This is a genomic window from Pantoea sp. A4 (assembly GCF_000295955.2).
GTDB classification, from domain to species: Bacteria; Pseudomonadota; Gammaproteobacteria; order Enterobacterales; family Enterobacteriaceae; genus Pantoea; species Pantoea multigeneris.
Window position 1 is genome coordinate 57672 of sequence record NZ_ALXE01000033.1, and the last position, 41221, is coordinate 98892.

Annotated in this window: 15 protein-coding genes (1 of these 15 running past the window's edge); 6 read left to right on the top strand and 9 right to left on the bottom strand. The window is 57.5% G+C overall.

Annotation, left to right across the window (positions count from 1 at the left end; all coding sequences use genetic code 11):
- The 8 genes from B880_RS0115735 to B880_RS0115770 form a co-directional block, all read right to left on the bottom strand.
- Window positions 1-2288, bottom strand: partial view of a non-ribosomal peptide synthetase gene (locus B880_RS0115735; protein ID WP_017348401.1) — the beginning only. The gene continues 2524 nt to the left of window position 1, outside the view; 2288 of the gene's 4812 nt are visible here — the first part of the coding sequence; it begins with the start codon at window positions 2286-2288; its stop codon lies off the left edge, out of view.
- Entirely contained in the window at window positions 2285-5770 is a 3486-nt protein-coding gene (solG, locus tag B880_RS0115740; RefSeq protein ID WP_017348402.1) for a solanimycin non-ribosomal peptide synthetase SolG, read from the bottom strand. Before solG ends, B880_RS0115735 begins: the two co-directional genes overlap by 4 nt.
- Before the next feature lie 73 nt (window positions 5771-5843).
- Window positions 5844-12665, bottom strand: a complete 6822-nt coding sequence (locus B880_RS0115745; protein WP_017348403.1) for a non-ribosomal peptide synthetase — start codon at window positions 12663-12665, stop codon at window positions 5844-5846.
- Window positions 12666-14528: an ACP S-malonyltransferase gene (gene fabD, locus B880_RS0115750; protein WP_071524411.1), complete on the bottom strand. Its 1863-nt coding sequence runs from the start codon at window positions 14526-14528 to the stop codon at window positions 12666-12668.
- Window positions 14529-14566: 38 nt separating this feature from the next.
- Window positions 14567-14833: an acyl carrier protein gene (locus B880_RS0115755; protein WP_017348405.1), complete on the bottom strand. Its 267-nt coding sequence runs from the start codon at window positions 14831-14833 to the stop codon at window positions 14567-14569.
- Between the two features lie 25 nt (window positions 14834-14858).
- Window positions 14859-16103 (bottom strand): aminotransferase class I/II-fold pyridoxal phosphate-dependent enzyme, encoded by a 1245-nt coding sequence (locus B880_RS0115760; protein WP_017348406.1) that lies wholly within the window; start codon window positions 16101-16103, stop codon window positions 14859-14861.
- Window positions 16104-16124: 21 nt separating this feature from the next.
- Window positions 16125-17144, bottom strand: a complete 1020-nt coding sequence (locus B880_RS0115765; protein WP_017348407.1) for an NAD-dependent epimerase/dehydratase family protein — start codon at window positions 17142-17144, stop codon at window positions 16125-16127.
- A complete protein-coding gene (locus B880_RS0115770) occupies window positions 17141-32542 on the bottom strand; it encodes an SDR family NAD(P)-dependent oxidoreductase (RefSeq protein ID WP_157060570.1) in 15402 nt (5133 codons plus the stop codon). The genes B880_RS0115765 and B880_RS0115770 overlap by 4 nt, the downstream gene beginning before the upstream one ends.
- Before the next feature lie 702 nt (window positions 32543-33244).
- Here B880_RS0115770 and B880_RS0115775 point away from each other — a divergent pair.
- From B880_RS0115775 to B880_RS0115800, 6 genes are all read left to right on the top strand, one after another.
- Complete coding sequence (locus B880_RS0115775; protein ID WP_017348409.1) at window positions 33245-33751, top strand: hypothetical protein; 507 nt, start codon at window positions 33245-33247, stop codon at window positions 33749-33751.
- Between the two features lie 175 nt (window positions 33752-33926).
- Window positions 33927-34853: an aminoimidazole riboside kinase gene (locus B880_RS0115780; protein WP_036646167.1), complete on the top strand. Its 927-nt coding sequence runs from the start codon at window positions 33927-33929 to the stop codon at window positions 34851-34853.
- A gap of 158 nt (window positions 34854-35011) precedes the next feature.
- The gene (locus tag B880_RS0115785) at window positions 35012-36541 is read left to right on the top strand and encodes a carbohydrate porin (protein WP_017348411.1); all 1530 of its coding nucleotides are present in this window, start codon (window positions 35012-35014) and stop codon (window positions 36539-36541) included.
- Between the two features lie 65 nt (window positions 36542-36606).
- Complete coding sequence (locus B880_RS0115790; RefSeq protein WP_017348412.1) at window positions 36607-37977, top strand: sucrose-specific PTS transporter subunit IIBC; 1371 nt, start codon at window positions 36607-36609, stop codon at window positions 37975-37977.
- Window positions 37977-39386, top strand: coding sequence for a sucrose-6-phosphate hydrolase (locus B880_RS0115795; RefSeq protein ID WP_017348413.1), 1410 nt, complete (start codon window positions 37977-37979; stop codon window positions 39384-39386). The genes B880_RS0115790 and B880_RS0115795 overlap by 1 nt, the downstream gene beginning before the upstream one ends.
- 29 nt (window positions 39387-39415) lie before the next feature.
- Entirely contained in the window at window positions 39416-40432 is a 1017-nt protein-coding gene (locus tag B880_RS0115800; RefSeq protein WP_017348414.1) for a substrate-binding domain-containing protein, read from the top strand.
- Between the two features lie 165 nt (window positions 40433-40597).
- Here the strand turns inward: B880_RS0115800 and B880_RS0115805 are convergent, their stop codons facing one another.
- On the bottom strand, window positions 40598-40957 hold the full coding sequence (locus B880_RS0115805) for a DUF1304 domain-containing protein (RefSeq protein WP_017348415.1): 360 nt from the start codon (window positions 40955-40957) through the stop codon (window positions 40598-40600).
- Between the last annotated feature and the right edge of the window lie 264 nt (window positions 40958-41221).

A 41221-nucleotide genomic window follows, 5' to 3' on the forward strand; every position in this document is an offset into this window, starting at 1 on the left:
AGCGTGCTGGCATCGAAAGCGGTATTGGCGGCCAGCGCCATGCGCTCACCCGGCTGGAACTCGCCAACGCCACTGTTGAAAATCAGACGACTTATCGCCCGGTGGGGGACCAGTACGCCCTTCGGCACCCCGGTAGAGCCGGAGGTATAAATAAGATACGCAGGTGCCGTGCCAGCACGCAGAATGCCCTCCGGGATGGGCGTTGCTCGCGTTATTTCGTCACCACCGATATCCATCATCGGCAGGTTCAGGTGCGCGGACAGTGGCTGATATGCATCGCTGACCAGCAACCGCGCGGCACAGTCATCAATCATCCCGTTCAGGCGCGCCTGCGGGGCGAGCGGGTCCAGCGGCACGTAGGTTGCCCCCGCTTTGAGAATGCCTAAAGTCGCGACCAGCAATGCGCGACCACGCGGCAACAGCAGCGCCACAATGTCACCTGGCTGGATGCCCCAGGCGATAAGCGCCGAGGCAAGACGGTTAGCCCGCAGATCCAGTTCGCGATAGCGTAACTGCGCCTCACCCTCAATCACCGCCACGGCGTCAGGCGTGCGGGCGGCTTGTTGCTCAAACAGCTGGTGCACGCTTGCCGTCGCCGGATACTCCCTTTGCGTATCATTCCACTCGTCCAGCAGGGTGTGACGCTCCGCGGCGGGCAGGATGTTCAGCGCATGCATCGGCAGTGCTGGCGTGTTATCCAGCGCCTCCGCCAGGCTTGCCAGGGTTTGCAGGAGATAGCCCATGATGCGTGCCGCGCTGAGCTCTGGCACCGCGAGTACATTCAGACGCAGCGTATCGCCAAAGTCGTCCACCGAGACAGTCAGCGGATAGTCGGTACGCTCCTCAAAGCCGTGCCACTCAATGGCATCGCGTTCGCCCGCCGTCGTCGTCGGGCTTTCGTCCGCTGACTGCTGGTTGTGGCGATAGTTGAATAACACGTTGAACAGAGGCGTTGGCGGTGCAATACCACTGCATCGCTGGGCCAGACCCAGCGATGCATGTTCATACTCAAGCAGGGCGGCCAGGCGCTTGTGCGTGGTGCGCACGCTCTCTTCGACACCGACGTTACCCAGATCCAGACGGACAGGCAGCGTGTTGATAAACGGCCCCATGATCTGCTCAGCACCCGCGCCTGCCTGCAAACGGCCCAGCAGGATGGTGCCAAAGACCACGGTATCGCTGTCGCTGGCACGCGCCATGACCTGCCCCCACACCAGATGGCAGAGGCTTCCCATACTGACCCCCAGCCGACGTGCATGGGCCCGTAAGCGGTCAACCAGCGGTTTTTCAACGTTCCGGTGGTGTTCAACCACCGTTGCGTTATCCACTGCTACATTCGCGATGCCAAACGGCAGCGTTGGGGCATCGATATCCGCCAGCATCGCGCGGAAGAACTGCTCGTGCTGCGCGGTGGAAGCGGATGCCCGGATATGGGCAATCAAGCGGCGAAAAGGCTGTGGCGCGGGCAACAGATGACCGCGATTGAGCATAAAAGCGCGAATATCCTCGATCATTATCTGCAACGACGCGATATCGTCGATCAGGTGATGTTGCAGCATCACCATTTCCCAACGTCCGGTGTGCGGGTCCTGCGCGGTATGCAGGCTCAGCAGAGGGGCCTGCGTTAAATCGACCCGGTAATGTGCCGGATCATAGCGCTGGGTGAGCTGGGACATGACCGGGCCATTGGCCGGATCGAGCACCAGCTCCGTCACCTGCACGGGGGCCTGCCGTAACACCACCTGTGCCGGTGTCGACAGCCCCTGCCAGATAAAGGCGGTGCGCAGAGCATCGTGCCGGTTAATGGTCTGCTGGACGGCCTCGATGTATTGCGTCATCACTGCGCGGTTTGCCAGAGAAACCCGGGCAAACTGGAGGTAAGGATCGCCGTTATCGCTGAGTTGATGCAGGAAGAGGATCCCCTCCTGCAACGGCGTCAGCGCATAGATATCCTGAATATTTGCCATGCCGCCCGGCACCTGGGCGACAATGTGGGCGATATCCTCTGGCGTCAGATCAATCAGCGGTAGCATCTCTGGCGTCAGGTGCGTGGTCTGAGGCGTAATCAGATTGGCTGGCACCCGCGCACCGTGACTGCCTCTCTGAGCGGAGAAATCCCGGCCTGCGCGCAAGGCTTCCACCAGGGCGGGTTTATGCTCACGCAGCGCCAGCTTAATCTCCGGGGTTAATGCTCCCTTAGCCGCCTTGATCACCAGTGATTCGCCATCAAGGGACAAGGCAATATTCGCCTCGTCAAGGGCCTGTAACAGGCCATCAAAATCGATCATAATCTTATCTCATCGAGTTCAACGGTGCGTTCGGCAAGCTCGGCTATCGTCGGATTTTCAAACAGCTCGCGGATCTCGATACTCAAATCGCGCTGGCGCAGTTGCTGCATCAGCTGTACCGCCAGCAGCGAATGACCGCCTAATTCGAAGAAGTTATCGTGACGACCAATACGCTCCACGCCTAACAGTTCCTGCCACAGTTCGGCCATGACGATCTCAACATCGCTCTCTGGCGCAACGTAGGTGTTGCGGAAGAACGCGTCGTCATCAGGCAACGGCAGGGCCTTACGATCCAGCTTGCCGTTAGCGGTCAGCGGCAGCCCGTCAAGCCTGACGAAGGCGGCTGGCACCATGTAGTCCGGCAGCTGCGCCGCCAGGTGCTCACGCCACTGGGCGATAGATTCCGAAGTATTGTGGCGCTCCGCAGTGGCATTCAGCACCACATAGGCCACCAGGCGCAGATCGCCTTGCGCATCATCGCGGGCGACCACAACGGCCTCACTGATGTCAGGCTGTTGCAGCAACACGGCATCAATCTCACCCAGTTCGATGCGGAAACCACGGATCTTGACCTGGTTATCGTTACGTCCGAGATATTCAATGTCGCCATTACGCAGGTAGCGCGCCAGATCGCCCGTGCGGTACATGCGGGCGTGGCTATCGGTAACAAACGGATCTTTGAGGAAGCGCTCAGCCGTCAGGTCCGGGCGATTGAGGTAACCGCGCGCGACGCCGGTTCCGGCAATATACAGCTCACCCGCCACGCCGAGCGGCACCGGGCGCAGGTGCTGATCGAGCAGATAGATGCGCAGGTTAGCGATAGGGCGACCAATCGGCACAATGGCGGCGGCTGGCAAATCGCGCGGGCAGGTCCAGGCGGTCACGTCGATTGCCGCTTCGGTGGGTCCATACAGGTTATGCACGGCGGTATCCGGCAACGCAGTGTGGCAGGCGACCACGCTGGCAGAGCTCAGCGCCTCACCACTGCACACAATACGGCGTAACGAACGGCATGCCGCAGCGCCTTCGCTTGCCAGGAACAGGTTCAACATCGACGGAACAAAGTGCAGCGTCGTGATGTGTTTTTCCTGAATCACCTGGGCCAGCGCCTGCGTATCTTTGTGCGCACCCGGCGGAGCCACCACCAGGGTTGCTCCCACGGAAAGCGGCCAGAAGAATTCCCACACGGACACGTCAAAGCTAAAGGTGGTTTTCTGCAGGACAGCATCGCTGCTGTCGAGTGGGTAAGCGTCCTGCATCCACTGCAAGCGGTTAATCAGGCCACGGTGTTCGTTTTCCACCCCTTTTGGCTTGCCGGTTGAGCCGGAAGTATAGATAACGTAGGCCAGGTGATGTGACTTCAGACCCAGCTCATCAGGGGAGAGCGGGGTGCGAGAGAAGGAGGACCCCGCCAGTACGTCAACGTTGAGATCCAGGGTCTGCACGCCAGCCGTATCCAGCCCGGCGGTGATCTCGCGTCCACGCGGATCGACTAACAGCAGCTTCGGCGTTGCGTCCTGCAGGATATAGTCAAGACGGTCAACCGGGTAGTCCGGGTCAAGCGGCACATAGGCCGCACCGGCCTTCATGATGCCCATCAGGCCAACCACCATCTCAAGACTGCGATCCAGGCAGATGGCAACACGATCGTCCGGTTTCACCCCCCGCTGGTGCAACATGTGCGCCAGTTGGTTGGATAATGCATCCAGCTCGGCGTAGCTCAGCTGGCGCTGACCGAAGCGCAGCGCCGTCGCCGACGGCGTGCGTTTTACCTGCGCCTCAAACATCTGGTGGGTATAAGCCACCTCTGGATACGCTTTGGCGGTGTCATTCCATTCATTCAACAGCAGATGCCGTTCCGCAGCAGGCAGAATGTCGATCTGCTGCATCGGCAGATGAGGCGTTTCGCCCAGGGCTTTGGCGATGTTTTCCAGCGCCTGCTGCATATAAGCAAACAGCAGTTCCGGATCCAGCGAGTCGACGACCTGAATATTCAGGCCCAGCGCGCTGCCATAGTCATCCACGGAGAGGGTGATCGGGTAGGTGGTTCGCTCTTCAAAACCGTCCCACTGATCGGCTTCGGGGACCACAAAGTCCAGCGATTTGCTCTCAGACTCGCGGTTGTGGCGGTAGTTGAACAGGGTATTGAACAGCGGCATCCCGCTGGTCACTCCGCTGCAACGCAAGGCCAGCGCTAATGAGGCGTGTTCATGGCTGAGCAATTCCGCTAACCGTTTATGGGTCGCACGCACGCTCTCCTCAACACTGGCCCCCGTCATATCGAGACGCAGCGGTAAGGTGTTAATGAACGGCCCCATGATCTGGTCTGCGCCTTCACCGGCGTGCATACGGCCAAACAAAATGGTCCCGAACACCACCGAATCCTGGCCGCTAAGGCAGGACAGCACCTGTCCCCACGCCAGATGACAAATACTGCCCAGGCTGACGCCCAGACGGCGTGCAAAGCCGCGCAGCACGTCATTGAGCTGCTGCGGCACTTTGCGCGTCACCTCAATGATTTCAGCGTCATCAAGCATATTCACCAGCCCATACAGCGCGGTTGGCTCGTCGATATCACTCAGTGTCGAACGGAAATAACGCTCGTGCTCTTCCGGGCTCTTACCCAGACGGACCTGGGCAATCAGGCGGCGGAAGGGCTGTGCCTCTGGCAGCGTATGGCCGCGCCCTGCCAGGAAGGTGTGGATTTCAGCCGACAGGATCAGCACCGACGTGATGTCATCAATCAGGTGATGCAGCACCCGGAACATCTCCCAGCGATCGTTGGGTGCGTCGTAGGCGACAAAGGCGTGCAGCAACGGCGGCTTTGCCAAATCAATCCGGTAATGGGACGGATCGAAGCGCTCGGCTAACTGCTCAGCAATCGGGCCGTTGGCGGGGTCCAGCTGAACCTCCTGCACATGCAGTGTGGCTTGCCGCTGTACAACCTGGCACGGCGTGGAGACACCTTCCCAGTAAAAGCCGGTGCGCATGATGTCATGACGGTCGATAACCTTCTGAACGGCGGCCAGATAGTGGTCGACTTTTTCGCGGCTGGCAAAGTTCATCTGGCCCGTTTGCAGATAGGGGTCGCCCTTGCTCGCCAGCATGTGGTGAAACAGGATCCCCTCCTGCAACGGAGCAAGCGAGTAGATGTCCTGAATATTGCTGACACCACCAGACACCTGACCGACAACCTGATCGATATCGTCCTGGCTAAAATCGATCAAAGGCAGCAGTTCTGGCGTAATCACCGTGGTCTGGCGGGTAATTTTGTTCGCCGGCACCACCACCTCAAAGGCGTTGGAGAGGCGTTTACCGCTCCGCAGCGCGTTCAACATCGTGGCTTTGTGTTCGCGCAGCGCGCTTTTAATCTCGCTGGTCAGCGCCCCTTTGGCTGCGGTGATCACCAAATCCTCGTCGTCCAGTGCGATTGATATTTTGGCCTTTTCCAGAGTCAGCAGTAACTGGTCAAAATCGCTCATTATTTGTTCTCCATGATAATCACTTTCAGGCAAGGGTGTTTTGTCGTGTTACACATGCTTCGGGATAACGTATTCACAGTCGGGTCTCCGCAAGCTCAATGGTTTTGGCCGCGAGATCGGCCAAAACAGGCGTATCAAACAGTGTGCGTATTTCGATGCTGAGCCCTTTGCGTCGCAGCTGTTCGATGAGACGAACGGCTAATAGCGAATAGCCACCGAGTTCAAAGAAGTTGTCCTGTCGGCCGATGCGCTCAACGCCCAGCAGCGTTTCCCAGATAGCGGCCAGCGTGGTTTCTATCTCGCCTTGAGGCGCCACGTAGGTGCGAAGGGCAAAGTCCATGTCATCCGGTGTGACCAGCGCATTGCGATCAATCTTGCCATTTGGCGTCAGGGGTAGGGTGTCGAGCGTCACGAACGCGGCGGGGACCATGTAGTCCGGCAGTGTGTCCTGGAGATGCTGGCGTAACGCCTGGCGATCGAAGCGCGCCTGGACCTTATTTTTAAGCGTCGCCAGATGTTGCAATGCCGCCTCGGGATCTTCCGGCTCCATCCAGTCGATAAGGCAGGCCACCTCGTTGACACCAATCTCCTGTAACTTTTCAGCCACGGAGAGCGCCGACTCCGGCGTACCGATAAACGACAGATCGCGGGTATAGCGCTTAAAGGCGAACGCCAGCATGCTCTGTTTATCTTCGTGTGGCAGGAGGTTGAGGTCGATGTTCTGCTCCAGCAACCAGTCAGAAAGCAGGCTCAGATGCCCTTCCAGGTAGTCGAAGAACGGCTGTCGCGCCTGATTGAGCACGGCGTCGTGATTGTCCCCAAGGCAGGTGTGAACCATCACCGTGACCTTGCCACTGTGCGGATCGAACCCGGCGTTTTCTCGTGCGGCACGATAGCGCGCGATATGGCTGGCGAGCCCGTCCATATTCTGGGTCAGCAGATGCGTGAGCACGTTTGCGCCGCTGCTGCCTGCATACTCAAAGGTCTCCGCGGTACCGGCGGCGGTTAACCAAATCGGCAACGCTTGCTGTACTGGCTGAGGATAAATCGTGATGGCGACGTCCTGCCCGCGACTGTCTTGCCGAACGACGCTACCGCCTTGCCACAGCGTTTTCAGCTCTTCGATCCCATGTCGCATCACCTCGCGACGCGAGCAGTAATTCTGCGGTGCCAGGACGAAATCTTGCGGATTCCAGCCAGACGCAATACCGATGCCCACCCGGCCATTCGATAAGTTATCGACGATCGACCAGTTTTCGGCGATGGAAAGGGGATCGTGCAGCGGCAGCACCACGCTGCCCGCGCGCAGCTGGATATTCTGCGTGGCGGTGGCCAGCGTTGCCTGTAATAACGCAGGATTCGCATACAATCCGCCGACGTTGTGGAAATGGCGTTCCGGTGTCCATATCGCCGTAAAGCCCTGTCGATCGCCAAACTCCGCCGCCTTGAGATACTCGTGATAGCCACGCCGGGCATCCGTGTTGGCACCAAAGAAGAATAAGCTAAAGTCCAGGCGGCCAGGGTCAACCGGCTGCGTTGCCGTGCTCGCTTCATTTGACTGCGGCACCACATAGGCCACCAGACGCTGCGTGCCATTACGCGCTTCTCGCGCAACGACAACCGCTTCACGTACCCGAGGATGGCGCATTAAGCGGGCTTCGATTTCCTGAAGCTCAATACGATGTCCGCGCAGCTTGAGCTGGCTGTCGGTACGGCCGAGGTAAATCAGCCGGTTTTCAGCGGAAAACGTCGCGAAATCCCCGGTGCGATACAGGCGGGCCGCAGGATCCGTTGAGAACGGATCAGGAATAAAACGCTCAGCGGTGAGTTCAGGGCGCGCGAAATAGCCTCGCGCCACGCCTTCACCGCCGATGTACAGCTCGCCCATCGCACCTTTCGGCACCGGGTTGCCGTGAGCATCCAGCAGATACACCTGAGTGTTGGCAATCGGGGTGCCGATGGCCTGGTTGTACTGGGTCAAGTCCTGTTCTTCTACGCGATGGCAGGTCGACCAGATGGTGGTTTCGGTAGGCCCATACAGGTTCCACAGCGATGCGCCAAAGGTGAACAGGCGCTGCGCCAGATCGGCGGGCATCGCTTCCCCCCCGCACAGGATCTTCAACTGTGGATGTGGCGTTGCATCCCTTTCCACCAGCGCTCGCCAGGTGGTTGGGGTTGCCTGCATCAGGGTGATCCGGTGACTGCGCAGCAGCGACAGGAGCGCATCGGGATCACGCGCCTGATCGCGGCTTGCCAGCCTGATCGACGCCCCGGTCATCAGCGGCAAATAGAGCTCCAGTCCGGCGATATCAAAGGAGATGCTGGTGACGGACAGCAGGCAATCCTCCGGCGTTAGCCGGAACAGCGCCTGCATCCCGGTGAGGAAGTTAACCACCTGACGGTGCTCCACCATCACGCCTTTCGGGTTGCCGGTGGAACCTGAGGTGTAAATCACATACGCCAGATGGCGTGTATTCAGGGTCAGCGGCGCAGGATTGTGGGTTGGCGAGGTCGCCCAGCCTGCGCGGTCTGTGTCCAGGTTGACCACCGTGACGGGATTGTCCGCAGGCGTGCCAAACAGTGCGCTGCCGCGCTGATCCACCAGCAGCACTTTCGGCTGGGCATCGTCGAGAATATAGGCCAGCCGCGCGGCGGGATATTCAGGATCGAGCGGTACGTAAGCCCCACCCGCTTTCAGGGTGGCCAATAGCGCGATCAGCATCGTTGCGCCACGTTCCACGCACACGCCAACCCGGGTATCTGGCGTTACCCCCAGCGCCATCAGATGATGGGCCAGGCGGTTCGCCTGCTGATTCAGCTCTGCGTAGCTAAACTGTGCGTCGCCTACGGATAACGCCCGCGCCTGCGGTTGCTGCGCGGCCTGGTGTTCGAACAGCTGATGAATCAGTGTCGTCGCCGGGAAGGCGAGCGTCGTGGTATTCACGGTGTTAAGCAGATCCTGACGCACCTCTGGCGGCAAAATCTCAAGCTGATGCAGCGCGATTTCCGTCGCTGACGGCGGCACATCGGCTTCAAGGGCGGTGACAAGGCTCAGCAGGCTCTGCTGGAAATAGGCCACCAGGGGTTCGCCAGAGAGTGACGGGAGCACCTGTACGCTGATATCAATCTCGTCATCCCCCTCATCGACCGACGCCACGACTGGATAAGGTGTGCGCTCTTCAAACCCGTGCCATGACATGCCATCGAAGGCGATATTCCCCAGAATATCTTGGTCCGAAGGACGGTTACGGCGGTAATTAAACACCGAACTAAACAGGGGCGTTGGGGGGGCGATTCCACTGGCTTGCTGCGCCAGGGATAACATCGCGTGTTCGTGCCTGATGAGCGCGGTAAGGCGTTGATGTGTCAGCTGAACCGCCTCGACGGCACCGATTGCGCCAACGCCCAGGCGCAAGGGCAGAGTATTGAGGCACGGCCCCAGAATTTTATCGCTGTCCTTGCCCTGCATCCGGCCTGACAGCACGGTTCCCAGCACCACCGTGTCGCGCCCGCTGGCGGCACCCAGTACGCGCGCCCAGCTTAAATGGCACAGGCTGCTCAGGCTGACGCCGAGACGGCGCGCCTGCTGACGTAACCGCTGCGCGAGCGGGGCGGCCAGCCGCTGGCGGGTTTCCGTGATCGGTTGGCCTTTGAGATACCCACTCTTGAGCAGAAACGGCATCGTGGGGGCGTCAATATCCCCTAACATCCCGGTGAAAAAGGCCAGCTGCGGTTGCGGATCGCTGTGCTGGCGCAAATGCGCGACATGCTGACGGAACGCGGTTGCGGGCGGCAGGCTATCGCCGGTGCCGTTGAGGAATGCCTGGGTATCGGCCAGCAGAATTTGCAGCGAAGAGAGATCTTCCACCAGGTGGTGGATATACATCAGGACTTCCCAGCGTGCCTGAGCGTCATCATACGCAATGTGCAGATGCAGCAACGGCGGTTGCGCCAAATCAATACGCTGGGCGTAAGGGTCAAGATGCGCCTTCATCTGCTCGACAATCGCCCCCGCGTCGGCGGTCAATGCCAGCGTTTTTACCTGGAGGCGGGCCTGGCGCAGCACCACCTGAACCGGGGTCTCCAGCCCGTGCCAGATAAACGCGGTACGCAGAATATCATGGCGATCGACAACCCGTTGCAGCGCGGCGAGATACTTATCCAGCGCATCGCGCTGCGTAAATGACAGGTGTCCGCACTGGAGATAAGGGTCGCCGCCTTCTTCCAGCAAATGATGGAAGATGATGCCTTCCTGCAACGGCGTTAGTGCGTAGATATCCTGAATACTGGCGATGCCTCCCTCTATCTGCGACACGATATTTTCTATCTGGGGTTGGGTCAAAGAGACCAACGGCAGATGCTCCGGATGCAGTGCGGTGAGGTCCGGCGTAATCAGATTCTCAGGAACAACAAAGGCTGCTCCCGGCGCGGTTTCCGATGTTATCTGCGCGGCGAGGTCGGCTAATACCGGATACGTTAAGATTGTCGGCACATCGGTATACAGCTGTTGCTCCAGCAGCAACGCTTTCAGCTGCATCGCCAGCAGTGAATGCCCCCCCAGCTCGAAGAAGTTATCCTGGCGGCCAACCGTGTGGACGCCGAGCAAGGTTTGCCACAGCTGCGCCAGTACCGTTTCTGTTCCGGCGCGGGGCGCGGCAAAATCGCGTTGTACGTAGGCACTGCTATCCGGTAATGGCAGGGCTTTACGGTCAATTTTGCCGTTGGCGGTAAGCGGTAACGCCTTCATCACCACAAAGGCCGCCGGGATCATGTAGCCAGGCAGTTGGCGGGCAAGGGCTTCACGCCACTGCGCGATGGCGGCGTTGTCCACCGGGTGTTCCGGGACAACATAGGCGACCAGACGCGCTTCGCCTTCCGCCGGGGTCAAGCCGATCACCGTCGCTTCTTTGATTTGCGCCAGCGCGGTGAGGTGCGACTCGATGTCACCCAGCTCAATGCGATACCCGCTGAGCTTAATCTGGTGGTCGCGACGTCCGAGGAACTCGATGCGGCCATCGTCTAACCAGCGGCCAATATCACCGGTGCGATAGACTCTTGCCCCTGGCACCCAGGGATCGGCAATAAACTGCTGCGCGGTGAGTTCCGGGCGGTTGATATAGCCGGCGGCCACACCTTCACCACCGATCCAGATCTCACCGGCCATTCCCGGCGCACAAAGCTGGCCGAAATGATCGACCACGTACATGCGGGTATTGGCAATGGGACGTCCGATGCTCAGACGATTATCCTGCGTCGGCTCATTGTCCCGCATCCAGGCGGACGACATGATGGTGGTTTCAGTGGGTCCGTAACCGTTGATATAACGGCAACGCTCGCTCCAGCGTTCAATCAGCGACAGCGTGGGGGCCGATCCGGCGGTGAGCAGCGTCATGCCTTCAGGCACTCGCGCCGGATCGAGGTGCGCCAGGTACGGCGGTGGGAAGGCGGAAAAACGGATATTGTGTTCCGCCATGTATTCCGTCAACGCGGGGGGATTCTGGATAAGCTGATTTGACAGCAGATGCAGTTCACAGCCGCGCGTCAGCGTACCGAAAATCTCCCCGGCGGAGGCATCAAAGGTGTAAGGCGCGAACTGGGTGATGGGCTGTCCGGCACTGAAAATGCCCAGGTGCTCACACCAGGCGCAGAAATTAATCAGGCTGCGGTGCGCAATCGCCACCCCTTTTGGGGTACCAGTGGTCCCGGAGGTATAGATGATGTAAGCAATGGTGCTGGAGTCAACGGCGTCGGCTGCGTCTTCCGGGGAGCTGGCGGCTCCATGAAACTCATCGACGAACAGTAACCTGGCGCTTTCCTCTCCGGTGAAGTGTTCAGCATCTGCCCGCGTGGTGAGCGTCCAGCGCGCCTGTGCATCATGGGTGATAAACGCGCGGCGCTCAAACGGGGTATCCAGGCTGACGGGCACATAAGCCGCGCCGAGCTTGATGATACCCAGCATGGCGGCGATCAGGTCTGGCGACTTATTCATGCTCAGCACCAACCGATCGCCCTGTACCACGCCAGCACGCCGCAGGGCGGTGGCTATCTCTCCTGCGCGGTCGGCCAGTTGTTGATAACTGATGCGCCGATCGTCAGCCACCAGTGCCGTTGCGCTGCGCCGGGCTGCCACCTGGTCGGCAAACAGCGCATAGAGTGAGCGATCCAGCGCCACCTCTAATGCAGTGTCATTCCATGCGTGGAGGATGCGGGCGATATCCTCACCGCTAAGCAGTGACTGTTCGCGGATCAGGCGAGTGTTGCCCTGGGTAAAGTGAGTAAGCAACTGCTGTAAACGGTGCAGCAGGCTCTGCGCATCGGCGTCACTGATATCGCTGGTGTGGTAGCGCAGCGCCAGAGACAGCGCTGAACCGCACTGTAAAGTGACCTGCAACGGCGCGCCGGTTTCGTCGGCGGAGACTTTCTCCTGCACGCTGACCTGTGAAGCGCAGGGCGGCAAAGAGGTTGGCAAGGTGTCAGCGTGCTGACGATGCTGCGCCAAACGGACAGCTATCCCGTTCAACCACTCGCCAAGCGCGTGGTCGCCATCAACGGAGAGACGTAGCGGAAACAGGGGAGAGCCTGACCGGACATCACTATCGAGGCGAACCGCAAAGGCAACCTCCTCTTCGCCACTGTACTTGCTCAGCAGCAGCCCCCAGGCCGCCGTGAGCAACACATCCAGCGATAGCTTGTGCGCCAGGAGTGCGGCGCTCAGCGCGGGCGGCAGCGCCGCGACCAGGGTGTTGACCTGCGCCTCAGAGGGCAAGGCCTTGGCCGTATCCGTACCGGTGGTATTTGCCAGGTTGGCATTCGCTGTCATTTGTGCGCCGCTCAGGTAGTGTGACCAATAGGTCAACGTGCTCTCAGCGTGCGGCAAGTGTTTGTTATCCTGCACTTATGCGCCCTCCATGACGGTGTAATCGACAAACTTTTTTATCTTCTCTTGCAGGTGGGAGACGCTTTCGACGTTGCGGCCAAACTGATTAATGGCCGTACCCTGCTGGGTCATGGTGGAGAAACCGTATTTGAGGAAGGTCGACAACGTGCCCGTTGGGCTGAGATCGACAAAGAAGGTGTCGTTGTTATCCTCCAGTTTTTGCATCAAACCGTAGAAATCGACCTTTTCCCGTAATACCCGCCAGAAGTATTCATTGTCCCACTGGGTGACCGCACTGCCCGACATGGCCGAGTACACCGGTATCGTTGCCGGGCGTTTGGGGAGTGTGTCCACCAGCGCGCGGAAATCGTGCTCAATGGGCGCGATCCCGGAGGAGTGGAAGGGGTGTTCGACGGGCAGCACCATCGAAATAATCTCTTGCCTGCTCAACTGCTCTTTGAGGGCAGTCAGATTTTCAAGCGCACCACTGACCACAAAGTTGTTGGGGAAGTTAATGCTGGCTAATTCGGTATGCTGGTAGAGCTGAGTCTGCGCGTGGAAATGCGCCACCGGCGCGAGCACACTCATCATGCCGCCGCCGGCCTTTTTTTCGCTCAGGAGACGCCCTTGCGTGACCACCAGCTTCATGGCGTCCTCCAGGGTTAACACCCCGGCGACCACCGCGGTGATACATTCGCCGAGGCTGTATCCCACCACCGCGCTGGGCACGATGCCCTGTGCGCCCAGCATCTGCGTCAGGCTGACGCCGACACTCAGCAAGGCCGCATTCGACAACACGATGTCGGTGAGTGGCAGGTGGCGGCGCGTTTCGTCATACAGCGGCCCCAGCAGGCTGTTGCCGGTAAGCTGCTGATAGAGTGCGTGACACTGATCCATCTGTTTACGGAAGGCGCTGTTGCGCTGGTACAGTTCGGCACCCATACCGTGGTACTGCGATCCCTGCCCACCATACATAAACACCACGCGCGCCTGGGGATCTGCCTCGCTCTGGGGCGTCGCCGACAGTGTCATCGGCTGGGCCTGAATTTTGCTGAAGAGGTTGGTTAGCACCTGGCCTGGCCCAATTTCCCGCTGCGCGACGTCGCCCTGCGCCAGCAGGCGTGACAGGCTCTCAAACCAGCGAACCGGTTGACTGATCTGCTGGGTCAGCAGATCGAGATAATCGGTGGGCGGGTAATCTACCGCGGTGTAGTTGGAAATCACCCGCGCCTGCAGTGGGTTAAAGGTAAATTGTTGCGCAAACCGGGCGAATTGCTGCCCGATATCACGCATGTAACGGGAGTGGAAAGCCGCACTCACATTCAGTTTGACGAAACGCGCGCCCGCTGCGGTAAAGCGTGCCTCGCAGGCCGCGATGTCATCAGAGAGCCCGGAAATCACGATTTGCTGTGCCGTGTTGATATTGGCAATGTCGATCCCCGTCAGCCCTGACGCGGCGAGCACCTCGGCCACACGGGCCTGGCTCATGCCGACCACGGCGGCCATTGCGCCCCGGGACACCGTTGACATCAACCGGCCCCGCTCTTTGACCAGGGCAACCCCCGTCGCGAAATCAAACGCGCCAGCGGCAAACAGGGCGGCGAACTCCCCCAGGCTATGGCCCGCATAGCAGTCGGGCGCCGCTGCGCCGTCTTCGCGCGCCGCCAGGACACCCAGCGCCGAGACTACAAACAGGGCGGGTTGGGTAAAGGCGGTCTCACCCAACATCCCCTGAGGATCTTCAAGACAGAGTTCGCGAATCGAATAACCGAGGACCGCATCAGCCTGTTTAACCTGTTCAGGAAAACGCGCAAACAGCGCCGCTCCCATCCCTTTCTGCTGCGATCCTTGACCAGGAAATACCCAAATTGAAGAAGACATAAGTCGCCTATTACCGTTTCCCAGGAGTGTAATCGTGTTCAGAACTTGACGGCTTCCGCAGGCAAATGCGCCTGAATCGCGTCGATCAGGTCATCCAGCGTGTAAATCGCACGCTTTTCACTGTCGTTAACCTTGATGTTCAGCGTCTTTTCAATCTCGTACCAGGCTTCGAGCATCTCGACGGAATCCACACCCAGTTCGCCGCCGAGAAAGGCCTCCAGATCAACCACATCTGGCGTGAAACCGGTGTTTTTGATGTTGTTGATGATGTCGAGCACAACGGTCAGAATGTCTTTTTGATCCATGATGTTTATCTCCCAATCCACTTGATTACAGCGCGTCAAATTCGCGCGCAACGTCGGCAATAATCCCGACTGCGGTGTCAATCTCTTCGCGGGTATGCGAAGACATAACGGAAATACGCAGGCGCTCTTTATCCGGTGGAACCATCGGATATTCCATGATGTTGGCGAACACACCACGCTCAAAAAGACGGCGGTTGATATTGCCGGCGACGGAAGGTTTGTCGAAGAAAACCGGAATGATGCCCGATTGCCCGCGCAGGATCGTGAAGCCTTTTGCGACTAACTGGTCCTGCATGTAGCGCACGTTGTCATGCAGGCGCGCAATGCGCTCCGGCTCTTGTTCCATCACGTCCAGTGCGGCAGAAATCGCGGCGATGGTCGGCTGGGCTAAGCCTGAGGTGAAGAGATAAGGGTAGGCGAAGTGGCGCAGCATAAAGATGTATTCGCTTTTGCCCGACACGAACGCGCCTTGTGCGCCCAGTGACTTGCTGCACGTTGACATCCGCAGGTCAACCTGGCCCAGCAGATCCAGATGTTCCAGCGTGCCTCTGCCTGTTGGGCCGACGGTGCCCAGACCATGAGCATCATCGAGGATGGTGATCACGTCGTGGGCGCGGCAGATATCGATGTAACGCCTCAGATCAATAATCGAACCGTCCGTCGAGCGCACGCCTTCAACCGTTGAGAAAATCTGTGTTCCTGGCTTGAGGCGCTGGCGGATTTTGTCCAGCATGCGTTCGAAATCATCCAGGCGTTCTGGATCAAAGGTATAAAACGGCACGTTAGTCATTTTGATGGCGTTGATCACGCTGGCATGACTGTTCTGGTCATAGATGATGGCATCATTGCGATTCATCAGCCCGTTCACCCAGCACAGGTTAGCCATGTAGCCACTGGGCAACAGCACCGCATCTTCATGACCCGCTAATGCCGCCAGGCGCAGTTCCAGCTCTCTGTGCTGCCGGGTATAACCGGAAAATGCCGGCGAGCCGCCGGTGCCAATGCCGAATTGTTCTACGGCTTCGACCACCTTACGTTTGACGTAAGGGTGATTGGCCAGGCCCAGATAGCTGTTTGAACCGAATACCAACACATTTTTGAACGTATCACTGTGCAAATCTTTATACGCCATTTGCGCATCAACCGGACCGTCGCCCTGACGGCCAAACATAAAGCCTTTTTCTTTTTCTTTCAGATACAGGTCGTAGCGCAATTTCACGCGTTCTTTAAACGGCTTTCGTTCCAGTTCAATCAGGTCATGAAAATCCATTATAAAAACCCCTTTAAGTGTTTATTTTGTCACTGCGAGAGATCCCGATGGTGCAGGAGCAATAAAACCGTTGGCCCGATACCAGCTGGCGCACTCCTCCACCATTTGGCTCAGGGAGACCGGCTGATAACCCAGAAAACGTTCTGCTTTAGCACTGCTGAAGTAATAGGTGCCTTTGAAGACCCGCAGGCGATAGGCGTCCAGAATTGGCTCGCCGGGGATCACCCGTGGAAATTTTTCCTGCAGCAGGGTTTTGAGATAAAACCAGGCATAAGGGGGACGGGAGAGGGTGGCCTGGCATCCGGTGACCGCTTCAATCTCGCTGATAAGATCGGTATAGCGCACGTTTGCTCCGGCAAGAATGTAGCGCTCACCTGCGTTTCCCTGACTTAAAGCCCGGACATGGGCTTCCCCGACGGCTTTGGCACTACAGAAACTGGCTCCTCCTGGCGGCATGAAGGGCAGCTGGTTGTGAATCACCGCCAGTACCATCCGGCCCCACTGCATGTTGTAGTCGTAGGCCCCCAGCACTTCGGCAGGGTTCAGGATGACAGCCGACAGGCCGCGATCGCAGGCCCGGTAGATCAACGCTTCGGCCTGCAATTTGCTTTTGGCATAGGGATTACCGGCGCGAAAACCCGTTAATGCCGTCTCTTCGGTGGCTTCGGCCTGCGGCGAGTTGTGTGCCCCCATCGTGGAGGTCGTGCTGGTGTACACCAGGCGGGCGATGCCGGTCTCCAGCGCGGCATCCACGACACAGCGCGTGCCGTGAATATTTACCGCTTCAAGCAGTGGCCAGTCACGAGGGTTACTGCTGGTGTTCCCTGCGGTGTGAATCACGGCATCCTGCCCGGTCATGGCGGCACGCAGTGCCACGCTGTCGTGCAATTCGCCCTGTACCAGCTTCACGCCAAAGCGGGAAAGGAACGCCACGTTAGAGGAGGCTCTGACATAAGCCGTAACCTGATGCTGTGCGGCGACTAACGCTTTCACCACGTTCAGGCCAACGAAGCCATTTGCCCCGGTAATCAATACGTTCATGACGTCTGCTCCTGCTGATTAAGTTGTTCAAGCGTCTTCCAGAAGGCTTTGCGACCTTCGTTTTTGCTCCGCATCGGGAGCGCCGCAGGGTTTTTATCCGGGTTGGCGGCCAAGCCCTCAAGCAGGGTGACTAGCTGTTCAAGCAGCTGTTCTAACTGCGTTTCCGTGGTGTTCAGCCCCTGAGCGTGAATATGCAGACTGACGCCGTGTGCTTCGACGCCGACCACCAGCGCTAAATGCAGCGTGGGTTGCAGGGAAAAGAGTGCGCTGACGCCTGCATTAACGCTGGCCGCTGGGGTATCGCCCAGGATAGCCACCGCGCTGTCAAACAGCGGAGCGTCGTCAACCCAGAGGGCGATATGATCAAGGGCGTCAGCATGGGCAAGGTACTGCGCCAGTTGCTGCTCAACGCTGTCGAGCCATGGGCCGACCTTGTGACGACCCACCACCTGAAGACGCGCGGGCGTGAGCTGTAATGCCTCGTCGTTGAAACCACGCATCACGCCAAACTGGGCCAGCCTGACCCGCATGTGGCGGTTAGCCAGCAGCGCCCAGCCTGCGACCACCAGCGTCTCAAAGGCAATTTCCAGCCGCTGAGTGGCGGTTTGCAGCGCGGCGACGCTCTCCTGGCTGAGCAGTCTGGTGACGTGTAGCGTGGCCTCGTCATCCCGCGCCTCTGCGCCATTCAACAGGGCCGGTGCGATCAGTGAACCCACATCATCATCAACATGAAGTTGATCAGCCCAGAAAGCGGGGTTTGACGCCTCGGCCGGTGCTGCGCCTTGCGCGATCGTGCGGGCAAACCACGCCTGCGGTACGGGGTGTTGCGCATGTTCGGCGGACTGTCTCATCGCCTCACGCCCACGGTTGCTGGCGGTGCGTCGGGCGATATCCCGTTCCAGCACGGCGTGAAGATCGCAGGGGATTTCAGCGAACGGATAACCCGGGAACGCCACGCGATGGCGTGCGCTGTGACGGTGTAACAGAGGCCAGTCAACCTCACAGCCACGGCACCACAGGGTGGCGACACGGCCAAGCTGCTGGTTTTGCAGCAGCGCAGCGATGAAATCCTGACCGGCCTCACCGGCAATGAGCTGCGAGACTTCTTTGGTGTCGAGGACGTTACCGCTATAGATGTTGGCCTGTGTGTGCAGCGCAGCAGGCTGAGCGATAAATTGTGCCAGCTTCGCCTGGAGATCGGCCGTGTGGGTAGCGACGATCGCCAGGCGGTTGTCAAACATCACGCGCCCCACCTGGCTGGTATAGGCCAGATCGGCCAGGTGCAGAGCATCGCCTTGTTGGGCAACAAAATCGTGCAGCAACGTTGCGTAAGCTTGCAAGCGCTCAGGACGCTGGGCAGATAACACCACGATCTGCGGCGTATTGTCCTCAGACAGTGAATGCGGGTTTAGCATCACTACGTCTTCAGGGGACTCAACCACCATAAACGCCGTTGAGCCGCCCATGCCGTAGGCATTGATCCCGGCGATACGTGTGCCACGGCCGTTGGCCTCCCACGGTTGCGCCTCACCCGGGAACTGGAAGGGTGAAGTCTGGTGCTCGAAGGAGGTATTGACAGTGCTGAGGTTGGCGCACGGCGACACACGGCCATGCTGCATGCTCAGCAAGACCTTGATTAAGGAACAAATTCCTGATGCTGCCTCCATGTGCCCCAGGTTGGCCTTGGTGCCGAGTGCGCAGAATTGCTGCGCGCCTGTCTGACGGCGTAGCGCGTTGGCGAGTGCCTTCAGCTCGATAGGATCACCCAGCTCAGTCGCCGCGCCGTGGCTCTCGATATAGGTCAGTTCATTGACGTTAATACGCGATTCATCCAGCGCCCGCGCTGCGGTCTCTTCCATCACCGACAGATTCGGCAGGTATTGTCCGGCACCGGTTCCCGCATGACCAATGCTCGAACCGCGCAGAATACCGTAGAGCGTATCGCCGTCGGCAATCGCGGCGCTCAGGCGTTTCAGCACCACGATGCCGCTTCCTTCACTGGGTATCAGGCCATTAGCGTGTTCATCGAAGGTGCGTTCTTTGCCATCCGCAGACAGCACTTTCATCTCCTGCAACAGCATATATTTGCTGGGGTGCAGGCTCAGGTTAATGCCTCCTGCCAGCGCCATATCACACTCACCGCCGAGTATGGCTTTACGCGCGATATGCACGCTGGTCAGTGATGAGGCACAGGTGGTGGCGACGCTGAAACTTGGGCCTTTCAGATCCATCAGGAACGAGATGCGGTTAGCCAGTTCACTGATGACCGAACCTGCGCCCGGATAATTGCCGGTACGGGCATAATAGTCCGCCATCACCCAGGTGAAATCTTCATTCATGGCCCCGACGTAGACGCCAACCTGCTGGGATTTCAGCGCCGCTGGCGTATAACCGGCATGTTCCAGTGCATGCCAGGCGGAACGAAGCAGCACGCGCACTTGCGGATCGAGGCGGCTCGCCTCCTCGGTGCTCATGCGGAATAAGTCAGGATCAAACACGTCTGTCTTACTAAGGAAGCCACCACGATCCACATAGCGCGGATTGCTGCTATGCGCCGCGTCGACAGCCCAGCGCGCCTCTGGGATGGCGCCTAGATTTTCTGTTCCCGCCTGTAGCGCTGACCAGAATTCAGCCAGGTTATCGACACCCGGGAACTCACCCGCCAGCCCAATAATCGCGACGGCGTCGTGGTCGATACGCGTTGATGCCAGAGGGGAAAACGCGGGGATAGCTCGCGCGAACGGCGAGCGGGTAATGTTCACTGGCACGGAGGTGACAGTGGCGCTGGCCGGATGTGGCTTAAGCACTGGGGCTGGAGTCCCGGTCTGCTTATTACCGAAATGCTGGCACAGGTAGGCTGCCAGCTTCGCGGTCGTGTTGTACTCAAAAGGTGCCGTTTTCGATAAGCCAGCGTACGCTTTCTCCAGCGCCGCGCGCAGCTCCATCAGCATCACGGAGTCCATACCGAGCTGCTCAAAGGTGGCCTCGACCGCGATATCCTCTTCCGCGATTTTTGTGACGGCAGCGATGTGCTGTTTCAGTACCTTTTCGCTGTGCTGATAGGCGCTATCCTGCGGCCGGGTTGCTTCGCTACGGGTCACCTGCACCGCTGGCGCGGCGCGCGTGACGTTGTTGAGCGGAATTCGCAGCGCACGAGCGACTTTATCGCGTTCGCCAGCGGCGACAAGCAGCTCAGGCCGCAGTGCCAGCAGGGCGCGCTCAAGGGCGATAATGCCTTGTTGTTGCTGTAAGGCCTGCATACCGGAGAACTCAAACAGCGAGGCCTCTTCTTCAGCCAGGGCCATCTGCCCACTGGCCCACAGCGGCCAGTTAACGGACAGGCTCTGGCCGCTGCGCAATCCTGCGCTGACCTGCTGCTGACGCCACACGGCATGGCTATCCATAAAGCGGTTGCCCGCAGCGTAAGCGCCTGACCCTAAATCACCGAGCACGGCAGAAACCGAGGAGAAGTTAATAAAGACAGACAGCGGCTCTTGCGCGGTGGCGCGATCGAGGGCGACCAGTCCATCGATTTTCGGGCCGATCAGCGCAGTGAACTCCCGGTCTGACAGGGCGGTTATCGGGGTATCGCTGGCGACGCCCGCGCAGTGCAGCACGCCCTGGAGCGGGCCAAACGCCGCTTTCGCCTGGGCGAGCAGGCTCTCTGCCTGGCCCGGAAGGGCGATATCGGCCGCGATATAACGGACATCAGCCCCCAGTTCACGCAGCGCGATCAACTGCCGCTGGACTTCATCGCTGATGTTGGCTGAACGGCCATTCAGGACAATATGCGCCTGATAGCGGGAGGCCAGATAGTGCGCCATGAGCAGCCCCAGCTTGCCTGCACCACCGGTAATTAAATAGTGCCCGCCGTGGATGAAGGGCAGCTTCTCAGCCTCTCCCTTTCCGGTGGCTGCCGGTGGCGCGATTTCCGCCAGCTGGCGCTGATAGCGCTGGCCGTTCCAGTACGCCAGTTCCAGCCCAGGCAGAGAAGCCGGGCGCTGCACACATTCCTGATAAATCTCGCCCGCCAGCGCTGTGGCATTCCCGGCATCGCTGCGTAACGTAAAGAGTTCGAAGCGGTGGTTGATGGTCAACAGCGAGCGGGCATAGCCACTGATCGCATCCTGCTGAGGCTCAACCTGCGCCCGCTGGGCACGATAAACGTGCAGGCAACGCATCACCTGGCCCGGTTGCCCCTTTTCCAGAGCGATAAACAGATGGCGCAAGGTTTGCAAACCGGCATGCAACTGCGCGGCACTCTCTGCCCCGGTTAGCGTGTCAAAATGCACCTCAGCGCCCAACGCATGGACGATATGTGTCGGCCAGAGCTGCTGCGCTTTGAGCTGTACACAGAGTCGTTCAATGTCCGCAGGCGACTGAGCGTCGAGGCTGAAGTGGTGAGGGTTATGTTGTTGGTAGTGGTCGCCAGGTTGCACACCGATCACTGTCGCCGCGTCGCCATACAGCGCACGTAAAGCCGCGCTCAACTGTGCATCATCGCTGAGCACCAGGATCTGCGCTGTGCTATTTGCCTGAGCAGCGGCGGTGAGCAGCGCTGGCTGCCAGTCATAGCCGTAATAGCGCACATCTTGCTGCGGCGCGGGCAGGGAAACAGTCGCCTCTTTCTCCAGCGCGCGGGCGGCAAACGCTTTGAGGCGAGCCAGCACGCGGCCATCACTATCCAACAGGGCGATGTCATGTTTTTGCACGTGGCTGTCGGCTTCCGTCGTTTGTACCGGGGTGACGTAGGCAAAGCAGGCTTTCCCCAGCGGATGACGGAACTCGATTTCGCCCAGATAGAACGGCACGATTGGCGTAGCAGGATCAGCAGGCGTCAACCCTACGGCCAGACAGGTGCGCAGAGCGCCATCCAGCAGTGAAGGATGCAGACAGAACGCGTCCGGTGAGGAGACAGCCTCTGGCAGGCACAGATAACTCAGCGCGGCATCGGCGAAACGGTAGCGCTCCTGAGTGACCTGATAGCCAGGGCCATAGGCGAAGCCCATTTTTGCAAAGTCGGCATAAAATGCGGCGCGATCGTTTTCCCGCAGTCCCCGGCTGCGCAGGGCATCAAGATCAATCCACTCGTCAGCGACGTCCACCTCTCTGGCGCGATAGACCAGCTCCGCTTCCGCGGCGATGACGTCAGTATTGAGATTGCGTACGCCAACTTTAACGCTTTCATGATCCTGATAGACGAGATCAATCGCCAGCGCGACCGGCTCGTCGTCTATCTCGACAGCGTTCATCCACATGAGATTGCGGATCGCGGCCACGCACCAGCTATTTTCGCTGGCTAACTGGCCTGCGGCGCGGATCATTTCAACGTAAGCCGAACCCGGCAAAATCACCCGTGCTTTCTCGCGGCCAATCACATGGTCGCGCAGCCAGGACTCCTGACCGGTCAGCTTTTTACTGAATTTTTGCTGCGCCAGCGTCGAAATATTCTCGTCTATCAATGGATGCAGCGCGGGCGTGCGCCCCTGCGTGCCGGGCTCTCCAGGCAGCGCCAGCCAGTGGCGGCGTGTGTTCAGCGGCAGAGCAGGGAAGGAGACCCGGCGCGGGCCGCCTGCGGGTGCGGCTGGCTCGCAGAGCGGACGAGCAAAGTGTTCCCAGTTCACATCCAGCGTGGTGGTCCACAAGCGCCCCAGACGGACGAGCTGACGCGCCTGTACCAGGTCGGTTACCAGCGTCTCCAGCTGCTCAGGGTCGAGGATGGCGTCCAGACGATCGTTACTGCCCGCAATGCGTCCACGGAACACCTGTCCGGCGCTACCTTCATCACGGTATTGCTCAAGCTTGCCCAGCAAATCGGCTGGGCTGCTGGCCACCACCGCCAGTCGTTCGGCCATCGCCTCGCGGCCAATTAAGGATGAGAAGGCCAAATCAGCCAGGCCCGGTGACGTTTCAGGTGATGCCATCGCCTGCGTCAGGAACGTAATCATGCGTTCCACATAGGCGGATAACCGGGTATCGCTGTCTGCGGAGAGCACCCACAGGCAGGATTCGCCGATAACAGGCGCGGTGACGAGGCGTGTCGGTGCTTCTTCAATCAGCACAGACGCGTTCGATCCTCCGGCACCAAAGGCACTCAGGCCAGCACGGCGCGGGCTACCCGGCTTCGCGTGCCAGGCTTCAGATGACTGCACCACGCGGAAGGTCGAGGTCTCAAAGTTAATCCGGCTGTTTAGCGTCTGCGCATGCAGTGAGGGGACAAACTGACGGTGACGCATTTGGAGCAGGATCTTGGTCAGGCCCGCGATCCCGGCGGCCGACTCCAGATGCCCGATATTACTTTTCACCGATCCGATACGACAGGTGCCTGGCTCGAGCGGCGTGTTCACGCCTTTTTCGGCATTGATGCGCGTAAAGGCTTTGGACAGGCCCGCAATCTCAATCGGATCGCCCAGTTGGGTGCCAGTGCCGTGCGCTTCGATATAGTCCACCGTCGCCGGTTCCCAACCTGCTCGCTGGAAGGCGTGACTGATGACATTGCTCTGCGCGGCCTGGTTCGGCACCGTAAAGCCGCTGGTTTTCCCGCCATGGTTAATCGCCGTGGCTTTGATCACGCCATGGATCTGGTCGCCATCGGCCAGCGCCTGTTGCAGTGGCTTAAGCAGAACCGCGCCCATTCCCTCACCCGGAACGTAGCCGTCGCCCCCTTCGCCAAAGGCACGGCAGCGACCTTCGCTGGACAGGAACTGGCTCTGCCCAAGCTGGTAATATTTCATCGGGTGGACGATAAGATTGATGCCGCCCGCGATCGCCATCTGGCAGTCGCCATTCTGAATCGCCTGGCAAGCCATATGCAGCGCGGTGAGCGACGATGAGCACATGGTATCCAGTGCCACACTGGGGCCATTCAAATTGAAATAGAATGACACCCGGTTTGCCACCGACGAGTGTAACGACATCGGGAAGCCGGTTTTATACTGTTCGGCGGTGGTTTCAATGCACTGATATTGCGCCCACATCACGCCAACATAGACCCCAACCTGCGCTGTGCTCAGCGCGTGACGCGAGTAGCTGGCGTCTGAGACGCACTCCCAGGCAGTCTGCAAAAACAGCCGTTCCTGAGGATCGAGCAGCTCGGCTTCGCGTGGGGAAATAGTAAAATACTGGCTGTCGAACTGATCGATATTGTCGATAAAGCCACCCCATTTGCTGTAGACCTTATCCTTCGGCCCGCGCTCCGGGGAGTAATGCAGGTTGTAGTCCCAGCGGGACAGGGGGATTTCCGTCACGCTGTCTACGCCCGCGCTGAGGTTGGCCCAAAACGCGTCCAGGTCATTGGCACCGGGATAGCGGCCACTCAGGCCGATAATGGCGATATCTTGCGTGCCCGTTGCCGGGTGTTGCCCGGCATGCAGGCGAGATCCGTTCAGCAGGCTTGCCAGAGACGGCTTTGCCACCGCCTGAGTCAGCGGTTGTGTATGTACAGCAGCAACGGGCGCGGGTACCGCTTCGAGCGTGCAGGCCCATTCGCCCAGCGTATGATAAAGGAAGACGCCGCTGGCATGGATTCCCTTGAGACGAACGTCGAGCTCATGCTGCAAACGCATCTGGCTGATGGTGTCTATCGGCCAATGAGACAAAGGTAGGGTGGCCGTACAGTGTGCTGCGGCCGGGCCAATGGCCGCCCTGAGACTGACGAACAGCGTTTCGCTGAGGGTCGGTACGGATTGCGCCGGTTCAGTCACATCAGCGGGCGCTGCGGACTGCGGGTTGTGTGCAGTCCCGGTCACTGCTGGCTGTACTGCGCCCGCCTCCTGCGTATCGCAAGATGACGTGAAGGAGACACCATACTCAGGGTGCTGTTCAAGCAGGTGGTCGGCTATTGATGCGAGATCTGCGTATTCATAGAACAGCGTTTGCGAGAGATTCTCGAAGGTGGCGGAGAGCTGCTCATTCAGGGCCAAAATCATCATTGAATCCAGGCCGTACTCCGCGAGCTGCGTCGTGGCACTGACATCGCCCGCATCCAGTTTGGTCACCGCAATAACATGGCCGATCAGGCGCGTAATCAACGCGTCGCGTGCAGAGGCTGCACCCGCCTGCGGCGGCATGACGGTGGTCTGCGCGGGTGCGGCATGACTGGCCGCGTGCTGAACCGTTGGGATGGAACGGGCGGCGGTGATCCCTAACTGAGGTGCGGCCTGCGTCTGTAGCTGGCTGAGGCTGACCACCACTTCACCGTTGTTGTCCAGCAGATCAATATCGTAACTGGCGACGGTACCAGAGACGGCGGTACGGCGAGCGTAGGCATAGCCGATCCCGGTAATCGGTTTGCACACCTGCAACCCGGCTAATGCCACCGGAACATGCAGTGTCTCTGCGCCGCTGACAAAGCCCCCGATGCCCAGTGCGGTGCGCAAGGCACCATCAAGCAGGGAGGGCGGCAGGATAAAGGGATCAATCCGCGAGGCTGCTGGCTCACCCTCCGGGAATTTCAACTCGGCAAGCGCCGCATCAGCATGGGCATACAGACGTTCAATCACCTGGAACGCTGGGCCAAACGCAAAGCCACGCTGCGTGAACGCCGCGTTCACCTCGTCACGCTGAACAACCTGACCCTGCGCCATCAACCGTTGCAGATCCACCACAGGATAATCAGCGGCCTGCGCTTCACACAGGCGACCGCTGCCGAAGATCTGGCGTTGTTCACCTTGCTGACGCTTTTCACCTTGATGGCAATAAATGGCAAAATCGAGGCCACCCTGAGACGGCACCAGTGAGATTTCGATCTCCAGCGGGCTGTCGGAAAGGCGGACAGGCTGCTGCCATTTCACATTCTCTACCCGTGACAGCACGGGACGTTCGCCCGCCTCTGGCAACGCTCTACCGAGCAGAGCCAACTCACCCGCGCTCAGGGCCATTTCTATATAGGCTGCGCCCGGTAAGATGCGGTTGCCCCCGAGGCGATGGTCGTTGACGACAAATTCATCGGCATGCAGGGTTTTGCCAAATACCTGGGCGGCCAGCGTGGAGATATTGTTATCGATAAGCGGGTGCAACGAGGCGACGCGTGAGCCGGTGGTTTCAACAGACCCTGCGGGTGCAGTTGGCGCCCAGCAGTCCTGACGCTGGAACGCATAGCCCGGCAAGGACAGGCGACGACGCTGGTGTTGCGTATGCAGCGGTGTCCAGTCAATCACATGGCCGTTGGCCCAGGCTTCACCCAGTGCGCCGAGATTGCCCTGCGATATCCAGGTGGAGAGTGGCGGGGGAGACATTGCCTGGCGGGCATTATCGCGATGGCCGGTCATCAGGCCAGTAAGCTGCTGTCTGGTGTAGGCGCGCAGCAGGGTGATCGCTTCTGCCACGGTTTCTGCCACCAGTGCCAGGCGGTATTCGTGGGCAACGCGCCCCACCTGTAACGTATAGGCCACATTCTGCAACGAGAGGTCGGTATGCTGCGCCAGGAAATCAGCCAGCTCTCCGGCCATGGTGTGCAACGCCGCTTCACGGCGCGCAGACAGGATGATTAACGCCGGTTTTCCTTCATCGGCGGCGGCAGGCAGCGCTTCGTTGTACTCTTCAACGATCAGGTGGGCGTTGCTCCCGCCCGCGCCAAACGAGCTGATGCCCGCGATGCGTGGAATTTCCTGAGTGACCGTGCTCCCATCAGCCGCAGACGTGGCAAGCACCGGACGTTGCCATGGAGCCAGCGTCTGTTGAATACGGAACGGGCCGCTTTGGAAGTCGATAAACGGGTTGATCACCGCAGACTGGATGGAAGGCACCAGCGTCTGATGCTTCATTTGCAGCAGCACTTTAGTCAGCGCCGACATGCCTGCCGCCGCCTCCAGATGTCCGATATTGGCCTTCACGGAGCCGATGGCACAGTACTGGCTGTTATCACCCGCCGTCGAAAAGGCTTTATTCAGACCACTGATTTCAATCGGATCGCCGAGTTTGGTGCCGGTACCGTGGGCCTCTACGTAGCTGATGTGACGCGGGTTGACCCTGGCCGTGGTCAACGCATCCACAATGAGATCCGCCTGACGTTTGGCATTCGGCACGGTAAAGCCAGACGTTTTACCGCCGTGATTGACTGCGGTGCCGCGAATAATGCCATAAATGTGGTCACCGTCACGGCGAGCCTGAGACAGCGGCTTGAGTATCACGGCTCCGACACCTTCTCCTGGCACATAGCCTGTCCCGCCTTCGCCGAAGCTGCGGCAGCGGCCATCAGAAGAGAGAAAGTGCATATTCGATAACAGATGGTACTTGTAGGGGTGCAGCGACAGGTTGACACCCCCCGCGATAGCTACCGGCACATCTCCGCTGCGGATCGCGTTGCAGGCGATATGGATAGCCGTCAGGGACGATGAGCACGCCGTATCCAGCGCCATGCTGGGGCCAGAGAAGTTGAAGAAATGCGATACGCGGTTGGCTACCGACCAGTAAGAGGAGTGGGATGTTGTCCATTCCTCTTGTGGGCTGGCCTGCGCGTGGAGCTGGTAATCGCCCCACATCATGCCCACGTAGACGCCGACATGGTTTTCCCGCCCGGCGATTGCGGCGGTGAGTTTTTCGGCGGTGTAGCCTGCATCTTCAATCGCGTGTGTGACCGTCTCAAGGAACAGCCACTCGTTCGGGTCCATGATTTCAGTTTCTTTCGGCGAAATATTGAAATAACGCGGATCGAAACGTTCAACGCCCGAGAGGAATCCTCCCCATCGACTGTAGCTTTTGCCGGGCGTCGCCGCCCCTTCTTTAAACCAGCGGGCGCTCCAGCGTTCGGAGGGGACTTCAATCACGCAATCACGCCCTTGTGCCAAATTCAGCCAGAACTGTTCGAGGTTATCGGCTTCAGGATAGCGGCCAGCAATGCCGATGATCGCGATATCCTCATTGTTCGCGTTGTGTTTTACACGCACCGCTTCAATGGCAGAGGTTGCGGCATACGGCGCGGAGATATTGTGCCGGGTTGCGGGTGCTGCGCCCGCCAAGCGTTGACACACCTCAGGATAGTTTTCAAGCAGATAGCGACTCAGCTCATCCATGGTCTGGTTTTCGAAGAACAGCGTCATCGGCAGGCTGCTGCCAAAGGTCGTTTTCAGCTCATTAACCAGCTCAATCACCACCACCGAATCGAATCCGTAATCCCGGAAGAACCCGTGACGCTCAAAGTGTGCCGGGATCTGCAATTTTTTGGCAAAGATCGTCGACAACGCGTGGATCACCACGTCCTGCAGTGGGGCGGCGTTATCTGCTGCGGCGGGGGCAATCTCCACCACGTTCAGGGTTTCGTTGATCCGCGCGGTGTCGCCCGGCATCACCACCATTTGTGTCGCCTGACTTTGCAGTGCGCAGTCAAATGCGGCGATACCATCGTCGGTCCGCAGCGGGACAATCCCGAATTGTGTTTTCAGGAAAGCGGCTTCTTTCTCCGTCAGGCGCATTCCGCCGTCTTGCCAGTACGGCCAGTTGACTGAAAGCGCCTTGCCGCTGCGCAGCCCCTGTTGTTGCTGCTTGTTCCGCTGGTGGGCGAAATAGTCTTCAAAGGCATTGCCGTAGGCATAGTCGCATTGCCCCATGTTGCCCAGCACGCCGGTTACAGAGGAGAACAGCATGAAGAAGTCGAGGGTAAGATCGCGCGTGGCCTCATCCAACAACCAGCTGCCGATGGCTTTTGGCGTGATGACCCGTTCAAAGGCCTCATGGCTCTTGCGCAGGATAAAGTTATCTTCGATGACGCCAGCAGAATGGATAATGCCGTTCAGATCGTGACCGTCCGTGCGGAGGGTATCGATTAAAGCGTGCACGCTGGCAGCGTCATTCATGTCACAGGCGATATACCGCGCTTTGCCGCCCAGCGCATTAAGTGCATCAAGTTGCTGTTGGCGCTCCTCATTCAGTGCAGAGCGGCCCGTGAGGTAAAGGGTGGCGTTGTATGTTGAACACAAATAGCGCGCAAAAATCAGCCCCAACGCACCCAGCCCGCCGGTAATGAGGTAGGTGCCCTGTTGGCGCAGGGGTGTTGATGCCGTATTCAACGGGTTCTGCGTATCAACGGAGGACGCGGTGGTGAAGCGGCGTACCTGACGCGTGCCCTGTAGGTAGCGCACGTCGGCATCTTTGCTGGTATCACTGAATTCACGGTTGATCAGCGCTGGCAGCGCTTCGGGGGCGATGGCGCTATCGCACTGCACCACATGGCCGATGTACGCCGGCTTTTCGACGCGCAGGGTGCGGTAAAAACCACTCATCGCTGCAACGTCTGGCCGGGTTTCGTCTGCCTGATGGAAGTGGATAAAATGCGCTTTTTTCACTTTGCGCATCAGCGCCTGGGTTAAGGCAAACAGGCTGCGTGGGCCGGTTGCGAGGCGCACACTGAAATCATCATCGGCGAGCGCTGGGCTTACCCACAGGATATGGCTGAATGTCGCGCCCTGTGCCAGCAAGGCGTCAACGGTGGCCAGGAAGTCGTCGCTATTGCCTGGCCGAACATATGCGGCAGAGGCGTTGAGTGCGGGTTCAGCAGCGAACAGGATGCGGTGGAAGTGCGTGGCAGAGGCGGCCTGCGCAATCAGCGCCGCCATTTGCGCAACATCCTGTTCGTTGCCGACGAATACGATGCGCTCAACGGCATCATGCTCTGCGGGCAGCGCCTTATCGACCCAGTAGGGCTGATAAAGATTCACGCCTTGCGGAGGGAGCCAGTTTTGCAGCGGGGCTTGCGCCGGTTTTTTTTCGGCCGGACTCTCATTCAGCACACGCAGGCACAGCCCACGGAGTATCAGTACAATATGCTCCGGGTGGTGGGTCTCTGTCAGGTAAACATCAACGGTAACAGCATCGTCGCTGAGTGCGGTATCAACGGAAGGCATGATGGTCGCCGTCATTGCTGTACCGCAGGGTTGCACCAGCACCACCTCTTCCACTGAAAAAGGCATGATCACCGGCCCGGCTTTATCTGCCTGCTGCCCCACGCGCCGCTTTTCGGTTACCCAAATCACCGCGGCCTGGAGAGCGCCATCCGCCATCGCCGGGTGAATGATAAAATCATCATCAAGACCAACAGGCAGCGTGAGATCGGCGATACCGACATCGTCATTCAGGGCGATGTGGTTTATCGATTGCAGGCCTGCGCCATAGCACATCTGCAAGTTTTCAAGTCGCTGATAACACGCGGTTTTATCTAACCGGCGACGCCCGTCAGTGGGCATCGTCATCGGTAAGGTGTCGGGTTCGGCTGCGGATAATGCGACCGTACCACGGCAGTAAATGTGCGCCTCGTCATCGAGGACCTTGAATCCCCACGACGCCTCGCTGGATTGCGGATCAATCTGAATGATGATCTCTTCCGCTGCGCGCAGGCAGCTGAAAGGACGCAGCCAGGTCACCTGAGAGAAGGTCAATTTATCGCTATCCGTGAGCAGGCGGGCTTCGACAAAGGTGGCGCGCACCCATTCGAGATACATCACCCCAGGCAATATGGCCTGGCCGCCAATCTGATGGTCGGCAATGTAAAAAGCATCACCTGACAGCGTCATTTTATAGTGCCCATTACCGATGTTCAGGACACGTGGCGTAAGGCCTTGCTTTCCAGAATGCGGGTGGGTTGCTCTCTCTCCCGGTGTTATCCAGAACGGGGCATGGACAAACGGGTAGGTGGGTAACGCGACCGCTTGCGGGGACGTTCCCTTAAACAGCGGCGACCAGTCCAGTTGCGCACCACGGAGATAACTCGCATTGAGCTGATGGAAAAGCGGGACAATTGCAGAGTCCGGGAGCGTGTTAACTGTCGCCAGTAATGCGGCGGCTTCGGCAGTGGCTTTTTCTGCTTCGTCGGCCTCTGCTGCGTCTTCAAGCTGGAGAGGGCCACTGGCAATGGCGGTTTCAAGCGCGGCGATAATTGACGCCCTGTCACTGCCTGTACAGGCGTAACGATAGGTAAAGTGTTCGCGCCGTGTTAACAGTGTCGCACTCACATCACCGAGCGCGGCAGCAGGGTGCTCGTGCAGCCAGTGAACCAGGTCTTGTTGGCGTTGTAACAGCGCAGCAGGGCTTTTCGCCGACAACGCAATCAAATGGGTGTTGCGCAGGGCGGATTTACTTTTGGTGGTTTTACGCCGCGCGGGTGTGGGGGCTTCTTCGAGTACGATGTGTGCGTTGGTTCCACCAAAGCCAAACGAGCTTACGCCTGCACGACGTGGGGTCGCGGCATTAAGGCGTGGCCAGGCTTTGGCTTTTTCAATGAAATAAAACGGGCTTGAGGCGATATCAATGCGTGCATTCAGCGTGGTGAAGTTTCTGAGTGGTGGCAGCGTACCGTGCTTAAAGGCCTGCAAGATCTTGATTACGCCTGCAACACCCGCTGCGGCTTCCAGATGGCCGATATTACTTTTGACCGAGCTGACACCGCAAACCGCGTCAGCCAGCGTGATGCCTTGCTGTTCTGCCAGGGTGCTAAATGCCTGGCTAAGGCCGGCAAACTCAATCGGATCACCTTTCGGCGTGCCGGTGCCATGCGCTTCTATCAGGCCAATGGAGTCAACGGAAATCCCCGCTTGCGTCGTGGCAGTGACAATCACGTCGGCCTGCGCTTCTGCGCTCGGGTAGGTCAAGGTATACGACGTACCGCAATGGTTGATGGCGCTGCCTTTCACGATACCGTGAATGGTATCGCCATCGGCCAGGGCGGCATCCAGCGGTTTTAACAGCAAGACGCCAGCGCCTTCTCCCCGCACATACCCGTCGGCGTTGTTGTCAAAGGAGTGGCAGGCACCGGTCGGGGATAGCATGCCCATTTGGGCAAAAGAGTGGTGGCGGGTGGCGGTCAAAATGAGATTGACCCCGCCGCTAATCGCCATGTCACAGTCACCGTTGGTGAGTGCCTGAATCGCCGCATGCATCGCATTCAGCGAGCTGGAACAGGCGGTATCAATCGTCAGACTCGGGCCGTGGAAATCAAAGAAATGCGATATACGGTTGGCAATAATGGAGGTTGCTGTACCTGTCGAATAATGGGCTTCAATCGGATTATTCGAATTTTCCTGTAGTTCTTTATAATCGTTGTTAAATACACCGACAACCACGCCCACTTTCTTGCCGCGCAAGGCCGATGGCACAATCCCGGCGTCTTCCAGACAAGACCACGTCAATTCCAGCATTATTCGCTGCTGAGGGTCCATGGTTTCAGCGACTTTAGGGATAATACCAAAGAAATGATTATCAAAACCGTCAATAGAATTGAGCAGTGCAGCCCACCGATTTTCACTGGCATCCGGTGATTGTAATGACTCACGACTGCGTGATGCCATCTCTTTATTTCTGGCTGCAATGTTAGCAACGGAATTACGGTGATTGACTATGTTTTCCCAAAACTCGGTATAATCTTTGGCATCGGGGAACTGACAAGAAACGCCGATAATTGCAACATCCATATGTTTATCCATATACTTTGCAGGCTCTTATAAGGTTATCTAATTACTATTCCCAAATATTTATTACCAAATCATGAAATTCACAGGAATCTGTCAAGAGGGTCGACGGCGATTGACGCTGGTTGACAATTCATCAAACTTAATCACACTTCCTTACCATTGCAACCAGTAAAATGTTACAGCTGAAACAAAATCCATTTATAAACTGGAAATCAGGCTAATGTTTTTTGGTGCCAGCGCGCGTGAATGCTGACTTCCTGTACCCAAACGGTGTGTCCGCTTCAACTTCGTAGAAAGCCATGATTCTGACCTGTTGCTTAACCTCTGATTTTCAGGCAGTTACTGTGCCATTATGCTCAGGCGCAGGGGAGATTACAGGGCAACTTGACGGGAATGCACGTGAGTTTTTGCGCGTTTAAACGGATTAATCTGAAATCTCACCTGATGAAAATGTGTGAAATCTGGTCGTGATCAGGGCGTTTTCCGAACAATGGTGCGCGTCATAGCCACACTATAGTTGCATGTAACTTAATGTTCACACGCTAAATGCGTTAAACATGGTTGCAGTGACACATAAGAGGTGATAAACAGTATTGCCCCTGGATGTTCTTAAGCAAATTGGTAGTGAAAATACCCTGGCACCCACAAATAGTTTTACACTTTTATTGATGGCGAGCATTATCTCAGTCACAGGAGCGTTTTATGTTAGGAATTGTATCAGGCACGCCGATATGGGTATTTATACTTTTAGCTGTCGTCGCGGCTTATTGCATAACATTTTGCTTTGAAAAAGTCGTTAATATTAAATTTTTATTGCTTATTCCAGTCTGCTTTATGATTTTTTCTTTTATTAATTTGCTACAGCAGGATGACGTTTTCGTTGCGATTTTGACGTGGGTGCCAGGCTGTGTCATTGGCGGAAGTCTGGCGAAAAAAATCTTTGGCCCCAAAACGTATAGACTCGGGCAAAAAGAAGGCACGGTCACGGTGTCTGGCACCTACTCAGTCATTATTATATTTTTGCTCTACTTCCCCCTGCGTTACTATATCGGCTACAGCCAGGCAACGGCTGAAAACCACCACCTCAGCCATGCATTGATTATTCTGTTGGCTGTTTCTTCTGGCTGCGTGGTCGGCTTTTTCACCCTTCGGTCATATATCATTTACCAGCGCTATAAAGCATTGAGCGGTGCAAGCTCGGCTCAGTAGTGGGAAGCAGGCAGGGGGGAAACCGGGCTGTGTCCGGCTCGGTTACCGTCACAGGAAATGTGAATATCGCGCAAGCCTCTAACATCCCTCATCTGGCGCTAGCAACACAATACAACATTAATGCATAATCCGATCTTTAAGCTAAAACGGTTTAGCATTAATGGAGTGAATGACTATGAAGCGTGTTTGGTGTTTGGGCGATGCGGTAGTTGATTTATTACCTGATACGGAGGGGCGGTTGTTGCAATGCCCGGGGGGTGCACCTGCAAATGTAGCCGTAGGTGTCGCACGCCTTCAAGGAAACAGCGGATTCATTGGGAGAGTAGGAAGCGATCCCTTCGGCCTGTTCATGAAAAACACATTGCAGGAGGAGAACATTGATGTTTCTTATATGCAAACAGACCCCGCACAGCGTACCTCAACGGTCCTGGTATCCCTGGACAGCGAGGGAGAGCGGACATTCACCTTTATGGTTCGCCCCAGTGCGGACCTGTTCCTTGATGTTGGCGACCTGCCTGATTTTCAGCCTTGTGAATGGCTGCACTGTTGCTCAATCGCGCTGCTAAAAGACCCTTCCAGAACGGCAACGATCACCGCCATGCAGCGTATGCGTGACTCAGGGGGATTTGTTAGTTTCGATCCCAATATCCGCCAGGACCTGTGGGCAGAAGAAACGACGCTGCGATGCTGTATTGATCAGGCGCTACAGTTAGCGAATGTGGTGAAGCTCTCTGAAGAGGAGCTGGTATTTCTGACAGATTGCCTGGACAGAGATTCGGGCATTGAGCTTCTGGTTAAGCGCTACCCCGTAACCCTGTTGCTGGTGACTCGGGGTAGCGCCGGCGTGTGCGCCTGGCACAACGGCACTCTGACTCACTATCCCGCGCAAACCGTCAACAGCGTGGATACCACGGGAGCAGGAGACGCCTTTGTGGCTGGCCTGTTATGGGGGCTGGCGCAGCATGGCACACCTGCTGATGGTGAGCAGCTTGCGGCGCGTCTGCAGTCTGCTCAGGCCTGTGGCGCACTGGCGACCACCGCAAAGGGTGCCATGACGGCTCTCCCTGACTACCAACAACTTCAGGATCATCTCTCCCGATAAGACCCCATCCTCTGCGTTTTGCGACCCACTTCACATCAAATAAATCGGTTTAGCTAAATCCGTTGCGCTTTCAAAATCAGCGCCACTATGATGCCTGACCTAAACCGGTTTAGCAAAACTACAAATAGTCGATGATAGCCTTACCTCCGGGACGCAAAGTGAATAAAACCCTCATTGCCTTAACCCTTAGTACGTTATTAGCCTCTGGCTCGGCATCGGCGACCTCAGAGATGCAGGAGATTGAAGCACGCTTAGCGGCGATGGAAAAACGACTCGCCGCCGCTGAACAGCGAGCCAGTGTCGCGGAATACCGCGCGCAGGCAGCGGAAAAACAGGTGCAAAAACTGGCTACTCAACAGCAGCAGAAACAGGGCGTTACTGCCCAGGTCGCGCAGCCCACTTCCAGACCAGAGCAAAAAATCCCGGTCAGTAATAAGAGTGAAGAGGGCGTATTTGAATTTCATGGGTACGCCCGTTCCGGGCTACTGATGAACAGCTCAGCGGCAAAAACGCAGGGTGGCCCCACCGTGACGCCTGCGGGTGAGACGGGAGGTAACATTGGCCGACTGGGTAATGAGCCGGATACCTACGTTGAGCTCAACCTCGAACATAAGCAGACGCTGGCCAATGGCGCTACCACACGTTTTAAAGCGATGTTGGCTGATGGTCAGCGGACCTATAACGACTGGAGTGCTGCCAGCAGCGATCTTAATCTGCGACAGGCGTTTGTTGAACTCGGTCAACTGCCTACCTTCACTGGTGCGTTTAAAGACAGTACCGTCTGGGCCGGTAAGCGCTTCGATCGTGACAATTTCGATATTCACTGGATCGACTCCGACGTGGTGTTTCTCGCAGGCACTGGCGCGGGTATCTATGACGTAAAGTGGGCCAATGAAGCCCGCAGCAATCTGTCAGTTTACGGGCGCACCTTTGGTGATATCGAAAACAACGAGAATACCGCGCAAAACTACATCCTTTCGTTAAATAACTTTGTTGGTCCGTTGCAGTTCATGGTGAGTGGCATGCGCGCAAAGGACAACAATGCACGTACCGACATTGAGGGCAATCGCGTTAAAGGTAATGCGGCTAACAGCGGTGTGCATGGCATGATCGGCTTGTACAACGATAGCTTCTATGGCCTGCGAGAAGGCTCGGCTAAAACTGCGCTGCTCTACGGTCACGGCCTGGGTGCAGAAGTAAAAACGATCGGTGCCGATGGCGCGCTCTTGCCGGAAGCAGATACCTGGCGCATTGCCAGCTACGGCATGACGCCGCTCGGTGGCGGCTGGCATATTGCCCCGGCGTTCCTGGCGCAGAGCAGTAAAGATCGCTACGTCAGCGGCGACAGCTATGAATGGGCTACGGCTAACCTGCGGCTGATACAAGAGATCACGCAGAACTTTGAGATGCAGTATGAGGGTTCATACCAGTATATGGACCTGCGTCCCAAAGGCTACAACAACCGCAACGCCGTTAGCGGTAACTTCTATAAATTCACCGTGGCGCCAACGCTGAAAGCCGGCGACGTGGGGGAATTCCTCAAACGCCCGGAAATCCGCCTGTTCGCCAGCTGGATGGACTGGGATCACCGCCTCGATAACTACGCCAGCGATGATGCCTTTGGCAGCAACGGCTTCAGCGCAGGTGGGGAGTGGAACTTCGGCGTGCAGATGGAAACCTGGTTCTGATGATGTGGCCCTCACGGGGGCCTTGTTTCTTATTGATGGCATAAAAACGAAAAACTGAGGTCATTATGGATTTTAAACACATCTCCCAAGCGCTACTCCCGCTGCTGGGAGGCAAGGAGAATATTGCCAGTGCAGCGCATTGTGCCACTCGCCTGCGACTGGTACTGGCTGACGATGAAAAAGCGGATACCGTTGCGATCGGTAAAATAGAGGGTGTAAAAGGGTGTTTTCGCAACGCAGGACAGCTACAGGTGATCTTTGGTACTGGCGTGGTAAATAAAGTCTATGCTGCGTTTATCCAGGAAGCCGGTATCAGCGAAGCCAGCAAATCAGAAGCCGCCGATATCGCCGCGCGTAAACTTAACCCTTTCCAGCGCATTGCGCGTCTGCTTTCGAACATTTTTGTACCGATTATTCCGGCTATCGTGGCCTCTGGCCTGCTGATGGGCCTGCTGGGAATGGTGAAAACCTATGGTTGGGTGGACCCTGGTAATGCACTGTATATCATGCTGGATATGTGCAGCTCGGCAGCCTTTATTATTCTGCCTGTCCTGATTGGCTTCACGGCCGCGCGCGAGTTTGGCGGTAACCCGTTCCTCGGCGCCACGCTGGGTGGCATCCTGACGCATCCTGCGCTGACGAACGCCTGGGGCGTGGCAGCCGGATTCCACACCATGAATTTCTTCGGCATTGAAGTGGCGATGATCGGGTATCAGGGTACCGTATTCCCGGTACTGCTCGCGGTGTGGTTTATGAGCGTAATAGAGAAACAGCTGCGCCGGGTGATCCCGGATGCGCTGGATCTGATTCTGACCCCTTTCCTGACGGTGATTATCTCCGGTTTCGTTGCACTGCTGATCATTGGCCCCGCAGGACGTATGCTGGGAGATGGCATCTCGTTTGTGCTCAGTACACTGATTGCCCATGCAGGCTGGCTGGCCGGTTTACTCTTTGGCGGCCTTTACTCGGTGATTGTCATCACGGGTGTGCATCATAGCTTCCACGCGATTGAGGCCGGATTACTGGGAAATCCGCAGATTGGCGTTAACTTTCTGCTGCCAATCTGGGCCATGGCTAACGTGGCACAAGGCGGGGCCTGCCTGGCCGTCTGGTTCAAGACCAGGGACGTGAAGATTAAAGCGATTGCGTTGCCTTCTGGCTTCTCCGCGCTGCTTGGCATTACCGAAGCCGCCATTTTTGGTATCAACCTGCGCTTTATGAAGCCGTTTATCGCAGGCCTGGTGGGCGGAGCATTGGGCGGAGCCTGGGTGGTATCGGTACATGTGTCAATGACCGCAGTAGGACTGACCGGTATTCCAGGCATGGCCATCGTTCAGGCCAGCTCACTGCTCAACTATGCTATTGGTATGGTTATCGCCTTCAGTGCCGCGTTTATCCTCTCTTTGCTGCTTAAATACAAAACGGATACCGACTAATGACCTCATCAGCCTTACTCCCCAACATTCTGCAAGCGGTGATACGTGGCCAGAAAAAAGCAATGAGCGACGCGTACTATCCCGGCTTTCATCTTGCCCCTGTAACCGGATTACTTAACGATCCGAATGGCTTCATCGATTTCGCCGGGCGCTACCATCTGTTCTATCAGTGGAATCCGCTGGGCTGTAAACATCAACACAAGTGCTGGGGCCACTGGAGCTCCGACGATTTGGTGCACTGGCAACATGAGCCCATTGCGCTGATGCCAGATGAAGAGTATGACCGCAGCGGTTGCTACTCCGGCAGCGCCGTCGATGATAATGGCGTGCTGACGCTTATCTATACCGGCAACGTCAAGTTTGATGACGGATCGCGCACTGCCTGGCAGTGTCTGGCGATACAAAATGAGGCGGGCGGTTTTGATAAGTCAGGCCCGGTTATTGCGCTACCGGCGGGCTATACCGGCCACGTCCGTGACCCAAAAGTTTGGCAGTATGGTAATGAGTGGTACATGGTGCTGGGCGCACAGAATAGCCAGGAAGAGGGCAAAGTCCTGCTGCTACGCTCTGCGGATTTACATGATTGGCACAATCTGGGCGAGATCGCAGGCAGTGGGCTGAACGCATTGGGGGATGCTGGATACATGTGGGAGTGCCCCGACATGTTTACCCTGGATGATACGACGTTCCTGATCTTCTGCCCGCAGGGCATTACGCGTGAAAAGCACCGTTTTCTCAATACGCATTCCAGTGCCTGGGTGGCGGGAGAACTTGATTATGATGCTGCCCGCTACGTGCATGGGGCAGTGAATGAACTGGATGCCGGGTTTGAGTTCTACGCGCCACAGACCACGCTGAGCGCTGATGGGCGCCGCCTGCTGGTTGGCTGGATGGGCGTGCCAGACGGGGAAGAGATGCGCCAGCCTACCATCGCGCATGGCTGGATCCATCAGATGACCTGTGTCCGTGAGCTCGTGACACAAGAGGGGCGTCTCCTTCAGCGACCGGTAAAGGAGTTGCAGTCACTGCGTGGCGAGGAGTTTCACTTTAAGGGACGGGCAGTGGAGGCTCCGGTGATAGGCGCGCAGCGTCTTGAGATACTGCTTGTGGCACAGGGCGGGATCACGCTGAATTTTGCGGATACTCTGCATCTGGAGTGGCATGACCAGGGATTACGCCTTGCCCGACGCAGCCTTGAGAGCGGTGAATGGCAATATCGATACTGGCGAGGTGCGGTCAGCCAGTTGCAGATTTTGTGCGATCACTCCAGCGTTGAGATCTTTATTAACGAGGGTGAAGGCGTAATGAGCAGCCGATACTTTCCTGCGAAGACGGCGCAGTTAACGCTGATGGGTGATGCAGAAGTGCAGGCCCGCTACTGGTCGTTGCAGCACACCGTGATAGAATAAGTCATTGTTTCATTGACTGATGCATCGACGTGAGAAAAACCAAACGCGTTACCATTGCTGACATCGCCGCGCTGGCGGGTGTTTCTAAAGCAACTGCCAGCCTGGTGCTGAACGGGCGGGGTAAAGAGCTGCGTGTAGCAAAAGAGACGCGGGAACGGGTGCTAACGCTAGCGCGCGAGCATCACTATCAGGCCAGCATCCATGCACGCCTGTTGCGTGATAATCGCAGCCATACCCTGGGATTAGTGGTGCCGGAGATAACCAACCACGGCTTTGCGGTTTTTGCTCACGCGCTGGAAAACCTGTGCCGCGAGGCAGGCTTACAGCTACTGATTTCCTGTACGGACGAAAATGCGGGTCAGGAGCAGGTCGTCGTCGATAATTTAGTGGCGCGACAGGTCGATGGGCTGATTGTGGCATCCAGCATGCTCAGCGATAGCAATTACGTAAAACTGAGTGAGCAGATGCCGGTCGTGTTGTTTGACCGCTATATAGAAGATACGCAGTTGCCGCTGGTGGTGACGGAAGCCGTCACACCAACAGCCGATCTGGTCGAGAGGTTGGCCCGCACCAATCCCGATGAAATCTACTTCATAGGCGGACAGCCGCGTCTTTCGCCGACCAAAGACCGACTTGCCGGCTTTATGCAGGGGCTGGAGAGAGCAGGGGTCACAGCGCGTCCGGAGTGGATCATTCACGGCAACTACCATCCCAGCAGCGGCTATGAGATGTTCGCCGCGCTCTGTGCCCGACTTGGACGTCCGCCGAAAGCTATCTTCACTGCCGCCTGCGGCCTCATGGAAGGGGTACTGCGCTACATGAGTCAGCATCACTTGCTGGACAGTGATATCCGCGTTGCCAGCTTTGACGATCACTATCTCTATGATTCGCTCTCTATCAAGATTGATACCGTTCAACAGGATATTCCGCATTTGGCACAGGAATGTTTTGCTCTGGTAACGGCGCTCATTGCTGACCAGGAGCCTGATATTACCCGGCGCTTTCTTCCTGCGACATTGCGTTTACGTCACAGCGAACCGGTTTAGCGTGCGTTGTTTTTGATAATCGGGGCGCATCTTCTGGAAGTAAGCGGTTCAGGGCACGAAACAGCGCGGAGACCGGGAGTTCAGAGCCCGGTTGGACATCGGGCTCTGAAGCCTGATCATTTAAACGCTCCACTTAATAGGTACCGTTCACGCAGGAAGCAGCCTTCAGCCAAAATCCTGGTAAAGCAGCGCGATGGTAGCGAGTAGAGCCGGGATTGTCTGAACATACAGAATCTTCCTGCTTGACGTTACCGCACCATAAATGCCCGCTAACATCACGCATATCAGGAAAAACAGCTTAAACTGCAAGCCATCGCTCCCTAACCACACCCCATAAAGCAGTCCTGCCGCCAAAAAGCCATTGTAAAGCCCCTGATTAGCAGCCAGCACTTTTGTGTCACGTGAAAAAGCCGGGCTCAGATTGAAAGCCTTACGGCCAAATGGGGTATCCCACAAGAACATTTCAAGGATCAGTATGTAGACATGAATAGCGGCAACCAGCACGATGAGAAGAGTTGATAACATAGTTAACCTGTCAGAATGTTGAATTACAGCAGCTGAGTTACAGCGATCGCCCAAAGATCCCCGGTGGGAGCTTCTGGTACCCTTTCCTGCCCAGTTAACATCATAGCATTAGCGGGTAAAGAGGCCTCCAGGCTGGAATGCTTCAGGGAATGGGGTGTTTGAAAAGGAAGAAGGTGAGATTATTACTGTGGTGAGTTTATATCCATAGATAAAATTTAACATAATAAGTATTAATCGCACTTACGCTGTAAATGCTATTTGATA

Coding starts and splice junctions, on each gene's coding strand:
- solG (WP_017348402.1), bottom strand. CDS start 5,770: ATGAGCGATTTTGACCAGTTACTGCTGACTCTGGAAAAGGCCAAAATA.
- fabD (WP_071524411.1), bottom strand. CDS start 14,528: ATGTCTTCTTCAATTTGGGTATTTCCTGGTCAAGGATCGCAGCAGAAA.
- B880_RS0115755 (WP_017348405.1), bottom strand. CDS start 14,833: ATGGATCAAAAAGACATTCTGACCGTTGTGCTCGACATCATCAACAAC.
- B880_RS0115760 (WP_017348406.1), bottom strand. CDS start 16,103: ATGGATTTTCATGACCTGATTGAACTGGAACGAAAGCCGTTTAAAGAA.
- B880_RS0115765 (WP_017348407.1), bottom strand. CDS start 17,144: ATGAACGTATTGATTACCGGGGCAAATGGCTTCGTTGGCCTGAACGTG.
- B880_RS0115770 (WP_157060570.1), bottom strand. CDS start 32,542: ATGGATGTTGCAATTATCGGCGTTTCTTGTCAGTTCCCCGATGCCAAA.
- B880_RS0115775 (WP_017348409.1), top strand. CDS start 33,245: ATGTTAGGAATTGTATCAGGCACGCCGATATGGGTATTTATACTTTTA.
- B880_RS0115780 (WP_036646167.1), top strand. CDS start 33,927: ATGAAGCGTGTTTGGTGTTTGGGCGATGCGGTAGTTGATTTATTACCT.
- B880_RS0115790 (WP_017348412.1), top strand. CDS start 36,607: ATGGATTTTAAACACATCTCCCAAGCGCTACTCCCGCTGCTGGGAGGC.
- B880_RS0115795 (WP_017348413.1), top strand. CDS start 37,977: ATGACCTCATCAGCCTTACTCCCCAACATTCTGCAAGCGGTGATACGT.
- B880_RS0115805 (WP_017348415.1), bottom strand. CDS start 40,957: ATGTTATCAACTCTTCTCATCGTGCTGGTTGCCGCTATTCATGTCTAC.